At 69.7% G+C, this 55,322-nt stretch carries 56 protein-coding genes and 3 tRNA genes (2 of these 59 cut by a window edge); 24 read left to right on the forward strand and 35 right to left on the reverse strand.

Annotated elements, in window-relative coordinates:
* A protein-coding gene (locus tag ACSDQ9_RS05545) for an N-acyl-D-amino-acid deacylase family protein (protein WP_435144654.1) crosses the window boundary here: on the reverse strand, positions 1-1,550 show its 5' portion. It extends 52 nt beyond the left edge of the window; the window shows 1,550 of its 1,602 coding nt (coding positions 1-1,550); it begins with the start codon at positions 1,548-1,550; its stop codon lies off the left edge, out of view.
* A 138-nt stretch (positions 1,551-1,688) separates the two neighbouring features.
* On the opposite strand from ACSDQ9_RS05545, the gene pepN reads away from it, so the two are divergent.
* From pepN to purL, 4 genes are all read left to right on the forward strand, one after another.
* Positions 1,689-4,325 carry an aminopeptidase N gene (gene pepN / locus ACSDQ9_RS05550; protein WP_435144657.1) on the forward strand — a complete coding sequence of 879 codons (2,637 nt, stop codon included), beginning with the start codon at positions 1,689-1,691 and terminating at the stop codon, positions 4,323-4,325.
* A gap of 128 nt (positions 4,326-4,453) precedes the next feature.
* Positions 4,454-4,780, forward strand: coding sequence for an ArsR/SmtB family transcription factor (locus ACSDQ9_RS05555; protein WP_435144661.1), 327 nt, complete (start codon positions 4,454-4,456; stop codon positions 4,778-4,780).
* A 1-nt stretch (position 4,781) separates the two neighbouring features.
* Positions 4,782-5,270, forward strand: coding sequence for an SRPBCC family protein (locus tag ACSDQ9_RS05560; RefSeq protein WP_435144664.1), 489 nt, complete (start codon positions 4,782-4,784; stop codon positions 5,268-5,270).
* A gap of 53 nt (positions 5,271-5,323) precedes the next feature.
* Entirely contained in the window at positions 5,324-7,597 is a 2,274-nt protein-coding gene (gene purL, locus ACSDQ9_RS05565; protein WP_435144666.1) for a phosphoribosylformylglycinamidine synthase subunit PurL, read from the forward strand.
* Positions 7,598-7,757: 160 nt separating this feature from the next.
* On the opposite strand, the gene ACSDQ9_RS05570 is transcribed toward purL, so the two are convergent.
* The 3 genes from ACSDQ9_RS05570 to ACSDQ9_RS05580 form a co-directional block, all read right to left on the reverse strand.
* Positions 7,758-9,335: an alpha-amylase gene (locus tag ACSDQ9_RS05570; protein ID WP_435144668.1), complete on the reverse strand. Its 1,578-nt coding sequence runs from the start codon at positions 9,333-9,335 to the stop codon at positions 7,758-7,760.
* A 147-nt stretch (positions 9,336-9,482) separates the two neighbouring features.
* Complete coding sequence (locus ACSDQ9_RS05575) at positions 9,483-10,346, reverse strand: phytanoyl-CoA dioxygenase family protein (protein WP_435144671.1); 864 nt, start codon at positions 10,344-10,346, stop codon at positions 9,483-9,485.
* A 25-nt stretch (positions 10,347-10,371) separates the two neighbouring features.
* Positions 10,372-12,183 (reverse strand): S8 family serine peptidase, encoded by a 1,812-nt coding sequence (locus ACSDQ9_RS05580; protein WP_435144673.1) that lies wholly within the window; start codon positions 12,181-12,183, stop codon positions 10,372-10,374.
* Between the two features lie 40 nt (positions 12,184-12,223).
* Here ACSDQ9_RS05580 and ACSDQ9_RS05585 point away from each other — a divergent pair, with 40 nt between their 5' ends.
* The 8 genes from ACSDQ9_RS05585 to ACSDQ9_RS05620 all read left to right on the forward strand — a co-directional run bounded on the left by ACSDQ9_RS05585 (position 12,224) and on the right by ACSDQ9_RS05620 (position 20,359).
* Positions 12,224-13,585, forward strand: a complete 1,362-nt coding sequence (locus tag ACSDQ9_RS05585; protein WP_435144675.1) for a dipeptidase — start codon at positions 12,224-12,226, stop codon at positions 13,583-13,585.
* A 1-nt stretch (position 13,586) separates the two neighbouring features.
* Complete coding sequence (locus ACSDQ9_RS05590) at positions 13,587-13,973, forward strand: DnaJ family domain-containing protein (protein ID WP_435144676.1); 387 nt, start codon at positions 13,587-13,589, stop codon at positions 13,971-13,973.
* 86 nt (positions 13,974-14,059) lie between these two features.
* The gene (locus tag ACSDQ9_RS05595) at positions 14,060-15,016 is read left to right on the forward strand and encodes a phosphotransferase family protein (protein ID WP_435144678.1); all 957 of its coding nucleotides are present in this window, start codon (positions 14,060-14,062) and stop codon (positions 15,014-15,016) included.
* Between the two features lie 44 nt (positions 15,017-15,060).
* Positions 15,061-16,545 carry an amidophosphoribosyltransferase gene (gene purF, locus ACSDQ9_RS05600; protein ID WP_435144680.1) on the forward strand — a complete coding sequence of 495 codons (1,485 nt, stop codon included), beginning with the start codon at positions 15,061-15,063 and terminating at the stop codon, positions 16,543-16,545.
* Positions 16,545-17,621 (forward strand): phosphoribosylformylglycinamidine cyclo-ligase, encoded by a 1,077-nt coding sequence (purM, locus tag ACSDQ9_RS05605; RefSeq protein WP_435144682.1) that lies wholly within the window; start codon positions 16,545-16,547, stop codon positions 17,619-17,621. Before purF ends, purM begins: the two co-directional genes overlap by 1 nt.
* A gap of 144 nt (positions 17,622-17,765) precedes the next feature.
* Entirely contained in the window at positions 17,766-17,978 is a 213-nt protein-coding gene (locus ACSDQ9_RS05610; protein ID WP_435144685.1) for a DUF3073 domain-containing protein, read from the forward strand.
* A 30-nt stretch (positions 17,979-18,008) separates the two neighbouring features.
* Entirely contained in the window at positions 18,009-18,956 is a 948-nt protein-coding gene (locus ACSDQ9_RS05615; protein WP_435144688.1) for an alpha/beta hydrolase, read from the forward strand.
* Positions 18,957-19,060: 104 nt separating this feature from the next.
* A complete protein-coding gene (locus ACSDQ9_RS05620; RefSeq protein ID WP_435144691.1) occupies positions 19,061-20,359 on the forward strand; it encodes an NAD(P)/FAD-dependent oxidoreductase in 1,299 nt (432 codons plus the stop codon).
* A 210-nt stretch (positions 20,360-20,569) separates the two neighbouring features.
* Here ACSDQ9_RS05620 and ACSDQ9_RS05625 read toward each other — a convergent pair.
* The 3 genes from ACSDQ9_RS05625 to ACSDQ9_RS05635 all read right to left on the reverse strand — a co-directional run bounded on the left by ACSDQ9_RS05625 (position 20,570) and on the right by ACSDQ9_RS05635 (position 21,406).
* Positions 20,570-20,645 (reverse strand) — tRNA-Phe (locus tag ACSDQ9_RS05625).
* A 64-nt stretch (positions 20,646-20,709) separates the two neighbouring features.
* Positions 20,710-20,783 (reverse strand) — tRNA-Asp (locus tag ACSDQ9_RS05630).
* A gap of 107 nt (positions 20,784-20,890) precedes the next feature.
* Entirely contained in the window at positions 20,891-21,406 is a 516-nt protein-coding gene (locus tag ACSDQ9_RS05635) for a mycothiol transferase (RefSeq protein ID WP_435144693.1), read from the reverse strand.
* A gap of 34 nt (positions 21,407-21,440) precedes the next feature.
* Here ACSDQ9_RS05635 and ACSDQ9_RS05640 point away from each other — a divergent pair, with 34 nt between their 5' ends.
* Positions 21,441-21,923 carry a GyrI-like domain-containing protein gene (locus tag ACSDQ9_RS05640; protein WP_435144695.1) on the forward strand — a complete coding sequence of 161 codons (483 nt, stop codon included), beginning with the start codon at positions 21,441-21,443 and terminating at the stop codon, positions 21,921-21,923.
* A 52-nt stretch (positions 21,924-21,975) separates the two neighbouring features.
* On the opposite strand, the gene ACSDQ9_RS05645 is transcribed toward ACSDQ9_RS05640, so the two are convergent.
* The 5 genes from ACSDQ9_RS05645 to ACSDQ9_RS05665 all read right to left on the reverse strand — a co-directional run bounded on the left by ACSDQ9_RS05645 (position 21,976) and on the right by ACSDQ9_RS05665 (position 25,966).
* Positions 21,976-22,051: transfer RNA gene (locus ACSDQ9_RS05645), tRNA-Glu, on the reverse strand.
* Positions 22,052-22,104: 53 nt separating this feature from the next.
* A complete protein-coding gene (locus ACSDQ9_RS05650) occupies positions 22,105-23,493 on the reverse strand; it encodes an SH3 domain-containing protein (protein WP_435144698.1) in 1,389 nt (462 codons plus the stop codon).
* Between the two features lie 447 nt (positions 23,494-23,940).
* Positions 23,941-24,663, reverse strand: a complete 723-nt coding sequence (locus tag ACSDQ9_RS05655) for a hypothetical protein (RefSeq protein WP_435144701.1) — start codon at positions 24,661-24,663, stop codon at positions 23,941-23,943.
* Positions 24,664-24,706: 43 nt separating this feature from the next.
* Positions 24,707-25,381 carry a hypothetical protein gene (locus ACSDQ9_RS05660; RefSeq protein ID WP_435144704.1) on the reverse strand — a complete coding sequence of 225 codons (675 nt, stop codon included), beginning with the start codon at positions 25,379-25,381 and terminating at the stop codon, positions 24,707-24,709.
* A gap of 93 nt (positions 25,382-25,474) precedes the next feature.
* Entirely contained in the window at positions 25,475-25,966 is a 492-nt protein-coding gene (locus ACSDQ9_RS05665) for a P-loop NTPase family protein (protein WP_435144705.1), read from the reverse strand.
* 175 nt (positions 25,967-26,141) lie between these two features.
* On the opposite strand from ACSDQ9_RS05665, the gene ACSDQ9_RS05670 reads away from it, so the two are divergent.
* Both ACSDQ9_RS05670 and ACSDQ9_RS05675 read left to right on the forward strand, forming a co-directional pair.
* On the forward strand, positions 26,142-26,729 hold the full coding sequence (locus ACSDQ9_RS05670) for a carboxymuconolactone decarboxylase family protein (protein ID WP_435144707.1): 588 nt from the start codon (positions 26,142-26,144) through the stop codon (positions 26,727-26,729).
* Between the two features lie 9 nt (positions 26,730-26,738).
* Complete coding sequence (locus ACSDQ9_RS05675) at positions 26,739-27,560, forward strand: NYN domain-containing protein (RefSeq protein ID WP_435144710.1); 822 nt, start codon at positions 26,739-26,741, stop codon at positions 27,558-27,560.
* A 7-nt stretch (positions 27,561-27,567) separates the two neighbouring features.
* On the opposite strand, the gene ACSDQ9_RS05680 is transcribed toward ACSDQ9_RS05675, so the two are convergent.
* The 3 genes from ACSDQ9_RS05680 to ACSDQ9_RS05690 form a co-directional block, all read right to left on the reverse strand.
* A complete protein-coding gene (locus tag ACSDQ9_RS05680) occupies positions 27,568-29,718 on the reverse strand; it encodes a beta-galactosidase (protein ID WP_435144712.1) in 2,151 nt (716 codons plus the stop codon).
* Positions 29,719-29,875: 157 nt separating this feature from the next.
* Positions 29,876-31,126 carry an MFS transporter gene (locus tag ACSDQ9_RS05685; protein ID WP_435144715.1) on the reverse strand — a complete coding sequence of 417 codons (1,251 nt, stop codon included), beginning with the start codon at positions 31,124-31,126 and terminating at the stop codon, positions 29,876-29,878.
* Positions 31,123-31,788: a GntR family transcriptional regulator gene (locus tag ACSDQ9_RS05690; RefSeq protein ID WP_435144718.1), complete on the reverse strand. Its 666-nt coding sequence runs from the start codon at positions 31,786-31,788 to the stop codon at positions 31,123-31,125. The genes ACSDQ9_RS05685 and ACSDQ9_RS05690 overlap by 4 nt, the downstream gene beginning before the upstream one ends.
* Before the next feature lie 135 nt (positions 31,789-31,923).
* On the opposite strand from ACSDQ9_RS05690, the gene ACSDQ9_RS05695 reads away from it, so the two are divergent.
* From ACSDQ9_RS05695 to ACSDQ9_RS05705, 3 genes are read left to right on the forward strand one after another with little or no spacing between them, the layout of a single operon-like run.
* Positions 31,924-33,717: an FAD-dependent oxidoreductase gene (locus tag ACSDQ9_RS05695; protein WP_435144721.1), complete on the forward strand. Its 1,794-nt coding sequence runs from the start codon at positions 31,924-31,926 to the stop codon at positions 33,715-33,717.
* Position 33,718: 1 nt separating this feature from the next.
* Complete coding sequence (locus tag ACSDQ9_RS05700; protein WP_435144724.1) at positions 33,719-33,994, forward strand: metal-sensitive transcriptional regulator; 276 nt, start codon at positions 33,719-33,721, stop codon at positions 33,992-33,994.
* A gap of 45 nt (positions 33,995-34,039) precedes the next feature.
* Positions 34,040-34,201 (forward strand): hypothetical protein, encoded by a 162-nt coding sequence (locus ACSDQ9_RS05705; RefSeq protein WP_435144727.1) that lies wholly within the window; start codon positions 34,040-34,042, stop codon positions 34,199-34,201.
* Between the two features lie 388 nt (positions 34,202-34,589).
* Here the strand turns inward: ACSDQ9_RS05705 and ACSDQ9_RS05710 are convergent, their stop codons facing one another.
* The 19 genes from ACSDQ9_RS05710 to ACSDQ9_RS05800 form a co-directional block, all read right to left on the reverse strand.
* Positions 34,590-35,495, reverse strand: coding sequence for a hypothetical protein (locus tag ACSDQ9_RS05710; RefSeq protein WP_435144730.1), 906 nt, complete (start codon positions 35,493-35,495; stop codon positions 34,590-34,592).
* A 14-nt stretch (positions 35,496-35,509) separates the two neighbouring features.
* Complete coding sequence (locus ACSDQ9_RS05715; protein WP_435144733.1) at positions 35,510-37,111, reverse strand: hypothetical protein; 1,602 nt, start codon at positions 37,109-37,111, stop codon at positions 35,510-35,512.
* A complete protein-coding gene (locus tag ACSDQ9_RS05720) occupies positions 37,108-37,326 on the reverse strand; it encodes a phage holin (protein WP_435144736.1) in 219 nt (72 codons plus the stop codon). Before ACSDQ9_RS05720 ends, ACSDQ9_RS05715 begins: the two co-directional genes overlap by 4 nt.
* Positions 37,323-38,057 (reverse strand): hypothetical protein, encoded by a 735-nt coding sequence (locus ACSDQ9_RS05725; protein ID WP_435144738.1) that lies wholly within the window; start codon positions 38,055-38,057, stop codon positions 37,323-37,325. The genes ACSDQ9_RS05720 and ACSDQ9_RS05725 overlap by 4 nt, the downstream gene beginning before the upstream one ends.
* A complete protein-coding gene (locus tag ACSDQ9_RS05730; RefSeq protein WP_435144741.1) occupies positions 38,057-38,458 on the reverse strand; it encodes a hypothetical protein in 402 nt (133 codons plus the stop codon). The genes ACSDQ9_RS05725 and ACSDQ9_RS05730 overlap by 1 nt, the downstream gene beginning before the upstream one ends.
* The gene (locus ACSDQ9_RS05735) at positions 38,455-38,934 is read right to left on the reverse strand and encodes a hypothetical protein (protein ID WP_435144743.1); all 480 of its coding nucleotides are present in this window, start codon (positions 38,932-38,934) and stop codon (positions 38,455-38,457) included. Before ACSDQ9_RS05735 ends, ACSDQ9_RS05730 begins: the two co-directional genes overlap by 4 nt.
* Positions 38,934-39,425, reverse strand: coding sequence for a carbohydrate-binding protein (locus ACSDQ9_RS05740; RefSeq protein ID WP_435144746.1), 492 nt, complete (start codon positions 39,423-39,425; stop codon positions 38,934-38,936). Before ACSDQ9_RS05740 ends, ACSDQ9_RS05735 begins: the two co-directional genes overlap by 1 nt.
* Positions 39,426-39,429: 4 nt before the next feature.
* Positions 39,430-41,430, reverse strand: coding sequence for a hypothetical protein (locus tag ACSDQ9_RS05745; protein ID WP_435144749.1), 2,001 nt, complete (start codon positions 41,428-41,430; stop codon positions 39,430-39,432).
* Positions 41,431-42,576: 1,146 nt separating this feature from the next.
* On the reverse strand, positions 42,577-44,406 hold the full coding sequence (locus ACSDQ9_RS05750; RefSeq protein ID WP_435144751.1) for a DNRLRE domain-containing protein: 1,830 nt from the start codon (positions 44,404-44,406) through the stop codon (positions 42,577-42,579).
* Complete coding sequence (locus ACSDQ9_RS05755; RefSeq protein WP_435144754.1) at positions 44,403-47,885, reverse strand: hypothetical protein; 3,483 nt, start codon at positions 47,883-47,885, stop codon at positions 44,403-44,405. The genes ACSDQ9_RS05750 and ACSDQ9_RS05755 overlap by 4 nt, the downstream gene beginning before the upstream one ends.
* Positions 47,882-48,160: a hypothetical protein gene (locus tag ACSDQ9_RS05760; protein ID WP_435144756.1), complete on the reverse strand. Its 279-nt coding sequence runs from the start codon at positions 48,158-48,160 to the stop codon at positions 47,882-47,884. Before ACSDQ9_RS05760 ends, ACSDQ9_RS05755 begins: the two co-directional genes overlap by 4 nt.
* 41 nt (positions 48,161-48,201) lie before the next feature.
* Positions 48,202-48,519 carry a hypothetical protein gene (locus ACSDQ9_RS05765; protein ID WP_435144759.1) on the reverse strand — a complete coding sequence of 106 codons (318 nt, stop codon included), beginning with the start codon at positions 48,517-48,519 and terminating at the stop codon, positions 48,202-48,204.
* A 96-nt stretch (positions 48,520-48,615) separates the two neighbouring features.
* Complete coding sequence (locus ACSDQ9_RS05770; protein WP_435144761.1) at positions 48,616-49,173, reverse strand: phage tail tube protein; 558 nt, start codon at positions 49,171-49,173, stop codon at positions 48,616-48,618.
* A gap of 54 nt (positions 49,174-49,227) precedes the next feature.
* Positions 49,228-49,608, reverse strand: coding sequence for a hypothetical protein (locus ACSDQ9_RS05775; RefSeq protein ID WP_435144763.1), 381 nt, complete (start codon positions 49,606-49,608; stop codon positions 49,228-49,230).
* Positions 49,605-49,784, reverse strand: coding sequence for a hypothetical protein (locus ACSDQ9_RS05780; protein WP_435144765.1), 180 nt, complete (start codon positions 49,782-49,784; stop codon positions 49,605-49,607). Before ACSDQ9_RS05780 ends, ACSDQ9_RS05775 begins: the two co-directional genes overlap by 4 nt.
* Before the next feature lie 2 nt (positions 49,785-49,786).
* Entirely contained in the window at positions 49,787-50,092 is a 306-nt protein-coding gene (locus ACSDQ9_RS05785) for a hypothetical protein (protein WP_435144768.1), read from the reverse strand.
* Positions 50,085-50,411, reverse strand: coding sequence for a hypothetical protein (locus ACSDQ9_RS05790; RefSeq protein WP_435144770.1), 327 nt, complete (start codon positions 50,409-50,411; stop codon positions 50,085-50,087). The genes ACSDQ9_RS05785 and ACSDQ9_RS05790 overlap by 8 nt, the downstream gene beginning before the upstream one ends.
* On the reverse strand, positions 50,408-50,650 hold the full coding sequence (locus tag ACSDQ9_RS05795) for a hypothetical protein (RefSeq protein ID WP_435144959.1): 243 nt from the start codon (positions 50,648-50,650) through the stop codon (positions 50,408-50,410). Before ACSDQ9_RS05795 ends, ACSDQ9_RS05790 begins: the two co-directional genes overlap by 4 nt.
* Complete coding sequence (locus ACSDQ9_RS05800; RefSeq protein WP_435144773.1) at positions 50,589-50,852, reverse strand: helix-turn-helix domain-containing protein; 264 nt, start codon at positions 50,850-50,852, stop codon at positions 50,589-50,591. The genes ACSDQ9_RS05795 and ACSDQ9_RS05800 overlap by 62 nt, the downstream gene beginning before the upstream one ends.
* A 176-nt stretch (positions 50,853-51,028) precedes the next feature.
* Between ACSDQ9_RS05800 and ACSDQ9_RS05805 the strand changes: the two genes are divergently transcribed.
* The 6 genes from ACSDQ9_RS05805 to ACSDQ9_RS05830 all read left to right on the forward strand — a co-directional run bounded on the left by ACSDQ9_RS05805 (position 51,029) and on the right by ACSDQ9_RS05830 (position 54,690).
* On the forward strand, positions 51,029-51,862 hold the full coding sequence (locus tag ACSDQ9_RS05805; RefSeq protein ID WP_435144777.1) for a helix-turn-helix domain-containing protein: 834 nt from the start codon (positions 51,029-51,031) through the stop codon (positions 51,860-51,862).
* Entirely contained in the window at positions 51,859-52,878 is a 1,020-nt protein-coding gene (locus ACSDQ9_RS05810) for a hypothetical protein (protein WP_435144780.1), read from the forward strand. Before ACSDQ9_RS05805 ends, ACSDQ9_RS05810 begins: the two co-directional genes overlap by 4 nt.
* Positions 52,879-52,958: 80 nt before the next feature.
* On the forward strand, positions 52,959-53,480 hold the full coding sequence (locus ACSDQ9_RS05815) for a hypothetical protein (protein WP_435144783.1): 522 nt from the start codon (positions 52,959-52,961) through the stop codon (positions 53,478-53,480).
* A gap of 33 nt (positions 53,481-53,513) precedes the next feature.
* Positions 53,514-53,945 carry an ImmA/IrrE family metallo-endopeptidase gene (locus ACSDQ9_RS05820; protein WP_435144785.1) on the forward strand — a complete coding sequence of 144 codons (432 nt, stop codon included), beginning with the start codon at positions 53,514-53,516 and terminating at the stop codon, positions 53,943-53,945.
* Entirely contained in the window at positions 53,942-54,496 is a 555-nt protein-coding gene (locus ACSDQ9_RS05825; RefSeq protein ID WP_435144788.1) for a hypothetical protein, read from the forward strand. Before ACSDQ9_RS05820 ends, ACSDQ9_RS05825 begins: the two co-directional genes overlap by 4 nt.
* A complete protein-coding gene (locus tag ACSDQ9_RS05830) occupies positions 54,481-54,690 on the forward strand; it encodes a hypothetical protein (protein WP_435144790.1) in 210 nt (69 codons plus the stop codon). The genes ACSDQ9_RS05825 and ACSDQ9_RS05830 overlap by 16 nt, the downstream gene beginning before the upstream one ends.
* Here the strand turns inward: ACSDQ9_RS05830 and ACSDQ9_RS05835 are convergent.
* Positions 54,687-55,322 carry the 3' portion of a tyrosine-type recombinase/integrase gene (locus tag ACSDQ9_RS05835; protein WP_435144793.1) on the reverse strand. It continues 441 nt past the right edge of the window, so 636 of the gene's 1,077 nt are visible here — the last part of the coding sequence; the start codon falls outside the window, past its right edge; it ends in the stop codon at positions 54,687-54,689. The two genes, ACSDQ9_RS05830 and ACSDQ9_RS05835, sit on opposite strands and share 4 nt — an antisense overlap.

Here is a 55,322-nt window from a genome sequence, read left to right on the forward strand (position 1 = left end):
TCCACCACCCGTTCGCCGTTGACCCACACCCCGACGATGCCCGCCGGGAACACCTGCGGGTCGGTGTAGCTGGCCTGGTCGGCCAGGGTCTGGGGGTCGAAGGCGACCAGGTCCGCGGGCAGCCCGACGGCGATGCGACCGCGATCGGCCAGCCCCACCCGTTCGGCGGGCGCCGACGTGCACCGCCGGATCGCCTCGGCCAGCTCGAGGCCGACACCCTCGCGGAACCCCGTCGCCAAGAACTGCGGGAAACACCCGTAGCTGCGTGGATGGGGCTGCTGACGACCCGTCGGGCCGTCCGGGTCTATCGCCTGCCCGTCGGAGGCGACGATGCACGCCGGGTGCGCGAAGGTGCGTCGCAACACCTCGGACGACCGCCCGAACGCCGTCATCAGGATCTCGGTGCCGTGCTGTGCGAGCAGCTCGAGCGCGGCGTCGACCGGCTCCAGGCCGCGGTCGGTGGCGATCCAGTCGATGGTCCGGCCGACGACGGCCGGGTCAGGGGCCGAGGCGATCAGCACCTCGTCCCACCCGAACGCCATGCCGGGGGGCGCCAGGATCTCGGCGCGCACCCGGGCCCTGGTGTCGGGGCGCAGCAGGGTCGTGCGCACGCCCTCGTCACCGCCCGACTGCGCCCAGCTCGGCAACAGCTGGGTGAGCATCGAGTTGCCGGCGAGGTAGGGGTACATGTCGAAGGCGAGGTCAAGCCCCTCGGCGCGGGCGTCGTCGAGCAGGGCCAGCACGCGGTCGAAGGTCGCCCAGTTGCGCTGGCCCACCACCTGCAGGTGACTGATCTGCAGGCGGCAGCCGGTGGTGCGGGCGACCCGCACGGCCTGCTCGACGCTGGGCAGCAGCTCGTCGATGTAGTCGCGCACGTGCCACGCGAAGACCACGTCGCGCTCGGCGGCCACCCGGCCGAGGGCGACCAGTTCGTCCTCGAGCGCGAAGCACAGGGGGGCGTAGATGAGCCCGGTCGAGATGCCGACGGCGCCGTCGTCGATGGCCTGGTGGGCGAGGGCGACCATGCCCGCGATCTGTTCGGCATCGGCCGGCTGGTCGGCGAGGCCTGCGGTGGCGGCGTGCAGGGGAATGTGCGCGACCAGGGTGGCCACGTTGATCGACACCCGGGCGCGCTCCCAGGCCGCCAGCTGGTCGGCCAGGCGAGCCCAGTCGGTGGCGACGTCCGCGTCGTGGTCGAGGTAGGAGTTGACGCCGCGCAGCTCGGCGGCCGTGGTGGGGCCACCGGCGACCTGCGGGGTCATGCCCAGCCCGCAGTTGCCCACCACCTGGGTGGTCGTGCCCTGGTGCACCGCCGACGGTGCGGTCGGGCTCGAGAGCAGCGTGAGGTCGGAATGGGTGTGCAGGTCGACGAAGCCGGGGGAGAGCACCAGCCCGGAGAGGTCGAGGCGGGGCCACTCGTCGGTGGCGGTCTCGGTGGCGACCACGAGGCCGTCGGCGACGGCGACGTCGCGCACCTCGAGGGGGGAGCCGAGCCCGTCCGCGACCTGGGCGCCGGTGAGCACGAAGCGGGAGGGATTCTCAGGGGTCACCCGCCCAGCCAATCACGTCTGCGGCAGGCATCGCGTGCGAAATCTGCACCTGAACCGGGGTTCGTTCCCCAACCGGGCCGTCAGGTGCCATTCGGGTGCGCGATTCGCACGCCGCCGTCGCTGTGATTGGCTGGTCGGGTGACCACTGCGAACCTCACCCGCACCGAAGCCCGCGCCCGATCGGCGGCGCTCACCCTCGACAGCTACGACGTCACCCTTGACGTGACCGCGGCCCCCGACGCCGGTACTGCGACGTTCCCGAGCACGACGACGGTCGTGTTCACCTCGTCGGAGCCCGAGACCTTCCTCGACTTCCTCGACGGCGAGGTCGACGCGGTGACGGTGAACGGCTCGCAGGTCGAGCCCGAACACGACGGCGCCCGGGTGTGGCTGCGCCACCTGTCGACCACCGGCACCAACACCGTCACCGTCGTCGGACGAGGCCGCTACTCGACCTCGGGTCAGGGGCTCCACCGCTTCACCGACCCCGCCGACGGCAACACCTACCTCTACACGCAGTACGAGCCGTCGGACTCCCGTCGCGTGTACGCGCAGTTCGACCAGCCCGACCTGAAGGCCCACCACACCTTCCACGTGGCCGCCCCCGAGGGCTGGTTGGTCTGGTCGAACCAGCCCGAGGTCGGCGCCGAGCCGGGCCCCGTGGCCGGCACGACCTGGCACCACTTCGCCCCCACCCCGCCGCTGTCGACCTACATCAGCGCCGTCATGGCCGGGCCGTACCACCAGGTGCGCGACCAGTGGACCTCGTCCGACGGTTCGCTGACGGTCGACCTGGGGCTGGCCTGCCGCCCCGACCGAGCCGCCCATCTTGATGCCGAGGTGCTGTTCGACCTGACCAAGCGCGGTCTCGACTACTTCAACGAGGCCTTCGGTTTTGCCTACCCGTGGGGCAAGTACGACCAGATCTTCGTGCCCGAGTACAACCTTGGCGCCATGGAGAACCCCGGGTGCGTCACCTTCACCGAGCAGTACCTGTTCCGCGAGGCCGCCACCCGCTCGCAGTACGCCGGCCGCTGCAACACCCTGCTGCACGAGATGAGCCACATGTGGTTCGGCGACCTGGTCACCCCGCGCTGGTGGGACGACCTGTGGCTCAAGGAGTCCTTCGCCGAGTTCATGGGCACCCATGCGAGCATCGAGATCGGCGCCTTCGCCGAGGCCTGGGTGGGCTTCGCGGGGCGCCGCAAGACCTGGGCCCACACCCAGGACCAGTTGCCGACCACCCACCCGATCGTCGCCGACATTCCTGACGTCGAGGCCGCCAAGCAGAACTTCGACGGCATCACCTACGCCAAGGGCGCCTCGGTGCTCAAGCAGTTGGTGCACTACGTGGGCCTCGACCCGTTCTTCGCGGGGGCACGCCAGTACTTCGCACGGCACGCCTGGGGGTCGACCACGCTCGCCGACCTGCTGGCCGAGCTCGAGTCGGCCTCGGGTCGCGACCTGAAGGCATGGACGAGTGCCTGGCTCGAGACCGCCGGCCCGGATGTGCTGGCGGCCCGCCTCGAGCTCGCCGACGACGGCACCGTGGCGCGTCTGGTGGTCGACCAGACCTCCCTCGATGCGCTGACCGGGCACCCGGTCGATCGTCCGCACGTGGTCGGGGTGGGCCTGTACGACCTGGTCGATGACGCGGCGACGGGCGCGAGCCTGCTTCGCCGCGGCGAGGTGATCAGCGTCGAGCTGGCCGGTGCCGGGGTCGAGGTGCCGGGGGTGGCGGGCCAGCCCGCGCCGGCCCTGGTGCTGGTCAACGACGGCGACTGGACCTACGCCAAGGTCAGCCTCGACGAGCGCTCCGCGGCGACCGCGGTCGACCACGTGGGCCGCCTCGCCGACCCGCTCGCCCGGGCCCTGGTCTGGTCACAGCTGTGGTCGATGACCCGCGACGGCGAGCTCGCGGTGCGCGACTACGTGCGGGCCGTGCTCACCCAGGCAGCCGACGAGGACGACGCCGCCACCCTCGGGGCCCTGCTCACGCAGGCGCAGCAGGCGATCGAGTCGTTCGAGGCCCCCGCCCGGGTGATCGAGTCCCGCCGGGCGTGGGCCGTGGGGCTGCGCGACCTGCTCCTGCGCCCCGATGTCTCGGACGACCAGCGGCTGCTGGTGGCGCGGGCGTTCGCGGTGGCCGCGGCGGCGGTGCCGGAGGCTGATCTGCCCGACGCTCACCTGCCCGACGCTCACCTGCCCGACCACAACGTACGAGACTGGATGACGGGGCTGCTGGCCGACGACCAGACTCTGGTGCCCGCGCTGGAGGTCGGACAGGACCTGCGCTGGTCGCTGGTGCGTGCCCTGGCCGCCACCGGCACCGAGGGCGAGGCGCTGGTCGAGGCGGAGCTCGTCCGCGATGACTCCATGGACGGCCGCACTCACCGGCGGGAGGCGCTGGCCGCGTCGTCCGGGGTCGACGCCGGCGCGCTGGTCGCCGAGGTGCTGACCCCGCGTCAGCTCAGCAACGACCACGTCGATGCGGTGCTCGCGGGCCTGCGTTCGCCCCTGCGGGAACGGGCGACCGATGAGGCGGTGGGTGACTACTTCGGACGACTCACCCAGGTCTGGTCGGAGCACTCGATCGAGATCGCGCAACGGCTGGTGCGGGGGCTGTTCCCGACGACCGATCCCGAGGCCGCAGCGGCGGCGGGTCGGGCGTGGCTCAAGGCCAACCCCGAGGCCCCCGGCGGTCTGCGCCGACTGGTGGTCGAGGCGGTCGATGTCGCGGAGCGGAAGGTGCGGGTGCGGGCGGCCAACGCCTGACCGACGCAGCTACACACTTCTACACGCCGGTTCGGATGACCCGCCCCTGGCGGGGGTGGCCGCAGCCCGCGTGTGGAAGTTGTCAGCCCTCTTGACGACGTACAACCATTCGGTTGTATATTGGAGCCATGGACGAGACCAGTGAGGACAGGGCCGATGCCCTGTTCGGTGCCCTCGCCGACCGCACCCGGCGCGACATCCTGCGCCGCGTGCTGGCGGGGGAGCACTCGGTCTCGTCCCTGGCGGCGCACTATGAGATGTCGTTCGCTGCCGTGCAGAAGCACGTCGCCGTGCTCGAGCGGGCGGGGCTGCTGACGAAACGTCACAGCGGCCGCGAACAGCTCGCCAGCGGCGACGTGGAGGCCGTCCGTTCGGTCGGCTCGATGCTCGCCGAGTTCGAGCAGGTCTGGCGCGGTCGCATCGACCGCATCGACGCACTACTGAGAGAGAACTGACATGCCCGTCACCGATTTCGCCACCGATCCCGAGACCCGCACCATCACCATCACCGCCGAGTTCGCCGCCCCCGTGGAGCGCGTCTGGCAGCTCTACGCCGACCCCCGTCAGCTCGAGCAGGTCTTCGGCCCGCCCACCTACCCGGCCACCTTCGTCCAGCACGAGCTGGTCGTCGGGTCGCAGACGCACTACTACATGACCTCGCCCGAGGGGGAGAAGTACCCGGGCCTGTGGACGATCACCGCCGTCGACGAGCCGCGCTCGTTCTCGTTCGAGGACTCCTTCGCCGACGAGTCGTTCGTGGCCAACACCGACCTGCCGACGTCGACCAACACCTACGCCTTCGAACCCAGCGACGCCGGCACCCGGGCGGTGTTCACCTCGACCTTCGCCAGCGCCGAGGCCCTGCAGCAGGTGATCGACATGGGCGTCGAGGAGGGCTCGATCGGCGCCATCAATCAGATCGACGCCTTCCTGGCGGCCGCCTGACCACCCACTCGGCGACGGTCGGCCACGGGGGCGATCTCGGCTAGATTGACCCCGTGGCCGACACCGTTGAGCATGCAAGCCAGACCCCCGATGCCGAGCAGCCCTGGGCCGAGCTGGGCCTGAAGTCCGACGAGTACGCCCGCATCCGCGAGATTCTCGGACGACGGCCGACCGGTGCCGAGTTGGCCATGTACTCGGTCATGTGGTCGGAGCACTGCTCCTACAAGTCCTCGAAGGTGCACCTGAAGCGCTTCGGGGTGCTCGACCAGACCACCCCGCGTGGCCCGCTGCTGGCCGGCATCGGCGAGAACGCCGGCGTCGTCGACATCGGCCAGGGGTATGCGGTCACGTTCAAGGCCGAGTCGCACAACCACCCCAGCTACGTCGAACCCCATCAGGGTGCTGCCACTGGCGTCGGCGGCATCGTCCGCGACATCCTGGCGATGGGCGCGCGTCCGATCGGCGTGATGGACCCGCTGCGCTTCGGCCCGCTCGACGCCCCCGACACCCAGCGCGTGCTGCCGGGGGTCGTCTCGGGCATCTCGAGCTACGGCAACTGCCTGGGCCTGCCCAACATCGGCGGCGAGGTCGTCTTCGACGCCACCTATGCGGGCAATCCGCTGGTCAACGCCCTGTGCGTCGGGCTGCTGAGGCACGAAGACCTGCACACCGCCCACGCCTCGGGCATCGGCAACCAGGTGATTCTGTACGGCGCGGCCACCGGCGGCGACGGCATCGGCGGCGCGTCGATCCTGGCCAGTGAGACCTTCGCCGACGCCGACGGCAAGCCCGCCAAGCGACCCGCGGTGCAGGTCGGCGACCCGTTCATGGAGAAGCTGCTGATCGAGTGCACCCTCGAACTGTTCGCCGAGGGGCTCGTCACCGGCATCCAGGACTTCGGCGCCGCCGGCATCTCGTGCGCGACCAGTGAGCTGGCCAGCGCCGGCGACGGCGGCATGCACGTCGACCTCGACAAGGTGGCGCTGCGCGATCACACGCTGGCGCCCGAAGAGATCCTGATGTCGGAGTCGCAGGAGCGCATGATGGCGGTCGTCGAGCCCGCCAAGGTCGAGCGCTTCCTCGAGATCTGCGCCAAGTGGGACGTGCTGGCCACCGTGGTCGGCGAGGTGATCGAGGGCGATCGGCTGATCATCGACTGGCACGGCGAGACCATCGTCGATGTCGACCCCAAGACGGTCGCCCACGAGGGGCCGGTGTACGAGCGGCCCCTGGCTCGTCCGACCTGGTTGGACGAGGTGCAGGCCGACGCCGCCGAGGTGCTGCCCCGGGCCGGCTCGGGCGACGAGCTGCGCGCCCAACTGCTGGCGCTGGTGGCCTCGCCCAACCTGTGCGACAAGTCGTGGGTGACCGACCAGTACGACCGTTACGTGCGCGGCAACACCGTGCTGGCGCAGCCCGCCGACTCGGGCATGCTGCGCATCGACGAGCAGACCGGCCTCGGCATCGCGCTGTCGACCGATGCCAATGGACGATTCGCCTATCTCGACCCCTACCAGGGTGCGCAGCTGGCGCTGGCGGAGAGCTACCGCAACGTGGCCACCTCGGGTGCCGAGCCGGTGGCGATCACCGACTGCCTGAACTTCGGTTCGCCGGAGGATCCGGCCGTGATGTGGACCTTCGTCGAGGCCATCAAGGGGCTGGTCGACGGCTGCCGTGCCCTGGGCACCCCGGTGACCGGAGGCAATGTCAGCTTCTACAACCAGACCGGCGACGTGGCGATTCTGCCGACGCCGACCGTCGGCATGCTCGGCGTGATCGACGATGTCGCCAGGCGCAACCCCACCGCCTTCGCCCACCCGGGCGACGCCGTGGTGCTGCTGGGCGAGACCCGCGCGGAACTGTCGGGCTCGGTGTGGGCCGACGTGGTGCATGACGGCCACCTGGGCGGGCGTCCGCCGGCGGTCGACTTCGCCGCCGAGCAGGCCCTGGGACGAGTGCTGATCGCCGCGGGCCAGCAGGGGCTGCTGACCTCGGCCCATGACCTCGCCGACGGCGGGCTGTCGCAGGCCCTGGTCGAGTCGGTGCTGGGCTCCGCGGACGAGACCCTCGGGGTGGCGGTGACGCTGCCCGCGGGTGACCCGACGGTGCAGTTGTTCAGCGAGTCCGCTGCGCGGGCGCTGGTCTCGCTGCCCGGCTCGTCGCTGGGTCGCCTGGAGGAGCTGTGCGCCGAGCACGGGGTCGTCTGGGAGCGGATCGGCGAGGTCACCGGCGAGGGTTCTCTCGAGGTGATCGGGCAGTTCTCGGTGGCGACCGCCGAGGTGCGGGCCGCCTGGCAGGCTCCGATCCCCGCCGCCATGAACGCCTGAGCGGGAGCGTTTACGGCGCACTACAGGCGCCCGCCCCGCGCTCGACCCTGCGCCCGACCCGCGCAAACCCGCAGGAAAACGTGCGGCTCCCAGGAAACTTCCTGAGAGCCGCACGTTTTCCTACGAGTGTGAGGGTGAGGGGGTCCTCCAACGCGGTGGCTCAGCCCTCGACGGCCGTCCTGCTGAGCGCGACGACGGCGCCCGCCGGCACCGGCGCGACCAACAGTCCTCCGGAGACCTCGTAGCGGGTCTGGCAGTTCTCGGCCAGGTTGCAGTAGGAACCATCGGGCAGCCCCGTCGGACGCTGCACCGTCACCTCGGACTCGCCGGCATTCATCGCCACGAACCCGCGCGCCGACCCCGGCGACGTCTCACCCCGGACGATGGTGGCCACGTTCCCCTCGGCGGCGGCTTCGGCCGGGGCATCTCCCATGGCGTCGTGGAAGGCGATCATGCCCGTCACCCACGCGTCTCGATGGTTGCAGGTGAACCCCTCCTCGCCGTCACCGAGCCGCTGCGGTTCGGTGGCATCGCCGCACTGGGCGGGGCCCACTCGTCCGGTGTTCTCCCGGGGAGGGGACTGGTCGTTGTTGCCCAGCTCGAAGTGGTAGCCCGAGTAGACCACCGGAGTGCCGTAGCCGTAGCCCAGCAGGAAGGCCTCACCCAGGCGATAGGGGCCGAGCTTGGCGATCGAGAGGGTCTCGCCGTTGCGCTCGGTGTCGTGGTTGTCGACGAAGGTGACGGCGTAGACCGACGGCAGCCACGATCCGGTGTTGAACGCGTTCAGGGAGTCGAACGAGAAGGTGCCGAAGGCGTCGTTCAGGGCGCGGGCGTAGCCGAACTCCTGCACCAGCCCGAGGTCGACGTACTGCTCGGGGGTGACGGGTTCGTCGCCGCCGCGAATCACCTCCTGGATCAGCTTCGGCCGGGTCGGCAGGGCATCGACGATCGCGGCCAGATCGGCGGCCGACATGTGCTTGGCGGCATCGATGCGGAACCCGTCGACCCCCAGCGACTGCAGGTCGGCCAGATAGGCGGTCAGGGTGCGTCGCACCTTGTCGGAGCCGGTGTCGAGGTCGGCGAGGTTGACCAGTTCGCAGGTCTGCACCTGGGCCTGGTTGGTGTAGTCGACGATGTCGTCGTTCTCGGTCAGTCCGCAGTGGTGGAAGTCGGACGAGGTGTACAGCCCGGGGTAGTCGTAGTGCGAGTAGTGCGATCCGGCGGTGCCGACGCCGGGGGAGTCCTGCCCGGTCATGTGGTTCAGCACGGCGTCGACGTAGACCTCGACGCCGGCCGCGTGACAGGCCTTCACCATGGCGGCGAACTCTGCCCGTGTGCCGAGGGTCGAGTCGAGGCGGTACGAGACGGGCTGGTAGACGATCCACCAGGGGGCGAGGTTCGCCGGGTCGCCGGTGATCGACTCCTGCGGCGGTGAGGTCTGCAGGAAGTCGTAGCCCAGCTCGGCCAGATGGGGGCATTCGTCCGCGATGGAGGGCCAGGTCCACTGGAACAACTGCACGCCGACCGGGGCGGCGGGTCCGACGGGTGCCGGGGTGCCCGCCCCGGCGCCGCCCGGCCCGGACGAGGTGCGCGGCTGCGCCGCCACGAGGGCCGCGATCAGCGCCAGCCCGACGACCAGCACCAGCACCGGTGCCCACCCGCGCAGCCCTCCGCCCCGCGCGAGAACGCCGGCGGGGCGTCGGCGGGGAGCGAGGTGGTCGGCGGCGCTGCTGTCCATGCGCTCACTGTTGCAGACTCACCCGCCGCCCGTCATCGGTCGCCCACGCCCGCCGCTCCAAAAGTGTTCGCTGGCGACAGATGTTGTAGAAATCTGCAATCGGTGTCGCCAGCCGACACTTTTGGAGCGGTCGCGCCGGGAGCCACCTCAGCTCTCGGGGGTGTAGGCGTGCCCGCCGGGTGCGTTGATGTAGTCGATGTCGCCCTCGACGTAGGTGGCCGCCTGTCGCAGCACCGGGTGGGCCAGCAACTCTTCGCTGCCCGCCGGGAACCGCAGCGGGTTGTCGTGGCTGAGGAACCCCGCCCGGTGGATCATCGCGATCATCGGGCGCGCCTGGTCGGTGTGGTTCGGCATGCCCGCATGCCACAGCCGGATGTCGCGGATCATCATCGACCCGCGCGGGAAGGTGGCCTGGAACGGGGGAGCGACCGCCCGCCGTGCCTCGAGGATGTCGAGCGGGATCTCGATGTCGTCGCCGGCGCCGACCGCGAGCTCGCGGTGGGTGCCGGGCCAGATCTCGGTTCCGCCGTTCTCGGCCGACACGTCGACGGTGAGCACGTTCACCACCAGCTCGGCCGGCGGGTGCGCCACCTCCATCACGTCGACCGGCCACAGGTGGCCCACGTCGGCGTGCACCGGTTGGCGGTTCTCGCTCGGCAGCGCCGTGTTGCCGCCGTACATCACGTTGGTCATGCCGGGGCCGAGGATGGCGCTGGTCACCTGGATGGCGAACTCGTTCACCAGCACGTCGCGGAACAGGAAGGGCTCGAACGGCGGCGGGTCCTGCTGCACGTTGCCCGCATGCCAGTTGTAAGGGGCATCCGGACGAGCCTGCAGCAGCGCCACGTCCGCGACGATCCGCTCGTGCAGGGCGTCGAGATGGGCCTCGTCCACCACCTTCTCGAGCACCACGTAGCCGTCGCGGCGCACGGCCTCCACGGCCTCGGTGAGGTGGTCGGCGCTCAGGGCACCGGCGGAACGTTCGTCGTCGGTCAGTTGGATCATCACCATGACCTCCACCCTAGGCAGAGACCCCTCAGCCCCAGGTGAAGATCGCGCCCTTCGCGCCTGAACTGGTGCCCTGAGAGGTGGTCACATGGACGATCCCCCGGCCGCCCGTGGTGCCGGCCGGAATCCGCACCAGCGCCGACGTGGGTGACTCGACCGCCGTCACCGTGGCCGCCACTCCGCCGACGTCGGCCGTCATGCCGGGAAGGAACCCTCGTCCGGTGATGCGGATCACGGTGCCCGCGGGCTTGCCGGTCGCCGACAGGGCGACGACCCGGGGCACGTCGACGTAGAGCGCCCGACCAACGGCGGTGGTGCCCGCCGGGCTGACGGTGCGGATGACGTAGGGGCCGGGTGCGAGGTGCGCCGGCATCGTGCCGGTGAACTGCGTGTCCGAGGTCACCGACAGGTTGGTGAGGGCGAGTCCGCCCACCGTGACCGACGTGATCTGGCTGAAGCCGATGCCGGTGAACCTGACCGTGGTGCCCCCGGCCAGCGGGGTCGCCGCCCAGCTCTGCCCGGTCAGCACGGGCGCGAGGGTGCGGGTGGCGTCGAGAATGCCGGCGCCGCACCCCTGGCAGGAGCTGGCGGGGCGAGCGCGGGAGGCGAGCATCGACTCGACCTGAGGCCCGGTCAGGCCGGGCTGTTGCGACCACAGCATCGCCGCGACCGCGCTCACCTGCGGGGCGGCGAATGAGGTGCCGATGCCGCGGGTCACCCCGTAGGAGCCGTTGTTGGTGGTGGACGAATTGACCGTCAGCAGGGGCAGCGGCGCGCTCGGGTCGCCACCGGGTGCCGCCAGGTCGACCGTCGTGCCGTAGTTGGAGTAGCTCGCCCGCTGCTGGGTCGAGGTGCTGGCCGCCACATTGACCACGCCCGCGCAGTTGCCGGGGGCGTACTGTTGGGCGGCCGAGGCCACGTTGCCCGCAGCCGTCACCACGATCGAGCCGCGCGAGCGAGCCGTGGTGATGGCCTGCTGCCAGTCGGGGCTGCAGGCGGCCGGGTCGACGGTGCTCAGCGACAGGTTGATCACCCTTGCCGGGTGGGTGTTCGTCGGCACCCCACTCACGGTGGCGCCGCTGGCCCAGGCGATGGCGTCGATGACGTCGGACTCAATGCCCCCGCACTGACCGAGCACGCGCACCGGCAGGATCTTCGCCCCCGGGGCCACGCCCGCGATGTCGCGTCCGTTGTCGCGCAGGGCTGCGATCGTGCCAGCCACCGCCGTGCCGTGCCACGCCGAGGGCTCCCCGTCGCAGTAGTCGCCAGTGTCGGTGGGGTCGGCGTCTCGTCCGCTGTTGCCGTCGGCACCCGACGAATCGGAGATGAAGTCGTAGCCGCCCACGAACTGGCCGGTCAGGTCGGGGTGGTTGGTCTTGCCCGAGTCGATCACGGCGACCGTCACGCCGGCCCCCGTGAACCGCTGCACGGGGGTCAGGGTGATGCCGGCCGCGCTCGACAGGTTCCACTGGTTCACGTACTCGGGGTCGTTCGAGACCGCCCGCACCCGCCGGTTCGGCCCGGCGTACTCGACGTCGGGGCGCGACTGCAGGGCGGCGATCACGGCCCGGGGGTCACCGGCACCGTCGACCACCACCGTGCCGGTGAACAACTGCCGCTTCTCGGTGGGGATGGCCCGCAGGCGCTTCGTCGACTGCGCAGCTCGCAGCGCCTTCGTCCGTTGTGCCTTGTCGGAGCCGGGTGCAAACCGCACCAGCACCTCGTTCGTCCACCCCTTCGGCAGCGGCGGGGCGGCGTCGGCGGGCAGCTGCGGGGTGGCGGTGACCAGCAGGCCGGTGACGACCAGCAGCGGGAGCAGGGCCCGGGAAGTGCGCTTCACGCGTGCATCCTAAGCGGAGCCACCCCGATAGGGTCGGAGCATGGCTCCCGACGACGCTGATGTGCCGCTGACCACCCGCCTGCAGAACGTGCTGCCGAGCGCTCTCGACCTGCTCAAGGAGCATGTCGCGATTCCGTCGGTGAGTTCGCTGCCCGAGCGCGCCGACGACGTCGAGCGCAGCGCCGCCTGGGTGCTGGCGCAGGCCCAACGCCTCGGTTGTGCGCAGGGCTGGATCGTCACCGAGGGCGGCAAGCCCGCCGTCATCGCCCAGTGGCCCGCCCCCGAGGGCCAGCCCACCGTCTGCCTGTACGCCCACCACGACGTGCAGCCCACCGGCGACCTCGCGTTGTGGGCGAGCGACCCGTTCGTCGCCACCGAGCGCACCGACGCGGTCGGCGAGGAGCGCCTCTACGGCCGCGGAACCGCCGATGACAAGGGCGGACTCGCCGTTCACCTGGCCGCCCTCGAGGCCTTCGGCGGGAAGCCTCCCGTGGGGGTGACCCTGTTCATCGAGGGCGAGGAAGAGATCGGTTCGCCCTCGCTGGCCACGATCATCGAGCGCCACCATGAGGCGCTCGCGGCCGACGTCTTCGTGATCGCCGACTCCGGCAACTGGGAGGTCGGCGTGCCCGCCTTCACCACCACCCTGCGCGGCCTGGCCGACTGCGTCGTCGAGGTCGCCACCCTCGACCACGCGCTGCACTCCGGCTCGTTCGGCGGCGTCGTCCCCGATGCCCTCACCACGCTGTGCCGGCTGCTCGCGACCCTGCACGACGACAACGGACGAGTCGCCGTGGCCGGCCTCGGCACCTCCGAGGCGCCGGAGCTCGACTACCCCGAGCAGCGGCTGCGGTCGGAGACCGGTGTGCTCGATGGGGTCGACTGGATCGGCGAGGGGTCGGTCGTGTCGCGGTTGTGGAACCAGCCCTCGATCAGCGTGCTCGCCATCGATGCGCCCAGCGTCGCGAACGCCTCGAACACGCTGCAGCCGAAGGCCCGGGCCAAGGTCTCGTTGCGGGTCGCTCCCGGCGACGATGCCCATCAGGCCATGGCGGCCCTGCACCGCCACCTCGAGGAGCACGCCCCCTTCGGGGCGCGGGTGACGGTGACCGACGGCGACGCCGGGCAGCCGGGGATCATCGCCTTCGAGGGCGCCGTGGCCGAGGCGGCCACCGACGCCTTCCGCGAGGCCTGGGGTGTCGACCCGGTGCAGATGGGTCAGGGCGGGTCGATTCCCATGGTGGCCGACTTCCAGCGGCAGTTCCCGCAGGCCACGGTGCTGGTGACGGCCGTCGGCGATCCCGACACCCGTGCCCACGGCATCGATGAGTCGCTGCACCTGGGCGACTGGCGCAAGGCCTGCCTCGCCGAGACGCTGCTGCTCGACCGACTGGCGCGCTGACATGACGTCGGGGTTCGAGAACTGGATCGACAAGCAGATCCGCGAGGCGACCGAGCGCGGGGAGTTCTCGAACCTGCCCGGGGAGGGCAAGCCGGTCGAGTTGGGCCGTCCGGGCGACGACGAATGGTGGCTCCGCCGCAAGCTCGAGAAGGAAGACCTGCGGGGGGCGATGCCGACCTCGCTGTCGCTTCGTCGGGAGAAGCAGGACATTCACGAGACCCTCGCCGACGTGCGTTCGCGCGGGGCGGCACGCGAGCTCGTGGACGACCTGAACGCCCGCATTCGTGACGCCAACGTACGCCAGGTGGAGCGGGTGCCGATCTTCACCGGCGAACTCGACGTCGAGGCCGTGCTGGACGAATGGGAGCGGCGGCGGGGGAGCCGCTGATCAGGGGTCGGCCGTGGTCTCGACACGGTCGCAGGCGACCTACTCGACCGATGAAACCTGAGTACCGCTGATCAAGAAGGAGCGACGTGTCGACCTCACCCCGTGAGCGAATCCTCGCCTGCGCCGCCGCGGCCGGCATTGCCGAGCGCGAGCTGGGCGAGATCGTCCCCAGTTGGTCGCAGCACACCGTGCTGGTCGGCGACGACCGCGTGCTGCGCGTGTGCTGGCTCGGCAACCGCGAACGCCTGACCGCCGAGTCGTTGCTGATGCGCGACCTGCCCGCCGAGTTGGGCTGCCCCGAGGTGCTCGCCCACGGCCACGCCGGCGACCTCACCTGGGCCCTCTCCCGCCGGATGCCGGGCCGCACCCTCGCCTCGGTGTGGCCCGAGTTGGGCGATGCCGCTCGCACCGAGGCCGCGCGCGCCATCGCCGGGCTGCTCGAGCGGCTGTACGCGCATCGTCCGAGCGATCACGTCACCCGGGCGCTGCTCGCCGTTCCCCGCTGGCCCGACGACCTGGTGGGCGGCGCGATACTCGCCTGGCCCGTCGACCGGGCCAAGCGCCTGCTCGCCGACCCCCGCTGCGTGCTGCGCGACGACCAGAAGCGCCGCATTCTCACCGTGTTCGCCGAGCACCCCACCCCGCGCGTCGACGACCCGACGCTGCCCGTCATCCACGGTGACCTGCACGCCAGCAACGTGTGGTGGCAGGGGTCGCCGGACGAGGGCCGCGTCACCGGCTTGTTCGACCTGGAGTGGGCCCGGTTCGCCGAACCCTGGGCCGACGTCGGACGATCCCACGAGCGTGCGCTCGCCGACCTCGCCGAGCCAGACGACAGCCCCGATCAGGGCTGCCACCCTCGCCTGATCGGCGACATCGTCCGGTTCCTCCCGGCCTGGCAACTGACGGACGAACACCTGGTGATCTCGACCCTGGGCTACAGCGTGCGGCACTCGCTGCAGTGGGACCCGCTCGACGAGGACTCCCCGCGCGACCACGTCGTGCACACCGTGGACGGGCTGCTGGCGCGCGTCCGTGGCTGATCGGCGACCCGCCCCACGGGTCCACCCCCTGTAGGGTGGCGTGCGTGCCACGCCCCGACGGTCTGCTCACCCATGAACTCGACCCGCATGACCGCGGCCCGCAGGATCACTGCGGAGTCTTCGGGGTGCTCGCCCGCGACGAGGAGGTCGCGAAGCTGACCTTCTTCGGTCTGTACGCGCTGCAGCACCGCGGTCAGGAATCGGCCGGGATCGCCGTCTCCAACGGCGAACGCATCATGGTCTTCAAAGACATGGGCCTGGTCAGTCAGGTCTTCGACGAGGCCGCCCTCAACTCCCTGCCCGGGCACCTGGCCATCGGCCACACCCGCTACTCGACCACCGGAGCGTCCGTCTGGAACAACGCCCAGCCGACCTTCCGGCCCACCGAGAACGGCGGGCTGGCGCTGGCCCACAACGGCAACCTCACCAACACCGACGAGCTCGAGGCGGTGCTCGCCACCCGCATGCCCGCCGGCCAGGTGCCGCACAAGAACCGCATGGACTCCACCAATGACACCTCGATCCTGACGGCGCTGCTGGCCACGCATCCTGCCGTCGAGCGCGGGGGAGTGGGCGGTGCCGCAGGCGTCGAGCAGGCCGCCCTCGAGGTGTTGCCGCAGCTCACGGGCGCCTTCTGCCTGACCTTCATGACCGAGACCGCCCTGTTCGCGGCGCGCGACCCGCAGGGCATTCGTCCGTTGGCCATCGGACGACTGAGCGGCGGCGGCTGGGTGGTCGCCAGTGAGACGGCGGCGCTCGACATCGTGGGCGCCGAGTTCGTCCGCGACGTCGCTCCCGGCGAACTGGTCGTGATCACCGAGGACGAGGGTCTGCGCTCGCTCAGGTTCGCCGACCAGGCGCCGAAACACTGCCTGTTCGAGTACGTCTACCTGGCCCGCCCCGACACCACCTTCGAGGGCCGGCGCATCCACAACGTGCGGGTGAAGGTGGGCAAGACGCTCGCCAAGGAGCACCCGGTCGAGGCCGACCTGGTCATCCCGACCCCCGAGTCGGGCACCCCTGCGGCCATCGGTTTCGCCGCCGAGTCGAAGATCCCCTACGGGCAGGGTCTGGTGCGCAACGCCTACGTCGGACGAACCTTCATCCAGCCCTCGCAGACGATGCGGCAGATGGGCATTCGGCTCAAGCTCAACCCGCTGGCCAGCGTGGTGAAGGGCAAGCGCCTGGTGGTCGTCGACGACACCATCGTGCGCGGCAACACGCAGCGGCAGGTGGTGTCGATGCTGCGGCAGGCCGGCGCCACCGAGGTGCACGTGCGCATCTCGGCGCCGCCCGTGCAGTGGCCCTGTTTCTACGGCATCGACTTCGCCACTCGCGAGGAACTGCTCGCGCCCGGCATGAGCGTCGACGAGATGTGCGAGGCGATCGGCGCCGATTCGCTCGGCTTCGTCTCGCTCGACGGTCTGGTCAAGACCACCCACCAGCCCATGGAAAACCTCTGCCGGGCCTGCTTCGACGGGGTCTACCCCGTGCGCACGCCCGTCGACCACGTTTCAGGAGACTGCTGATGAGCCAGAGCGAGAACCAGTCGGCGTACGCGCGGGCCGGTGTCGACATCGAGGCCGGTGACCGCGCCGTCGAGCTGATGAAGGCCTCCGTCGCCCGCACCCGGCGCCCCGAGGTGCTCGGCGGGCTGGGCGGGTTCGCCGGGTTCTTCGACGCCTCGTCGCTGAAGAACTACCGCCAGCCGGTGCTGGCCACCTCGACCGATGGGGTCGGCACCAAGGTCGCCATCGCGCAGGCGCTCGACAAGCACGACACCATCGGCTTCGACCTGATCGGCATGCTGGTCGACGACCTGGTGGTCACCGGCGCCGAGCCGCTGTTCGTCACCGACTACATCGCCTGCGGCAAGGTCGTGCCCGAGCGGATCGCGGCCATCGTCGGCGGCATCGCGGCGGCCTGTGAGGCCGCCGGGGCGTCCCTGCTGGGCGGTGAGACCGCCGAACACCCCGGCCTGCTGGGGGCAGACGAGTACGACGTGGCCGGGGCCACCACGGGTGTGGTCGAGCGTGACCAGATCCTGGGCGCCGACCGCATCGTCGCCGGCGACGTGGTGCTGTCGCTGGCGTCGTCCGGTCTGCACTCGAACGGTTTTTCACTGGTGCGGCATGTGCTGCTGAACGAGGCCGGGTGGTCGCTCGACCGGCACGTCGACGAGCTGGGCACGTCGCTGGGTGAGGCGCTGCTGACGCCGACGAAGGTGTATGCCCTCGACATTCTCGAGATGATCAAGGCCGCCCGCGGAACCGAGCCCGGCGACGGCGTGCACGCCATCAGCCACATCACCGGCGGCGGATTCGCCAACAACCTCGCACGGGTGTTCCCTGCCGGGCTGGGGGCCGTCGTCGACCGGTCGACCTGGACTCCGCCGGCGGTCTTCCAGCTGGTGCAGCGGGTCGGAAACCTCGCCCAGGCCGACATCGAGGCCACCCTCAACCAGGGCGTCGGCATGGCCGTCGTGCTGCCCGAGGCGGCGGTCGACGCCGCCCGCAGCAGCCTCGCCGAGCGCGGGGTCGACTCGTGGATCTGTGGCCGCGTTGAGGCCCGCGACGGAGTGGAACTGGTCGGCGAGCACGCCTGACGCGCGGCCGGTGCGCGGGCGGACTCGCTGCAGGCGGAATCACTTTGGTTGGGGGTGCTGGCTCCGCTACCCTTGCACTCACGACAGTTGACACACATTTCCGCGGGCCTGCCCGCGAGGGACACAGCGAGGGGGTCGACCCACATGGGGCGCGGCCGTGCAAAGGCGAAGCAGACCAAGGTTGCCCGCGATCTGAAGTATCGCTCGGTGGACACAGATTTTGCTTCCTTGGAGCGTGAGCTCCGCAGCGAATCACCCGACGACTCGAGGTTCGTCGAGATGGATGATGACCAGTACGCAGATCTCGCTGCGCAGTGGGACGTCGACGACGATGACGAGGACGACGAGGGTCGCTGACCGACCCCGGTGACGCCCATGGTCGACTGGTTGCCTGATGCGTTGCTGCCCGGCTACGAGCAGTGTCGGCTGACACTGCACGATCCGGTGGTGGCCGAGGGTGAGCCCGACGACACCGAGCTGACGGCCACGCTGGTGCGCCAGCACCCGCCGCGTCACCGGCGCGCCGTGCTCTACGTGCACGGCTGGTCGGACTACTTCTTCCAGACCCACCTGGCCGAGTTCTTCGATCGCCTCGGCTTCGACTTCCATGCCGTCGACCTGCGGCGCTACGGACGATCGCTGCGCGACGGCCAGCTGGGCGGCTTCATCACCGACCTGCACGAGTACTTCGACGAGTTGGACGAGGCCTACGCCGTGGTGGCGGCCGACCACGACGAGATCACCCTGATGGCGCACTCGACCGGTGGCCTGACCGTCTCGTTGTGGGCGAACCAGCGGCCGGGGCAGTTCAACGGCGTCGTGCTCAACTCGCCATGGCTCGACCTGCAGGGGTCGCCGGCCGTGAAAGCCCTGACCGGGCCCATGATGAAGAGCTTCGGTTCTCGCTACCCGACCACCGTGCTCCCCCTGCCCGACTCGGGCATCTACGCCCGCTCGATCCATCGCTCCCTCGACGGCGAGTGGGACTTCGACCTCGGGCTGAAGCAGCACCCGTCGTACCTGATTCGGGTGGGCTGGATGCGCGCCATCATGGCTGGACACGCCGAGGTCACCAAGGGGCTCGCCATCGACACCCCGGTGCTCAGCATGGTGAGTCATCGGACGAGCTTCCGTCGCACCTATGCGCCCACCGCCAAGACCACCGACACCGTGTTGGACGTCGAGAAGCTGGCCCGTCAGTCGGTGCGCCTCGGCCCCCACGTGACGGTGGTGCGCATCACCGACGGCATGCACGACCTGGTGCTCTCGGGTGAGAAGGTGCGGGCGACGGTCTTCGAGCAGCTGGAACGCTGGCTACGGGCCTACGTGCTCTGAGGCCTTCCCGAGACCCGCGGCTGAGCGGGGTTTCGTCCGAGGGCCGAAAGCCGCCGATGCCGCCGAATTCCTGCCGGACGGGCTCGCGGTGAGACACTGGAGACATGCCGCATCGTGATCAGCATGTCGTCGTCGTCGGTGGCGGGTTCGCCGGGCTCAATGCCAGCACCACGCTCGCCAAGGCCGGATTCCGGGTCACCCTGATCGACCGACACCCCTACACCACCTTCCAGCCGCTGCTGTACCAGGTGGCCACGGGCGGGTTGAACCCGGGCGACATCACCTACTCGCTGCGACGGTTCGCGTCGAACCACGACATCGGCCGGGTGTCGTTCCGGCGGGCCACCGTGAACTCGATCGACACTGAGAACCAGCAGGTGATCGTCAGCCGCGGTGAGCCGATCGCCTACGACCACCTGGTGCTGTCGCCGGGGGTGGGGGCCAACTTCTTCGGCATCGAGGGCGCCGAGCAGAATGCCCGCTCGATCTACACGCGCGGCGAGGCGATCGAGATGCGCGACATCATCTACTCCGGGCTCGAGCAGCTGACCGCCCAGCGCGACCCCGACCGCCGGTTCACGGTGGTGGTCGTCGGCGGCGGGCCCACCGGTGTCGAGATGGCCGGCACCCTGGCCGAGATGAAGTCCGAGGCCCTGCCGGTGGTCTATCCCGAGATCCACATCGACAACTTCCGCGTCGTGCTGGTCGAGATGGGTCCCGCGCTGCTGGCGCCCTTCGAGCGGGGTCTGCGCGACTACACCCTCGCCGAGCTGCGCAAGCGTGGCGTCGACGTGCGCCTCGACACCGCCATCTCGAAGGTCGACCACGACCTGGTGACCTTCGCCGACGGCGGCACCCTCGACGTCGACGTAGTCGTCTGGGCCGCGGGTGTCGGCGCCCACCGGGTCGTGTCCGGGTGGGGCATGCCGCAGGGCCGTGGCGGACGGATCCTGGTCGACCGCGACCTCACCGTGAAGGGCTTCACCAACATCTACGCCATCGGTGACGCCGCCCTGATCGAGGACGACCCGCTGCCGCAGTTGGCGCAGCCCGCCCTGCAGCAGGGGGTGCACGTCGCCCGGACCATCCAGGCCCGCATCGACGGACGAGCCTCCGCCCCCTTCGAGTACCACGACAAGGGCACGATGGCCACGATCGGCCGCTTCGACGCCGTGCTGCAGTTCCCCAACAAGGCCAACGGGCAGCCCGGGCCGACGCTGCGGGCCTACTCGGCCTGGGTGTTGTGGGTGGTGGTGCACCTGCGGTCGCTGCTGGGCGGGCGTAACCGGCTGCAGGCCATGATCAACATGGGCGTGCGCTACCTGACCTGGCCGAAGTCTGCCACGGGCATCATGGGTGACATCACTCCCTCGCCGGCCGAGTTGGGCCGCGAGCAGGACTGACGACGCGAGCAGGACTGAGGCCGGCGCGGGCCGCGTCGTCCGCCGCCCCCCACCGCGGGTCGCGTCGTCCGCCCCCCATCGCGTTTGCCTGTCGAACGTGCGTTTGCCGCCGTTGCAACAGGGACAAACGCGCGCTCGGGAGGCAAACGCGTGCTCGGGGGGCATGGCCTGGGCCTTGGCGCAACAAAAAACCCCGCCGGAGCGGGGTGGTGGTGGCCAGGACCGGGATCGAACCGGTGACCTTTCACTTTTCAGGCGAACGCTCTACCAACTGAGCTACCTGGCCATCCCCTCACCGAGAAGCCTCAGTGAGAAGAAAAGCGATGATGTGCGAGACATCATCGCTTGAGCGACCCCGACGGGACTCGAACCCGCGACCTCCGCCGTGACAGGGCGGCGCGCTAACCAACTGCGCTACGGGGCCTTGCGGCCCTCGAACCTTGCGGTTCTCTGCCTGCTGCCCTGCAACAGGCAGCTAGAGAAGAATAGCCACAACCGCGCCGAGTTCGCCAATCGAGCCCGACCGTCGGCTCAGTCGGGCGGATCGTTGCCCACCAGCCCGTCGATGGCCTCCCGGACGATCGAGGTCTGGCCGGTGTGCAGCAGGTTCTCCTCGAGGATGTCGACCAGGCGCCGGCGGCGACTCACGGGGTAGCCGGGGTCGTCGGTGACCAACTCATCGAGCCCTCCGTCGGCGGCGAGCTCGACCCAAGTCGCGCGACAGCGGGCGATGGTGGCGTACCAGAGGGAGTAGAGCTCGTCGGGGTCCATGGTGGCGGCGACCGTCCACTCCGAGTCGCGGGGGCCCGGAAGGTCGGGCGCGCGTCCCTCGGCCGAGGCGGTCCACATCTCCTCGACCCGCACCAGGTGCAGGATCGTGCCGGCGATGGTCAGACTCGAGGGGGCGTGGCGTTGGCCCAGCTGCGCGGCCGTGAGCCCTCCCGACTTCCACGCGAACTGCCGGTGCACCCGGTCGAGTGCGAACAACAGCATCTCGGCCTCGCCGCCGCTGAGGCAGTCGGTGATGGGAATGTCGCGGTAGTCCATGCTCGCGACACTACGTCGTGCCTAGGGTCGAGGCATGACTTCGAGTCGAGTTGACGTGGTGACCTGCGAGCCCACTGCGACGATGGTGGTGCGTGCCGACCTGACCTGGGCCGAGTTCCGCGAGCAGTGGCCCGTGATGCTGGGGGAGGTGTGGGACCACCTCAAGCAGCACCCGCAGACTCGTCCGGGTCGAAGCGTGATGGTCTACCGCGCGCCCACCGCCGGCTCCGGGGCTGAGGTGGGGGTGGAGATCGGTGTCGAGGTGGCTGGTCAGGCACCCGAGGTCGGTCGGATCGTGGCCTCCCAGCTGCCCGGCGGACGAGCCGCGCACGTGATCCACGAGGACGGCCCCGCGACGATTGACGCCGCCTACCGCGCGCTCGACGCGTGGGGCCCGGAAGCGGGGGCGGGGGAAGCGGGGGCGGGAGAGAGGTTCGCTTCCGAGAGTTGGGAGGTCTACGGGCAGCCGGGGGCTGACGGCTCTTACCCGATCGACGTGTTCCGACTGCTGGCCTGAGCACACGCCGAAGCCCCCGCCGAGCAGTGCTCGACGGGGGCTTGGTGGTGCTTGGCATCCCCAACGGGATTCGAACCCGCGCTGCCGCCTTGAAAGGGCGGTGTCCTGGGCCGCTAGACGATGGGGACCCGGCCGGGCAAGTCTAGGGGCAACGGCGCGAAGGCTCCAATCCCGAGCGTGCTCAGGAACGCGTGGTGATGTGCACGTGATCCTTGTGGTTGGCCGTGGCGCCACCCCGATCGGCCATCAGTCGCCAGCCCTCGGAGTCGCGGTCGCGGTTCCAGATGTGCTGGTCGAAGATGATGTATTGAATGTCGAGGCTGTTGGCGTTGGCGCGCGCCCACTTGGCGATCTCCCAGCCCTGCGCGTTGCCGCTGCTGGTGCTCCAACTGGGCAGCATCAGGTCGAGAGCGTGACCGCTGGGGTGATCGGGAATGGTGTCGGGGCGAATGCCGTAGATGGTCTTGATCTGCGGCCAGGTCGACCGCACCGTCACCAGCAGTTGGTAGGTGTTGTTCGGCAGCCCCACCAGACCGACCGATCCGCCATAGGTGGGGTCGAGGTTGCCGAGTGGCTTGGTCGAGCTCAGGTAACGAGCCGTCACCCAGCGCACGGCGCCCTGGTAGACGATCTGCGCTCGTCCGTTCTGGACGACGCCGGTCACGCTGAGGGCGGTGCCGATGGGCACCTCGGTGATCGTCTTCGAGTCGGAGCCGGACGTGGTGCGGATGTCGAGGGCCGCCGTCGCGTACTGGGTGCCGATGATCTTCGGAAGCGTCGGCGTGGTCACCACCGGGCTGGTGCTGATCGGGGCCACGTAGTTGGCGTTGACCCAGCGCAGGGCGCCCTGCCAGATGATCTCGACGACACCGGTGGCCTTCTTGCCGGTCAGGTTGAGAATGGTCCCCTTGGGAATGTCACCGAGCGAGGTGAAGTTGGTGCCCGACGACGTGCGGATCATCAGATCGGCGGTGGCTCGTCCCTGACTCTTGGCCGAGGGGGTCGAGACAGAACCGCTGCTGGTGCCGGGCGAGCCGAGCCACGCGGTGGCGACCCAGGCGCGTCCGTCCTGCCACTGGATCTGGCTGTAGCTGGCGTTCACCAATCCGGTGAGCGTGACGGTCGAGCCGCGCTGCAGCAGGCCGACCTTGCGGGAGGTCACGGTGGGGCCGGTGCGCACGTTCAGGGCCTCGGTCACGGTGCGGGTGCCGGTGGTGCCGGCTTGGCTGACCGGGGCCGACTCGGTGGCGCGGACGCCCGTGAGGTAGTTGGCGGAGACCCACGCGGAGCGGCCGTTGAAGGTCACCGGCACCCAGCCGTTGCTGACCGGACCGGTCTGCTTGACGGTGCCGCCCAGGTAGAGGACGCCGATGATCGGCGCCGTGGTGGAGGGCTTGGTGCGCACGTTCACGGCGGTGGTGGCGCGCAGGGTGCTGTAGTCGGCGATGGCCGACGGGCCGATGGCCACACTCGAGGCGGCGATCGCGCCGGCGAGGCCGAGTGCGGAGACGGCCAGGCGCAGGGGGCGCAGGCTGATTGGGCGGCGCAAGCTGACAGGGGGGCGCAGCATGGTGGGGGCTCCTTCCGTGCGGCCTTCCCTGCCGCAGGTCAGTGCCGCCGACCGCAGGCGTCTTCCCCGGCGACAGGGCGCGCCCCGATCGGTCGGGGAGTGCACCGCCACCACGCCCCCCGTCCCCTGGGCGGGTGCCCGTGGGGACGAGTTCGGTCGTCGACGCGAGCAAAGTAGGCCGCGCCGCATACCTCCACAAGCCGACAATTTCGAGGGGGACTACGACCGCAAGCCGACATGCCGTGAAATGCCCAAAAACTACGCCAATGTCATTTTGGGGGCGCGGGAGGGTGCGCCGTGGGTCGTGAAACGCAGTGTGGCAAGGTGGGATGCCGTGTTTGCCCGGTGGCGTGGGGGTGCGGTTCGCTGAGCAAAACCTGAGAGTTGCCCGGGGTCAGCTCGGGGTGGTCACGCGTGGCGCGCCGGGGTGAAGTCTTGATTGACAGTTCACTGTTCGGTCGAGGGTTCCTCGGGAGGGTCGACGGGGACGACGGTGGTGCTCCCGGCATCGGCGCTCACCCACGCCGCGCGTCCGTAGGCGGAGTGCGGCACGTAGCCGGCCTGCAGGTCGGACCGCTGGACCACGGTGGCGCCGGTGGTGGTGGCGAGGCGGTCGAGATCCTCGTCGGCGAGCACGAGGGTGCCCGCGTCGAGGATGCCCTGCCGCACGTTGACGGTGACCAGGTCGACCACCTCGGGGTCGATGGCGGACGACGCGAGCACGAGCGGTTCCTTGCTCCGGGCCGCGCGCTCGAGGGTCTGCATGGCCTCCTGCGGGGAGCCGATGCCGTCGCGCACGACGAGGAACAACGGGTGGGTGAGCACCATGGCCCGCCGGTCGGGTGCCGCCGGGTCGGTGCGGGTCGCCTGACGGGGGTCGGCGAGGCCGGTGGTCAAGTGCAGGGTGGCCGGAGAGGTGCTCGCCGCGGCCAGGGCGGAGGCCTCGTCCGGGGTGAGGGGGACGGGCGTGACCGCGCTGCGCTCGAGCTCGTCGGCGCTGACGTAGTCGGGCGTGGGGAGCGGCTCGCCGTCGGGGGTCTCGCTGGTGGGCGGGGACGACAGCTCGCGGTCGGCGCGGCGCTTGGACCGCCAGTCGACCAGGGCGGCCACGGTCAGGACGAGCAGCCCGACCGCGAGGATGGCGAGGACTCCCTGGACGGTGCTGGTCATGGGACGAGCCTACGTGGCGTGGTCTTCGTAGCGGCCGACAGGGTCAGCCCCAACGCCGGTGCACCTCGTCCTCGAGGATCTCGCTGAGCGCGCCGCGGGTGTCGATGCAGGTCTTGACGCCGCGCCCGAAGCTCGCGTAGGACAACCCGGGGACGAGGGCGCCGAGCCCCCGCTCGAGCCGCCCCACCCGGCGGGCGATCCGGGTCACCTCGGCCACGAACTTCGCATCGTCGTGGTGGGCCGCGCTCTCCTCGAGCTGGCGCACGAGCATGGTGAGGTCCTTCTGGGTGTTCGAGAGCGAGACCGCGGAGCGGGGGTCGTCCTCGATGGTGTGGGAGGCGAGCCAGTAGGCATTCGAGTCCCCGAACGTGGGCAGCTGGCTGTGCGCGAGGTCGAAGGAGGTGATCGAGGGCGGATCCACCCGAGGTGGTGGCGCGGGTTGCGGCTCGGGTTCGGGGGGCGCCATGCCGAGTTCCTTCTCGAGGGCGGCGATGCGGGCCGGGTCTGCGCGATGGAGCTCCTCGGGTTGCGGCTCGGCTCGCTGGCGCGCGCTCCACGCCGCGGTCGGCGCGAGAATGGGCCACGCCACCGCCCAGCCGAGGGTCGACCCGAGTCCGGATCGGGCGCGTTCCTCGCTCGGGACGAGCACCTGCCGGATCGCCTGGCCGACGCCGACCCAGACGGCCCCGATCGCCAGGTACAGCACCAGTGCGGGCATCTGCCTCCTCCTCTCGAGAACAGGTCTATCGCGGGGCCATGACAGTTTGTGGCTCATGCCGCCAGCGGACGATGGCGCCGCTCGCCTGGTCACTCACAGCCGGGAAGGCCAATCGAAGGCGCCCCTCACCCGGGCCACGGCCTGGTCGGCCGTCACGGCGGCATCGAACTCGACCTCGTGCACTCCGGACAGCGGGTCGTGATCGGTCCACCACCTACGCATCAGGTCGGGACCGTACTCGGCGGCCTGGGGCTTGGTGGCATGGCGACGAACCGTCTCGTCGAAGCTCAACTCCCACCGGAATGCCGCCGATGTTCCCGCGTGGTCGGCGACCAACGCGCGCAGCATGACGCCGTAGTACGGGGCGTGCAAGATGCCTTCGACCACCACGTGAAAGCCAGCATCCAGCGCATGCCGGGCCACCGTGTCGATCAGGCTGATGGCGGGATTGTCCGGACCATCGCCCACCTTCAACACTTCGCGCCTCAGCAGATCCTGGCCCACGACCGCCACCATGCCCTTGGGGAAGGACTCCTGTACCCGGCGGGCCACCGTCGACTTGCCCGAGGCCGAGTTTCCCCGCAAGAGGACCAGCCTCGTCCGCTCGCTGCCACATCGCATCGGCGCACCGTATCAGGCTGCGGACACCAGATCGCGGCGCGGGCTGAGGGCGCGGTCGGCTGGGGAGGGTGAAGTGGGCGAACGTCCCCGGGAGGATCCAGCCCTTCCCCCCGCCCTCGTCCGGGCGCATGATGACCCCATGTTCCTGACCCAGACGGACGAGGCCACCGCCACCGGTGCCGTCGCTGATTACTTCGCCTCGCAACGCAAGAGTTGGGGGTTCCTGCCCAACTACGCCCAGTGCTTCACCACCCGCCCCGACGTCGCCCAGGCGTGGGCCACGCTCAACCTCACCATCCGCAACGGCATGGACCGCCGCCGCTTCGAACTCGCCACCATCGCCGCCGCACGCGCCCGGCGCTCGACCTACTGCACCGCCGCCCACTCCACCTTCCTGCGCGACGTCTGCGGCGACGAGGCGACGCTGGATTCCCTGGCGGACGACCCGACCGGCGCCTCGCTCGACCCGGTCGATGCCGCGGTCGTCCGGTTCGCCGCGCAGGTCGCGGGCGACGCCTCGTCCGTGGTGCAGGACGACGTCGACGCGCTCCTCGCCCTGGGACTCACCGAGGCCGACGTCGCCGACATCGTCTTCGCGGCCGCGGCGCGCGCGTTCTTCACCGCGGTGCTCGACGGTCTCGGCGCCCAACTCGACGAACAGACGGCCGCCTCGCTGGGGCCGCGGCTGCTCTCCTGGGTTGTCGTCGGACGTCCGCCCGCTGGCTAGGGTGGTTGCGTGGACACAGACACCTCCAGTTCGACCCGCATCGCCGTCCTGATCGACTGCGACAACGTCTCGCCCAAGCACATCGGCGCCGTGCTCGAGGAGCTCGCCAGCTACGGCGTCCCCACGGTCAAGCGTGCCTACGGCGACTGGACGACCACCCAGCTGACCGGGTGGAAGCACGAGTTGGTGCGCAACGCGATCCAGCCGGTGCAGCAGTTCCAGAACACCGTCGGCAAGAACTCAACCGACTCCGCGCTCATCATCGACGCCATGGACCTCTTGTGGCAGGGCAACGTCGAGGCCTTCGCCATCGTCTCCAGCGACTCCGACTTCACGCGCCTGGCCACCCGCCTGCGCGAATCGGGCAAGCGCGTCTTCGGGCTCGGCCGCCGCAAGACCCCCGAGTCGCTGCGCCGCGCCGTCGACCAGTTCATCTTCCTCGAAGTGCTCGCCGAACAGAACACCGCGGACGACCCGGCCCCCGACCAGGCGGTGGCCCCGACGCCCGCGGCGGCCGATGAGGGCGGTGCCGCCGGACCGGAGTCAGCTCCGGAGGGGCGGACGATCAACCTGCAGAGCGCACTCACCAAGGCCATCAACGCCACCTCGGGTGATGACGGCTGGAGCGGACTCGGGCCGGTGGGGCAGCACCTCAGCCGCGCCCACGCCGACTTCGACCCGCGCGACTTCGGGCACGCCAAGCTCAGTTCTTTGGTGGACGAGCAGCCCTACCTCGAGACGCGCACCGAGGGCAGTCGGCGGCAGGTGAGGCTCAGGCAGAAGCGCGCCACCCGCAAGGCGCCGGCGAAGAAGACCACGAAGGCGACCTGACCTCCCCTCAGCCCTCGACGGCCAGCACCGTCAACCCCCACGGCCCCAGGTCGAGCGTCGTGCCGCCGGGCACGTCGGCATCGGCGCGCAGGTCATGGGAGGCCACCGGAACCAGACACGTGGCCGCCACCGGCGCCCAGTTGTGCGCGAAGACGACCCGTCGTCCGCCCTCGACCGCTCCGGACATCAGCGTGACCGACGACGGGCGCGTCCACTCGGCGAAGCGGGGCGTGATGGTCTGGGCGAACAGGGCCCTCGCCAGGGCCGGGTCCGGCAGGGTGCCGACGTGGGTCACCCGACCCTCGCCGGCGATCGCGCGGGTGACGGCGGGGAAGCGCTCGAGGAAGGGGTGCCGGTAGGTCGCCAGCACCTCGGCGTGGTCGACGATCAGGCCGTCCGCCCAAGCCAGGGCGCGGGCGTCGCCGGGTGTCTCGAACCCGTCGACACCGGCGACGGGAACCGGCTGGGCCAGCGTCGAGAACTCTTCGTAGTGCACCCCGGCCACGTCCGCGAGCACACCCGGGGCCACGGTCAGTCGCGCCCGCGCCTCGTCGTCGGCATACCCCGTGCGCGGCCCGAGCACCAGGTGCCCGCCGGCGCGCGCGTAGTCGGCGAGCAACCCCAGCAGCGCGTCGTCGGCCACGTAGAGACCCGCGGCCACCAGCATCGGGAAGCGCTTGACCAGCTCGGACGCCGACCACCCCATCACCTGCTCGACGTGCACGATGCGGGCCTGGCCACCCGCCTCGAGCACGCCCCGGTGGAAGGCATTGACGGCGTCGGTGTAGGCATCGGGATTGCGCGGGGCGTACCCCCGGGCACCCTCGCGGCCGATCCACGGAGGCTGGAAGTCGAGCCCGTGCTTGGCGTCGTTCGACCACAGCAGGGCCACATCGGCGTCGGGCTCGTAGCCGCGCAACGTCGCGCCGAGGGTGCCCAGCAGCGATCCCAGTTCCGACACCTCGGAATAGATGCGCCCGGGCACCTGACTGTGCGGGAGCACGCCCATCCAAGAGGTCTCGGTGCCGAAATGCAGTGTGTGCCAGTGCCAGTACTCGATCATCGCCGCCCCGCGCGAGACCAGCGCGGTGCCCGCCTGCAGCAGCTGCCCGGGGTAGGGCGGCAAATGGTGGGACGAGCCGCCGATCGACTGGGCATTGGTCTCGGTCACCCAGAACCGCTCCTGGCGCACCCCGAAGCTGCGGTCGGCGAGCTCGAACAACCCGTGCACGCCCGTGCGGATCCACGGCTGGGGGCGCTCGAGTTCCAGCGAGGCATCGAGATGGTCCTGCATGGCGTAGTAGGGATTGGTCGCGGTCAGGTCGAGACCAGCGGCCAACTCGACCTCGTCCATCGCTGGCCGGTCGAACGAGATGCAGGTGGTGACCACCTGGCCGGGCCGCGCATACTCCCGGACGATGTCGGCCTGCCAGCCGATGTAGTCGGTGATCACCTCGTCCTGGAAGCGGCGCCAGGCCAGGTCGTACTGCGGCTGGGCATTGCCGTCGGGGCGCCACAGGTCGGCGAAGTCGGTGATGCGGTGCGACCAGTAGACGAGACCCCACTCGTCCGAGAGCCGCTCCGGCGTGCCGTACCTCCGCTCGAGCCAGGCCAGGAACTGCCGGAAGGTGCCCTCGTTGTGCAACAGCATCGCGCCCGGCTCGTTGTCGACCTGGTAACCGATGACGGCCTGATGGTCGGCGTAGCGGCTGACGACCTGGCGGATCACGCGCTCGGCGTGGGTGAGGAAGTCGGGGTGGGTGACGTCCACCTCCTGCCGGGCTCCCCAGGGGTGCCGCACGCCGGTCGCGCCCTCGCCGGCGATCTCGGGGTGCTTGCTGACCAGCCACATCGGCACCGCGTAGGTGGGGGTGCCGAGCACGACGTCGATGCCGCGCGCCTTCGCCCCGTCGAGCGTCGGCTGCAACCAGTCGAGGTCGAACTCACCGTCGCGAGGCTCCCAGGTCGACCACACCGACTCGCCGACCCGAATCACGGTGAAGCCAGCAGCCTTCATCAGATCGAGGTCGCGGTCGAGATCGAGTCGTGGCTGGTACTCGGGGTAGTAGGCGGCGCCGAAGCGCAGGCGATCATTCAGGCGATCGCTCCGGTGGGCTTCGGGGTCCAGGGGTTCAGGGGTGGGAGCAGCGCTGGTCACCCGATCAGCCTAGGCAGCGCCATCGGGGCGGTGGGGCTCGTCCACGCGAGTGCCAAAAGTCGGTTCCCGTTGCTCTGGCAGGCCTGCACGGGGCCCGATCGGCCAACTGGAACCGAGTTCTGGTTCGCCGCCGCACCAGACTTCAGCCGCCCAGACTTCAGCCGCGCAGCGTGACCACGGCCAGCGGAACCAGCGCCACCACAGCCACCAGCGACAACACCGAGAAGTTGGTGGCGACCAGCAGCGGACCCGAACCGAGCGCCGCCACCGCACCGCACAGGTTGGCGAGGGCGTCGACCCCACCCTGGGCGGCCGCGCGGTGATCATCGGCGATCACGGTGGCGAACAGCGCCGACCCGGCCACGCTCACGAACGACCAGCCCAGCCCGAGCAGGAACAGGCACACCACCACGGCCCGCATCGAGTCGGGCCACAGGGCTCCGGTGACCAGCGACGCCAGCAGCACCAGCAGGCCCAGCCCGATGCTCACCCGGTGCCCGAACCGGTCGGCGAACCACCCCACCAGCGGCGACAGCGCAAACATGCCCAGCACGTGCAGGCTGATGGTGATCCCGACCAGCGTGATCGATCCACCGTGGTGCGCGATGTGCACCGGCGTCATCGTCATCACCGCGACCATCACCACCTGCGCGGTCAGAATCGCGGTCACGGCGTAGCGGGCGCGGGGGTTCGTCCGCAGTTCCACGCCGATCGCCGCGAAACCGATGGCTGCGAACCGGCCAGGTCGTCGTCCCGGGCGCACGCTCACCCCGTCCGACGACGACGACTCCCGCCGCAGCACCAACAGGGGATCGGGCCGCAACAGCGCCACCACGACCACGGCCGCCCCCGCCATGCACACCGTCGCGATCCCGAAGGCGCCGGCGTAGACATTGAGCCCGAGCCACGATCCGACCACGCTGCCGGGCACGCCGAGGTTGGGCCCGAGCACCGAGCCGACGGTGCCCACCCACACCACGAATGCCAGGGCACGCGCTCGATGGTGGGGCTCGGCGAGGTCGGTGGCGGCGAAGCGCGACTGCAGGCTGGCGGCCGACCCGGCCCCGATCAGCAGCAGCCCGGCGAAGAGCGCCACCACCAGGGAGTTTTGCGCGGCCGCCACCAGCAACGCGCTGCCGAGGGCGGCGGTCAGCCAGCCGAGGCTGAGGGCGAAGCGGCGTCCGTGGCGGGCCGCCAGGGTGCCGAGCGGCAGGCCGAACAGTGCGGCGCCCAGCGTGCTCGAGGTGCGGGCCAGCCCGGCCAGGGCCTCGTTGCCGGTGACGTCCTCGGCCAGCAGGATCCCGATCGACGGCGCGATGCCCACCCCGACGGTGCCGAGCACCTGGGTGATGATCAGCACGGTCAGGGTACGGCGTTGCAGCGCGGAGTGGTCGGGTGTGGAGGTCACGGGTGTTCCTGGCGGAGGGCGAGGCGGGTGAAGGCGTCGTCCGGGGCGGGTGGGAGCTCGCTCATGTGGCCGGTGAGCACGTCGACGAAGGTGTCGAGGTCGTCAGACCGAAGACTCTCGACGAGTCGTTCGTGCTCGCGGATCACGTCGGAGCAATGGCTCAACAGGCGCCCGCTGGAGGCGAACAGCAGGAACCGGTGTCGATCGGCCAGCCGGTCGTACAACTCGAGCAGCACAGAGTTCCCGCCCACCTCGACGAACCCCCGGTGGAACGCGATCGTCAGCTCGACGAACTCGCGCAGGTCGTGGTGGGCGAAGGCGTCCCGCTGGCCGGTGACCAGCGGGAAGAGGCGATCGGCGAGACTCGTCCGGGCAGTGGACGAAGCCTGTCGCACCCCGTTGGTCTCCAGCAGCAGCCGGGCGGCGGCGAGGTCGGCGACGGCCCGGTCGTCCAGGCCGACCACCTGGGCGCCCCGCTTGGGGTAAACGGTGATCCAGCCCTCCTGCTGCAGGCGGCTCAGCGCCGTTCGAACGGGGGTGCGGCTGACGCCGATCGCCTGGGCCAGCGACTCCTCGCCGAGCATGGAGCCGGGCTCGTGGGTGCCGTCGAGGATGCCGTCGCGGATGGCACGGTAGGCCCGTTCGGCGGCGCTCTCGCTCATGGTTCTCCCTCAAGTCGGCGGTGTCCATCTTGTATCCAACGAGTGGGTGAGGCAAACCTCGTCGCGGAGCCTGGCCTGGGGAAGGGCGAGAGGGCGGATTTGGATTCAAATACCCCGAGGGGTATTGTCTCCTGCATGAGTTCGCACCCGACCGACGCCCCCTCCGGCGATCGACACCCCGACCACTCACGACCCGACCACCCCACTCGACGGCTGGTGGTGGTGGGTGGCGTCGCCGGGGGCATGAGCTGCGCTGCGCGTGCCCGAAGGCTCGACGAGCGGGCCGAGATCATCGTCCTCGAGCGGGGCGAGCACGTCTCGTTCGCCAACTGCGGGCTGCCCTACTTCGTGGGTGGAGAGATCGAGCAGGAGGATGCGCTGCTGGTGCAGACCCCCGACCGCCTGCGCGCGGCCCTCGACCTGGACGTCCGCCCTCGTCACGACGTGGTCGCCGTCGACGCCGAGCGCCACGAGGTGACCGTGGCCACCCCGAACGGGATCGAGGTGCTCGGTTACGACGCCCTGGTGCTCGCTCCCGGGGCCAAGGCCGTGCAGCCCCCTATCAGGGGGCTCGCCTCGTCCGCCCGCGTGCGTACCCTGCGCTCGGTCGGGGACGCGGTTGCGCTGCGGGCCATGGTCGATGAGGGCGCGCGCAGCGCGGTCGTGCTGGGGGCTGGCTTCATCGGCGTCGAGGCGGCGGAGGTGCTGGCCGAACGCGGCCTGCGGACGAGTCTGGTCGAGATCGCCGACCACGTGCTGCCACCGCTGGATTACGACCAGGCCTGGTGGGTGCACGAGGAACTGGTGCGGCTGGGCATCGACGTGCGCACAGGTGTGGGCGCCGAGGAGATCCTGACGGCCGATGCGGCGGCGGGGGAGTCGTCCGAGGTCGTCGTGCTCTCCGACGGCACGCGGCTTCCTGCCGACCTGATCGTGCTGTCGGCCGGGGTGCGCCCCGACACCGCGGTCTTCGAGAGCGCCGGTGTGGCCTGCGAGCAAGGTGCCATGGTCACCGACGAGCACGGCCGTACCTCATTGCCGGACGTCTGGGCCGTGGGTGACGCCACCATCTCCAGCTGCCCGGTCACGGGGCTGCGGCGTCCGGTCGCGCTGGCTGGGCCCGCTAACCGTGCCGGCCGGTTGGTGGCCGACCACATCATGCGCCCCGAACTGGCGCGTCCGATCCCGCAACCGCTGGGCACGGCCATCGTCCGGGTGGGACGCCTGACCGCGGCCATGACCGGGGCGAACCGCGCCATCCTCGAGCGTGCCGGGGTGCCGTTCCGCACGGTGCACCTGCACCCGAACCAGCACGCGGGCTACTACCCCGGGGCCGCCCAGGTGCATCTCACCGTTCATCTCGACCCGGCCGACGGCCGGCTCCTGGGGGCACAGGGCGTCGGCAGCGACGGGGTCGACAAGCGCATCGACGTGCTCGCCACGGCCATGCGCGGTGGCCTGCGCGTGGGCGACCTGATCGACCTCGACCTCGCCTACTCGCCGCCCTACGGCCAGGCCAAGGACCCGGTCAACCTGCTGGGCATGCTGGGCTCGAACGTGCTCGACGGAACCCTCGAACTGTGGGACGCCCACGACCTCGATCGGGTGCGCGACGAGGCGCTCGTCCTCGACGTCCGTACGGAGGCCGAGGTCGCCGGCGGCATGGTGGAGGGCGCCCTGCACGTGCCGCACACCGAACTGCGCGAGCGGTTGGACGACGTGCGCGAGGCCGCCGCCGGTCGTCCGGTGCGAGTGATGTGCGCCTCCGGCGTGCGCTCCGCAATCGCCCACCGCGTGCTCGTCCAGCACGGGTTCGACTCCGCCTCGCTGTCCGGCGGCAGCCTCACCCTGCGCGCCGTGCTCGGGGCGAGGGCGGACGAGGTGCTCGCGCCCCCGGCGTCCGCGACCACCGGTGCGGGGAGGAGTTGACATGAGCACCACCAAGCAGGAGGCCCAGCGCAAGATCGCCAACCGACTCAAGCGGGCGCGCGGGCAGCTGGACGCCGTGATCGCCGCCGTGGAGCAGGGCGCTCCGTGCCGCGACGTGATGACCCAGCTCTCGGCCGTCACGCACGCCCTCAACCGGGCGGGCTTCGTCGTCGTCGCGACCGCCATGGAGGAGTGCCTCAGCGATCCCGACGGAGCCGAGGGTCGCGACGGCCTCACCACCGATGAGCTCGAGAAGCTCTTCCTCGCCTTGGCCTGAACGGTTCGGGCCACCCCACCACCCCACCACCTGAAGGAGATCATCATGTGTCGAGCAGTCACCTGCCAGACCTGCGGCAAGACCACGTGGGCAGGCTGCGGCCAGCACGTCGACCAGGTCATGCGCGGCGTGCCGAACGACAAGCGTTGCCCCGGTCACGAGCAGCCGCCTGCGCGCGGCCTGCTCTCGTCGCTGCTGCGCCGCTGACGACGACCGTCCGGGTCCCAGGCGCGAGGGGTGCCCCCAGCGGGGCTCGAACCCGCGACCCATGGATTAAAAGGAAAATGGCATCCGCACTTGGTGGCCTAGTGGGAGCCTATTTGAACACCGTTCAGGTAGCCCAGGGGTATACCTATCGAGCGATGCCACGCACGAGACTATCGCGGCGGCCTCGACGCGGTGGCCGACCGCATGGGCGCGCTGCTCGACCCCTGGCACGCAAACAACGCCCCCCGCTCCGAGTGAGCGGGGGGCGTTGTCGTCTACTGCCACATTTTGCCAGTAGGTGTCAGTGTGCGGATGTGGTCGCAGGTGGTGCAGGTGCCGGGCGGGCACAGCCGCTGCGGACGCCACTGCGGCCCGGGCGGGCTGGTCATCACATGCCCCAGAGCGCCCGATCTCGCGCGGACAGGCCACCGACGGGGATGGGCCAGTCGGTGCGGGAGTCGGTGACGCCGGAGTGAGAGCGCTGGACAGTGCCGCCGCCGACGAGGGTGAACGCCGGGTCGAGGTGCAGGTTGATACCGTCCATGGTGAGGCCCTTCGCTGATCCGCCGACGACCCACATGTCGCCGGGGTTGTCGAACCCGGTGGGGCCGCCCGCGAAGTTGGCGGCATTGAACGGGCCGCCGGCGCTGCGGCTGTTGACGTAGCACACCGTCGACGGCCCCGTCTGGCCTTCGCCCCAGCCGTGCAGGTTCGACCCGCCGGGTGTGCCGTCGACGTCGTAGAAGACGGTGGTGCAGCCTGCTCGACCGCCGTCCATGCCGAGCCACGTGTCACCGCCACCCGATGCCGGGTAATTGTTGTTGAGGGTGCAGCGGACGATGATCGTGGTGCCGCCGTTGGCGAGGTGCATCGGGTATTTCTCGTCGTAGGGCGGCGGCTCGTTGATGACGTCCACGCCCTCCCAGTAGCCGGTGATGGTTTCGAGGCCAGTGTGGATGATCGTCGAGTGCTTGGTGGTGTCGGCGGCGTAGATGGCGCACCAGTGCGGGAAGCCGAGGTTGCTGGTGGGCCAGTAGTCGCCGGGGTCGATGATGACGTTGACTCCCAGCCACGGCGGCGCCGAGTTGCTGCTGATGCCGTACAGGGTGCGGGCCGCAGCTTGCCGGGCGAGGCATTCGGTGACGGCCGCCTCGATCGTCTCGATGGGTCGCCCCGGGCCCACCAGCACCTCGCCGAGGCTGGGGTGGGTGGGGCGCATCGCGGCGATGGTCTCGTCGGGGGCGGCGGGGATGCTGCTGGTGCCGCCGCCTGAGGATCGGGTGGATGCCAGCATCCCCAGGAGTACGCTCACACCCACTCCTCGAGGACGAATGAGTCGACGCCGCCGAGGTTGGTGAGGCTCGTGCCGTACATGTACCACCACGAGCCGACGACGTTGATGCCGACCTGCGACCCGTCCTTGGGGCCGATGGTGGCCCGCTGGGTGCCGTCGAGCCACACACTGCCAGTGAGCGCGTTCGAGTCGAACTCGAGGATGAGCGTGTGGGCGGCGGAGGTGGTGACGCCGGTGGCGACGACCCGGTTGCCGGTCAGCAGCGTCGACGCCATGTCATAGACGTTGATCTGCGAAGTGGGCGACGGGGAGTCGGAGCCCATCTGCAGGCTGGTGCCGACGAACTCGAGCTTGACTGCCGATCCGGTGGTCGAGATGCCGATGCTGGGCAGCTTGTTGTCCGACGACGGGGTGACGGTGGCGGTGACCCGCAGCTTGCGCTTGGCCGAGGCGAACGTCGACCACATCTGGACGTAGGAGTCCTGCCCGGAGGTGGTCGCCGAGGTGGTCGCCTTGTTGCCCTGGATGGTGGTCGTGTTGATTCGCTGCGAGGCGGCCAGCGCCCACGTGCCGGTGCCCTGCGGGAGGGCGCGGCCCACGACGGCCGTTCCGTCGGCGGCGGTGAAGTCGTCGCCGTACTTGACGACCCATCCGCCCGCCGCCTGCGTGGACACGGTAACGGTGGCGCCGAGCTTCTCCACCATGTCAGCGCCGCGCGCCTTGTGCCGGAACGTGTAGGAGGTGGAGGCGGTGAGGCCGGTGAAGGTGTAGCTGGCCGCCGACTGCCACGCGCTCCACGTGGTGCCGCCGTCCTTGGAGTAGGCGAACTCGGTGACGTTGAGGTGTCCGGCGACGGTGAGCAGCGCCGTGGTCGAGGTCGGCGACGCGGTGAGTGTCCCGGCCGCGGTGGGCGGCGGGGGCGGCAGTTCGGCGCTGCCCGACCCTACGGGCACCCACGCGGTGCCGTTCCAGCCGATGATGAGCCAGCCGGTGGCGGGGACGGTTTCGCCGGCGATGGTCAGCGACGTGGCCGGGGTGACGTTCCAGTAGCCGCGCAGCAGCCCGACGAGGGTGGCTGCAGCGGGCGCGGCGGTGTCGGCGGTGACGGGTTCCAGCCGGTTGGGGTTGGTCAGCGTCAGCCCACCAGCGCCGTCGATGGGGAGCACCTGCCCGGCGACACCACCCGAAGGGATCGGCACCGACGCGAGCATGACGCCGGGGCCGGGGCTGTAGGGGGCGGCGGTCGCCAGGTCGAGAGGTGCGGCCTCGGTGTGGCTGGCCTGCACGTTGATGTCGAACGGCGCGAGGGTGCCCTTGTCGGGGCGGAACCGGACGCGCCACGCGCCGACCCACAGCCACACCTCGGCGCGGCCTGCTTCGTCGGTCAGGATGCCGGTGGTGGCGTCGACGGTGCAGACGATGGCGTCGCGGATGACCACGGCGTCGCCTCGACGTGATTCGAGCTCGAGCGGGGTGAACTCGACGGTGCCGGTGGCTGCGATGAAGTCGGGCTTGGTGTCGACGTCGCCGGTGCGGTCGCCGCGGGAGCGGACGACCTTGCCGGTGACGAACCCGAACGTCTCCGAGGCGGGCGGCGTGAGGACGGTCTCGCTCATCCTTCGTCAGCCCCGCGCTCGGGGGTGTAGTCGGGCGCGTCGGGGACGTGGCGGCGGGCGACCAGCGGCACCACCGACGACACCAGCACCAGCACCGAGTCGATCAGTCCGAGCCACTGCTGGGAGCGGGCGTCGGACACGATGCCGTAGGCGCCGAGGATGACCAGCACGGCGGCGGCGACGGCGTACACCTGCGAGCGGAGTGCGGCGCTCATGCCTCGACCCCCAGCTTCTTCGCGATGCGGCCAATGGTGCTGGCTCCGGTGCCGGGCTTGATGCCGTAGAGCACGGTCTGGAGCCACCGCACGAACGTCAGCGGCACGGTCTTGCCCTTGCCGTCGACGACGGTTTCCCGGCCGATCGGGTAGTTCATCACCCGCTTGGCGGTCGCGGCGGCGATGTCGTCGATGAGCTTGGCTCGGTCAGCGTCGGACATGGACATGATGTGATCCTCCAGATCGGTGATGGCGAGCACCGCCAGCTCGGCTGCCGCGACTGCGACACCCTCGGAGTAGGTGCGGATGGTGACTTGCGGCCCGTCGTCGGGACCGCGTCCGGCGAGACCATTGAGGCCCTGCCGGTACTGGACGACCTGCGCGGCAGCGCCCGATGACACGTGAGGGCAGCCGACGAGGACAAGGTGGGTGTGGTGGATGAAGCCTTGCGCGGGGGTGCGATGCCAAGCGGCCGCCCCCAGTTCGCGCAGGAGTCGGATCACGCCGTCGGAGTACTGGCGCAGGTCGAGGACTCCGCCGCCGTCGTGGGTGCCGGCCGACGCTGCGACGCCGCCACGGTTGTAGCCGCCCTGGGACACGTCGAGCTGCTGCTGGACGAGGCCGCGGGCGACGGCGAGCCGCTGCACAATCGGCCACCACTCGACGAGGCAGGAGCAGCCGCGGAAGGTGGTGCCGTCGGGCTGCTCGACGGCGAAGATGGTTTCGGGCATCAGTCATCCCCTCCTGGGGCGAGGAACGTCGGCGGCAGGGACTGCCACGGTGCGGGGTCGATGAGGTCGTGCAGGTCGGGCGAGGGCATCGGGGTCGGACCGCGCATGCCGCCGGCGAGCCACCAGCCGAGGCGGTTGACGAGCGCCGCGAGCGACCCCGACTGGCGACGCTGCAGGGCGACGTCACGCTCCAGCGTCTCGATGCGCGTCTGGTCGGTGCGGCGTCCCGTCTGCAGCGCCTCGATCTGCTCGGCCATCAGCCGCACCCATTCGAGCTGCGTGCTGTCGCGCTGGGCGTCGCGGTTGGAGCGGGCCGCCATCCGCTGCGTGAGGTAGGCGAAGCCGCCGGTGATCGCGCCGCCGATGACGATGCCGAGGAATCCGAGCAGTGCGGGGCTCACCGGCCTGCCCCCTTGTCGTCGGACTGTCTCGCCGCCCACGACTCCAGCCACGCCAGAGCCTCCCTGTTGCGGGGCTCGTCGGCGGGATGCTGGGCGACGTACAGCACCAGCGCCAGCACGGCCACGAAATACAGGCTGGACAGCCAGCCGGTGGGGTTGCCGGGGGGCGGGCCGGGGATCAGCGCCACGATCCACGCCCCGATGTAGCTGGTGAGCCGGATCATCGGCATCACCGTCGCCAGCGCCAGCGCCAGATTGGACAGGCGATGCCAGCGGGAGGAGGCGAGGGCGAGGGCGCCGGTGGCGACCCATCCGGCGGCGCGGAGGCGGTAGTCGATGACCAGGTGCCACAGGCTGTCCGAGCGCGGCGACGACGCACCCACCGCCACCGACAGCCCGAACAACAGCCACAGGATGCCGATGAGGATCAGCCCTTTGGAGCGCAGTCCGACGCGGGCGAGGATACGGTGAGGCATCACTGCACCTCCCACAGGGCGGGGACGGAGGCGGGCGTCCATCCGGGCTGCGACGTGTGCGCCTGCCTGCATCGGTAGGTGCGGCCCTCGTAGGTCACGAGGTAGTCGACGGTGTAGGCGTGGCCGTTGCCGTCCCAGGCGGGCGCCTCCCCTGGCTCAGGGTCGGGCGGTGGGGTGAGGTCGCGCCACCACCGGTACGACTGCGGGTCGTCGGGGTCGCCGGGCATGGTCGCGTTGTTGTCGATCAGCGACTCCCACTCCTTGCCGTCGCGGGTGACGATCGCGCCGACGGGGTACACGTCCACGGCGCCCACGGGCTTCACCCACGGGTCGCCGTCGGTTCGCCCCGCTGCTGCCGCCCACGCCTTCTGCTGCTCGCGGATCACCTGTGCGGCGGTGGCGAGGACTTGGCGGCGCTGCCACTCGGCGGCGGAGTCGCGGGCCAGCTCCCACACCTCGCTGTCGGTCAGGGTCGTGTAGTCGATCGTCATGGGATCACCTCGTGGCCTTGATGGAGAACGTGGCGGAGCGCACCGACTTGCCGTAGTAGGCGAGGGTGGCGCCTGCGCCCTCTCCGAGGGTGATGCCGGTTACCGTCCCCGCCGCGATGCCCGCGTACATGCCCGAGTTGAGCGTGAACGTGTGCTGCCCGGTGCCGACGGTGCCGGTGTCCACGGGGGTGCCGCCGGACGTTTGCAGGGTCGGGGTGTAGGCGGTTCCCAGGAATCGGCCGATGCGGTACTTGCCGCCCGCCCCGTACCACCACGAGGCAGAGTTGAGGGTGACGGTGATCGACTGGATCGTGGCACCGCTGAGCTGGTTGCGCATGGCCGAGGGGAAGCAGATGGTCGAGTACCGCTGAGCCCCGCCGTAGTTGCCCTGCTGCAGGTAGTCAGTGACTTCCGTCCCCGCCCGCCACGACTTCATGTGACTCGACGGGACAGCGAAGCTTCCGGTGATCTGCTGTGGGGTCGCCGTGTTCGACTCGGGCGTGGTGCCCGTCGAGCCCGAGTACGGGGTGCCGCCGCCGAGGCTGGCGCGTCCGTCGCCCTGCCGGTTGTAGAGGCCCAAGTCCTCGATGTAGAACTCGCTGCGCCATGTGTCGCCCGCGCTCACCAGCGCATAGTTGGAGCCGGTGCAGCGCAGCGTCCACAGGAAGCGGTAGTTGTTGCTGTCAGGGGCCGTCCACAGGAATGACCAGTCGGTGCCGTTGTTGCCCACCGGCTGGTTCTGGAAGTTGCGTTGGCCGTACTGCGTGGACGACACCAGTGGTGCGGTCGGGGTTGCCCCGTCTGCGGCGGTGGTGGCCCGGACGCGCCACTCCAAGCTCGCGGCGGTCGTGACCACGTTGACGTGCCCGGCGTAGCCGATGCGGTACACGTGGCCCTGTTGCGCCACCAGCGGCATCTCGACGGTGCCGCACTCCGACGAGCCGATGCGGACGTTGTTGAGCGCCGACGTGGAGCCCAACGACTGTCGCGCCCCATCGACCAGATTGCGGGGAATCTCGGCCAGCTCGGCACCCACGTCGTAGCCGCCGATGGTGGCGGCGTCGGCGTTGACGATGGCACCAGTGATGCTGCCGTCGGAGTTGAGCGCTGCCAGTGAGTTGCCGAGGTTGTCGCGGATGCTGATCTGGTCGGGGTCCGGACCGCCGAACGCGAGCGCCCGATACGGTGCGCCCTGATCGTCGAGGCGCACCACTTCCATCAGCCCTCCGCCCATGTGGGTTTTCGGGTAGTCGCCGGGCGCCGTGCCGTTGTTGGGGCTGTAGATGTCGATGCCCTGCATGACTCCGGTGGTGATCGATCCAGCGTCCACGTCGGTGAGGACAGTGCCGCCGATCGCCGACACCACCCATGCCCCCGACTGCCACTGATACATGTGCACCGTCGCCGAAGTCACCGGATCATGCTCAAACCACAGATCACCCTCGGCTACGCCATCGACATCCGGCGCATGGTCGCGATGCCAGATGTGACTACCCGACGCCGAGACCTGATCCCACACGTCCGACGACAACGCCACGGCACCGATGCGAGCCTCACGTCCCACCACATCAGCGACCTGCCACGACGCGCCCACCGGGATCAGCTCGACGGCCTCACAGTCGGCGAGATCGCGCACACCGTCGGCGAGCAGCGGGCGCAGCGCGTGAGGCACCACGGCGGGGATCGCGTCGGCAGTCTGCGGCAACTCGACCTGGGCCACCACATCGACCGCAGCCGGGTAGATCGACACGGGGAACTCGCCGGCGAAACCGCCCGGGCTCGACTGGACGGTGGTCACCACATCGGGGTCGTCGTCGGACTCGCCCTCGGTCACCGACACGTAGTCGTAGACCGTCGCCGACCCGTCGACGGTGAACTGGCCGCCCTCGCGCACAAAGTCGGAGGCGTCCCACACCAGCAGCGACGTGGCCGTCCACGAGACAGCCACCGCACCCTGCGGCGCCGACTCCACCGACAGCACCCGACCCGACAGGCGATCACTCATCTGGCCGCCCTCCTCGTCACTCGCCGCGACACCCCGTGCCGCCCCACCGTCATCCGCCCATCGGCAGTGAGGGGGATCGAAAACTTCTGCAGGCTCATCGGCGACGACTGCTGGCCGTCGCGGACGCGCACCACATCCCACGGCTCCAGGTGCGGAATCGGCAGGGCGGCGAACTCCACATCCATGCCCGAGCTCAGGAACTCCGAGAGCTTGGCCTTCGCGAGCGCGTTCGCGGCGGCGACCGTCGTCACCGAGTCGTCCTCGATGTACTCAGGCACCCACCGGTCCTGCCCGCCGCGCGCCAGCGACGCCGCCGAAAACGGGTGGTTGACCTGCTGCATCGCCTTGCCCACGACGGGGGTTTTCGCGCCCTTCGGGGTCGCCCCGGTGACGATGACCATGTTCCGCATCTGCGACATGTCGGCCGCGTACTGGGGGCGCTCCAGCAGCCCACCCGACACTGGCGCGAACTCCCACACGGGGTTGCCGCCGATGGGTCTCAGTACTGCGTAGCCGCGGCCGTCGTACCAGATCCGCTGATCGCCGAAGCTGCGCGCCCACATCGTCACCCGATCCCAAATCACATCGACGGGGGTGATCACGCTGTCCCGGGTCGTCTTGTCGAGGCGGCGCGGAATCTCGCGGAAACCCTCGCCGGACTGGCGCAGCAGGTCGTCGATCACCGTCGTTTTGCGGCTGCCCTTGCGATGGATGATGTTGCGGGCCGACGGGCCCAACGACAGCGACTCCTTGCCGTGCGCGGTGAGATTGGTGGTTACCCCCGAGCGCTGGCCCGAGGTGAGTGGGCCGGTGAAGATCGGCACCCACACCCACCGGGGCAGCAGCGCCGACCACACGCCGTACTCGATCCGCAGCATGCGGTTGAGCGTCAGCCCAGCCGAGTAGGCGTCGGTCGAGGCCAATCCGAGGTCGTTGGCGGGGTCGACGATCTCCACTTGCGCCGACCGGTCGACCGGCTGCGTGGTGTCCACATCGACCTGACCGGACAGCACCCCGCCGCGCACCTGCCCGACGAGATTGTGGTCGAGGTCGAGCAGCGACACCCGCACGTCGATCGCATGATCCCGCAGTAGGGAGGCGTGAAACAGGCGCTGATCCGCCGCGGAGAGGCCCGTCTTGATCACGTCAGCCGTCCATCGGGTCGAAGGCGAAATCATCGACCTGGCGGTAGGAGAACCGGACATCCCAGATGTCCTCACCGCCGCGCAGCTCGTTGCCGCCGACGTACACCTCGCTGATGACGACACGGAACGCCTGATCCCAGGCGAGCATCCACAGCGTCTTGCCGACCTGCGGCTTCCACTCCAGCAGTCGATCCCGCCACGTCGAGGCCGTGGTGCCGTTGTCGAGGTTCATGAGCCGCCCCGACATGGAGCCCTCCCATCCGCGCTGGGCCGACACGATCCGCACCGCAGTGCGAGCGCCGACCGGCTCGAACGTGGCGCCCACCTCCGGCATGTCCTGATCGACGCCGACGCCGGCCACCACCACCGACGCGGTGAGGTCGTCCGGGTCGAGCAGCCAGACGCCCTTGCGGAGGAAGGTGCCTGACGCCGACGACGCGGGGGCTGCGATCTTGTTGACGACGGCATAGACGCGCCACGTGTGGGCACCACCGGGGGCCAGCAGATCAGTCCACGCATATCCGGTGCCGCCCGTCGACAGCGACACCCCGGGGACGCGGGCCACCGACACGCCATCGCGGTAGATGATCCACTCGTCCGGGGCCTGCGACCGCGACCACGCCAGCCGCGCACCCGCCGCCAGCATCGACACCGACAGGCCGGTGACGCCAGCGGTGGCACCCGGCGCGAACGTCACGTCACGCAGCACCTCAGCCTGCACCGGCCCGCCCGGGGTCGCCTCACGCGCATACGTGTCGCGCACCAGCACCCACACACGGTGAGTGCCGGTGATGCCCATCGGCTTGCTCGGAGTCCATGAGGTGGCCGCCGATACCTGCCAGCCCGACTCATCGACCGTCGCCCAGCCACCACCCGGCAGCTGGCGGTTGATGAGCACCCGGAACGCCGACTGCGTGCCACCCGAGGTCGACCACGCGATCGGCGGAGTCGGATCAGTGACCGTGCCCGACGCGGGGGCGGTGATCGTCACCGTCGGCAGCGGGCGATACACCCACGACACCGGCGCGGACCACGGCGACCACAAGCCACCCGAGTCCTGCACCCGCACCCGCCACCACGTCGTCGCACCCGACGCCGGGGCCACGAACGCGGCGCTGGACAGGTCCAGCTGCTCGACAGTCGTCGCCACCGTGCCCGAGTCGAACGCGGGCGCGGTGAACGAACTGGTCGAGTTGGTCTGCACCTGGACAGCACCGATGGAGGTCGCACCCACCGAATCGAAAAAATCGAAACGGAGCGTCGGCTTCGCCACCGACACCACCCGACCACCAGCCGGGGACAGCGACGTGGGAGCCAGCGGAGCCACCGACCAGTCGACCACGAGCTGTGGGGCCACGGCGGCACCCATCATGGGCTCTTGCACCGGCACCGTCGACGTGCTCGACGTGTAGACGACGAACCCGTAGAAGCCCTGCCCGGAAGCGACGAGCTGCATCTGCGCGGTGACGTCCAACTCCCAGACGGCGTTGGCGGGCTGTGCCCCGGTCTTCGCGAGGGAGGCCGTCGCCCCGACCTGAGCAGGCTGATTCGACCAGTTGAGGCCCTTGGCGAACTGACCGTTCCACTTGGCGGCCAGACGCGCGGAGATGGTCGCCGACGCCGCCAGTGCGCGGGTCCGCAGCACCAGCTTCGCCGAGGCGACGTTCGCGCCACTCGCCGGGAACGGGTTCGCGAACCAGATCACCGCACGCTGCTGGCTGCCTGCCGTCGCATTCAGCGGCAGATACCCGGCGGCGCGGTAGAAGGTCTGCGTCGGCTGCGCCTGTCGCACCGACCCGGTGTAGACCGCCGTGATCTTCGAGACCGTCATCGACTCCACCCCCGCCTAGCCGCGCCCGCCTGGGCGTCCTGCAGATAGCCATCGAGCAGCCCCTCGCCGAGGCCAGGAATCGTGAGCGTGCCGACGATGCGGCGAGGCTCGTCCGAGCCGCCGCCCATGAGCTTCTGCGTCTCGGCCCACGAGTAGACCCGCGAGCCCTCCATGAGGCGACGCATCTGCGGGCCGACCACCAGCTCGGGCATGCCATCCTCGGACAGCGCCGCCACCGTCGACCGGCCGACAGTGCCACCAGACTGCAGGCCGACGAGATCCTTCGCGCCATCCGTGATCGTCGAGGCGACCGTGCGGGCCATGCCGCCCAACATCTGCGCGAACGGTGACGAGCCCAGCTCGCCGAGCCGATCGAGGCCGCTCTGGAACAAGCCCTTGAAGTCGTGGACCAGCTTCCCCGCGACGTCCTTGACGCCCTGCCACAGCCCCGACAGCGCACCCGAGATGCCACCACCGCGAGGCCCGCTGTCACGGCCGCCGAGACCGTCACCGCCGCGCAGATAGTCCTGCGCCTGCCAGATCGCCGACCCCAACGCCGTGCCCGAGCCGGGCAGCGGCACGCCGTGAGCGTGGGCGATCCAATTGCCCTTGCCGGTGCGATCCCACGTGGGGATGCCCACCTGCCGCAGGGGGCCAATGAACCGCTGGAACCCGGCGCCGCTGATGTCGATCGCGTCGCCACGGTGCGAGGTGCCCGAGTAGGAGGTGGCCGGACGCCAACCGCCCTGCGTGACCTGCATGACCGCACCAGCGAGGCCCTCCGCCATGCGCAGGCGCTTGGCGAACTCCGCGGTGAAGCGTCCGCCCCGGAAGTTGACGATGCCGCCAGTCTTGAACGCGCCGTGCCCGAGCATGTCGAACGCAGCCATCAGTGCGCGGCGTCCGCGACGGGCCGCCATGTTCAGCATGTTGATGGCGCTCTCGCCGCCCACCAGTCGCCCGAACTCGGGCCGCATGATCGGCTCGCCACCGGACAGCGACAAGCGCCCAGCCGTCGGGCTGTAGAACTCGTGCACGTCCCGGCCGGGGGTGTAGCCGGGAAGGATGCCGCCCGACGCGAACGCCGTCCTACCCTTCGCCCCGCCGCCCGCCGGCGTGCCCCACTGCACCTGTGCGATGAGCGTGGCCCGCTTGTCCGAGCCGAACAGCTCGGCCACCTTGTTGAAAGGCTCGAGGATGCCCTTGTTGATGATGTCGATCACGGCGTTCACGGGGCGGGCGATCGTCTCGCTGAGCCGACCCCACACCACCTTGATGGACTCCACCACGGCGCTGAAAGCCGACGCGATGCCCGAGGTCTTGATGAACCCGAGCACCACATCGAGAGCGCCCCGTGCGATGGACTTGACGCCATCCCACGCCTTACCCCAGTCGCCGGAGATCAGGCCGGTGATCGTCTGGATCACGCCGCGCACGATCTTGAGGGCGCCGCCGATCACCTGCGCGAGGCCACCGAAATACGTGGCGGCCAGAGTGCTGATGCGGTCGCCCCAGCGATCCCACACCCAGGTGATGATCGTCGTCACGCGATTCACGACAGCGCGGATCAGGTCGAGGGCGCCCGTGATGATGCCACCGATCTGGGACATGGCGTCCTTGATCGTCGGGATGAACGGGTGAATCTTCTCCATGAACGCCGCGGCGAACTCGGTCGCAACACGAGAGAGCTTGTCGAAGTTCTGCTTGCCTTCCGTTGCCAACGTCCGCAGCCGAGGCAGAATCTCCGAGGTGAACCAAGCCGCCAACTCGCGCAGCTTCGGGATGAGGACGTCTTCGAGGGCGGTGCGGGCGACGAACGCCAGTCGCTCCATGAAGCCCGGGAACCCCGACGACGTGACATCGCCGTCGAATGCCTTCCACGACTCACGAAACGCGACGATGCCGCCCTTGACCTCGGTGAAGGCGTCCCGGATGCGGAACAGAATCTCGACCGGCTTCGAATCCTCTTCGAGACCGAACGTCTTCCCCGCGCCCTGGAAGTCGCCCTTGGTCAGGATCGAGACGACGCCGCCGATGCCGTCGGCGACCTCCTTCGCCTTCGGGGCCATCTTGTCGGCCCACTCGACGAGCTTCATGCCCCGGTCGATGGCGAGCATCTTCAACGGCTGCAACAGTTCGCCGGCGGACGCCTTCAGATTCTCCTGGGCGGCCGCCAACTTCTGCTGCTTCTGGGCCGCGGTGTCGGCTTCCTTGGCGAAGTTGCCGGTGGCGTCCTTCGTCTGCTCCATGATGAGCGCGAGAGTCGCCGCCTGCTGCGCCTGGTTGCTGAACGTGCCGTCGATCTTCTTGAATCCGAGATCGGCGGCCTTCGCATCGATCGCGGCCTGCTTGAGGCTCACGCCGTAGCGCTCGATGGGGTCACGCTCACCCTTGAGTGCCGACGAGATCGCCTCGACGGCATCCTTGGTGGAGCCGCCGAACATCGAAGAGAGGTCAGCACCCACACCGATCAGGTCGTTCGTCTTCGCCCCGAGCTGGTCGAGGGAGGTGCCGCCGTTCTTGAGCTGCGCCCCGAGCACGGTCGCTAGTTCGTTGTAGGCGTTCTCCGAGAGGCCCACTGACTGCACGGCGTTCTGTCCCCACGCGTGCATCTGCTTCGACGACTGCTTGAAGATCGTGTCGACGGCGCCGATGGACTGCTCGAGGTCGGCGGCCGCATTCGTCGACTCCCCGAACAGCGACACCACCGACGAGCCAGCCGAAGCCCCAGCCGTCGCAGCGAGACCGCCGGCACCGCCAGCGATCCCAGCGAGCAGGCCACTGCCGAGCTTGGACGACCTCGCCTGCTTGCGGGACTCGCGGTCCACCGCCTGCACCAGCGTCCGACCGGCCTTCTTGCCCTCGGTCGACGCCTCATCCGAGACACCCTTGAACGGGCGACCCGGAATCTTGAGCGACCGCACCGACTTGAGCATCCCGCTGAACGAACGGTCCACCTTGCGCTCGGTGCCCAGCGCCTCGTCAGCCAGACTGTTGAGCGCCTTCGCCTGCGCGAGAGTGGCGTCGGTCTGCGCCTTCGCGGCCTTCCGCGCCGCGTCGGTGGCATCCTGCTGCTTGCGCTCCGCAGCCACCACAGCCAGGGCAGCCTTCGCCACCCCCGACTTCGCTGACTCAAGCCGATCCTCAGCCGCGAGAAGCTGGGATGCCGAAGACTTGCCGGCCGCCCGCATCTCGTTGAGCTTCGCCTCGGCAATCTCAACCTTGCGGGCCGCGGCAGCCTGACGACCACGGGCGTCCTCGGCGGCCTGCGTCGCCGTCTTCTGAGCCACCTGCAACCGCGCCATCTCGGCACGCGCCTTCTCGGCGCCATCCTTGACGCCCGCAGTCAGCGCGGAACCGATCGCGTCGCCGGTCTTCTTGGCCTGCTTCTGCGTGTCGCCGAAGAACTTCGCCAGATCAGCACCCGGCTCGTCCAGCGCCACCGACAGGGAGATGAAACCCTGAGCCAACTCACTCATGCGGCATCCCCTCTCGGTCGGTACTGGTCACGCAGCGCCTCCGCCTCGTTGATCGTCAGCGGCGTGCCCTTGTAGTTCTCGGTCTGCGTCTCGCCGAACGGGCCAATCGGTTTCGGCTTCTGGCCCTTGCCGCCGCCTAGCCCCCACATGAGGTTCTGCACCTGGTTGACGAGGGTGGCGAGCAGCAGATCACCCAGCGACCACGGGCCGTTCTTCGGGTCGATGGCCACCGCCAGCGGGGAGCCCGGCGGCTGGTGCCGCAGCACGACGAACATGTCGCGCCACGGCAGTCGTCCGGTCTCGAAATCGCGGAGCCTCAGCCCCTGCTGGATGAGCGCGACCTCGACTTCTTCGCGGTGGGCTCCGACGACTTGCCGGAGCCAGAGGATTCCCCCGCGTCCAGCTCCACCGCCTTCTTGATCGCCTGCCAGCACTCGGCTACGCGCGACATGCGCCACCCGGTGGTGTCGATGCCGAGCAGCCGCGTCAGGTCGAACAGCGCCGGGAGGTAGCCCTCTTCGAGCGCGGTCAGCGTCCGCACCATGTTCTCGTCGGGGTCCTCGATGTCGAGCGCGTTGATCTCGTAGATCTGGTCGCCGTCCTCGACGGTGATCCAGCGATTCGGTTCAGTCATGGTTTGCCGCCTTCGATTGCCGCCGCGAATGAGTGACCCGATGGGGTGGCGTGGCGGCGGAACTCCACCCCATCGGGGGATTGAGGGGGTGGTGGGTCAGACCAGGTGCCAGTTGAAGAACTTGCCCGCGGCGTCCTTGAAGCACTCGATGGTCACGGTGAAGCTCACGACCTGGTTCTTGACGAACTTCAGGCCCGACACCGAGGTCACCTGACCGTCGCCGATGTCGATGAGCATGTCGCCGTTGCCGTCCTTCATCGGGAAGGCGTACATCTTGTGCGGCAGGATCTCGCCGGTGTAGCCGATCTTCGTCACCTTGTCTGCGGGCGCAGTGCCGGTGATGACCACATTGGCGGTGCCGAACAGCTCCTTCGCAAGAGCCGGGGACACCTGCACGAACGTGACACCGATCGTGCACTCGTTGGACTCCTGCACCACCGCGATGGTGTCGAGGTTCCAGTCCTTGATCTTCGTGGTGCCGTTCTCGGTGGTGACCTCGACGCCTTCCTCGGAAATGAATCCGAGGTCGATGTACGCGGCGTCCAGGGTGGTGCCGGCGGCCGTGGGGCGGGTGGAGCCGATGGGGGCCGAGAAGCCGTACCCGCCGACCTTCGGTGCGCCGAGTCGAACCTCGGCGATCTTCTGTCCAGCCATGCTGGTTTCCTCTCGGAAGGGGTTGCCGCCACCTTTGAGGGAGGGTGCTCAGTGTCAGTTGTTGGCGTGGATGAGCAGCCGTGCCTGCCCCACATAGCGCGGGGTGCCAGAGATGTCGTCACGGAACGACCTCGGACGGGTCGCGGACGCGTCGACGACGAACGCGCCATTGTGGGTTGCGCCGACCAGATCGTCGATCTCGTCACGCACTCGGCCAGCCAGGGCAGACGCAGCCTCGCCGGTGTCATCGGCCGACGACCACGCCTCCCACATCACATCGGCCCAGTCCAGCACCCGCTGCGCCCGCGCAGGGCCGCCAGCGGCCACCACACGCACGAACGCAACGGGACGCGGGTTCGGGGTCATCGTCGCCACCGGAACGCCCAGAACGGGCGACAGGGCGGCAACCAGAAGAGCCTCGACGTCGACGGTCACTTGCCCGCCTCCTTCTTCGACTCAGCCTCAGCCTTGGCCTGCTCGGCCACAGCCTTCTTCACCGCATCCTCAGACGCGGGCGAAGCGTGGCCGTTGGCGATCTGCTCCAAGGCAGACGCACGACTCAGCTCGACGATCTTCCCGGCGGGAGTCTCGATCCACAGGTTGTCGCTCATGTTCACCCCCTCGCCGCATCCAGACATGCCATGAATTCAGCCGGCTTCTGCATCACCAGCCACGTCGCGTAACCCGTCGCCGGGCGCACCGTGTAACGGGCTCGACGCTTGCCGGGCTCCTCAAACACCTCGAAATGAGGGCGCTGCACCTTGTTCTTGCCGCTGCGAGGCTGGGACTCAGCCCACGCGTTCGCCGCGTCACGAACCCGCACCGCCATGTTGAGCACCGCAGCATCAACAGCCGGCGACTTGCGCAGCGCCGTCCAAGCCGCATCCGGTGCCAACTGCAACATCCGACGCTCAGCCATCGGCGCGCACCAGGTTGATGACGTAGCCCGGCTGGTAGCCGAACGGGCCGCGATTCAAGTCCTCCGACTCGCCGACCACATCGTAGATACGAGTGCCGATCACCAGCCGGTCAGCCGGTGCCGCAGCCCACGGCGAGAACACCTCAAGCTGCACCACCACGCGATCCTTGCCGACCGTCTTCGGCTCCGTCGACGACGTGGGCGCAATCCCGTAGACCATCCGCTCCACGGCGGGGGCGTAGGTCGTCGTCGCGTTGCCGTGAGCGCCCGTGACGCCCGTCGACGCCACCATGTGGCCGACGGGATGCGAGGCGATCACCGGAACTCCAGCGGGCGCCGGAACAGGGTGTCGTAGCCACCCTCGGGCGGGAACTGCCCACGAGCCACGCCCGCCACCTCGACGCCACATAGGGCGCGGAGGCTTGAGCGCGTCGACTCGGCGAACAGGGGCCCAACCTCGCGATACCGCGTCGTGAACGGGCCAGCCGTCTCCGACTCAACCGCGCCCGACCCGGACTCCACCGCCAGCCGCACCACTGGATGCAGCAGCGCCTTCACGGTGTCGATGACCTCCGGATCGGTCGCGCCAGAGAGGCAGGGGGCAATGGCCTTGTCCAGGCTTGGCGTTCCTCGTCCCCGCCAGCATCTCCGACACCAACGACTGCGAGCAGCCAACAGCTTCTGCCAACTGCTTCTGAGTAAGGCCGGACTTGTCGAGCGCGTAGCGGAGGGCTTCGGGTTCGTGATTGAGGGGGCTCATCCGGTGTCCCCGCGGTGGTTTGAACAGAACCGTACTGCGAAGTATCGCGAAGCGCAAGTACTTCGCGATACTACGTAGGCACTTCGCGGCTGACTAGGAGTGTTGCCGAACCACAAGCGTGTCATTGCGAAGATTCGGCCCCCACGGGTGGGTAGCGTTCGCACAAGTTCGCATGCATGCTGGTGGACATGGAAGACATGGCAACGCCCGAGGGGCGACTCATCAAGGCCAGGCTCGACGAGTCGCGCACCAGCCAGCGAGCGCTCGCGAGCAAGGTCGACATGAGCGAGGGCAGGGTTCGGCAGATCATCAAGGGCTACCAGTCGGTCGGCGGTCAGCGCATCGCCGTATCAGCTCCGGCGGAGACGATCATGAGGTTGGCGCTCGAACTCGACATCACGCCCGACGAGCTGCGCGCCGCCTCGCGTGACGATGCAGCTGATCTCTTGCAGCAGATCCTCGATCACCGGTTCCCCCGGATTGGCGAGCGCCAGGAGCGAGCGAGCAGCAAGGAGTTCAAGAGTTCCATGGCTGACGTAGACGCCATAACCGCGGAGATGCAGGCATGGCTCGTCACCGACACCGACGAGGACCCTCCGAGCGGGATCCTCACCTTCTATTCGGACGAGCAGTTGCTGCAGGTGATTGCCGATCGCCTCGTCAGTCGCCGCGAACGAAGCGGGACGGAGAGGATCCCCTCGGGGCGCATGAGTGTCAAGTGGACCTACGGGGAGTCGGATCGCGACTGGTACAGAAGATCCGTCGGGCGTGAGCCCGTCCGCAGTCTGAGCGAGTACGAACAACGACGAAGGAAGGAGCAGACCGATGGCCGGATGCCTGAGGCTGAGAAGACACCCCCGGCGGTGACCCCGCCCACCATCGAGCAGCTGCGCGAGCAGCGTCGGCAGCAGGTGAACTTGGACCAGCTGGCGGCCGCCACCGGCGCTCGGGAGCGCGACGCGGAGGACGACGGTGCCGGTGAGGATTCGCAGGATGGGGGAGAAGCATGAAGTACGGGTTTCGGCTGTACAGCGTCAGCCTGAGGGAGGGCAAGGGTCGCACCCCGAAGCCGTGGAGCGGCGACGGCTGGGCCTACCTGGCCCACGTGAAGGAGGGCCTCGACCTCATCGAGAAGGCGCAGCAGCCCGACACTGAGGGGGACCGGCCGGCGCCTCTGAGCCTGTGGTACTCGCGCCGTGACGTGGCCGACCTGACCGAGCTGCCCGAGTCCCCGATGGCGCCCGGCGCGGACCGGGAGGCCCGCGTTGGCCGGCTGGTGAGCACCTCGGTCGACCGACACTCCCTGACCCTCGAACTCCGCATGGGATACGTCGGTGCCTTCGAGGCGTCGATCGGGCCCAAGCGCGACAGGCCGATGGAGCGGGAGGCCCCCTCTCACGACTTCCGGGCGCACCTCGTGGTGCCCAAGGATGCGAGCGACGGGCTGCTGGCAGTCGAGGCCGTGGGGCGCAACGCTCCGGTGGGCGCGGTTGAGTGCCTCCTGGCGCTGGCCAGTCGGCAGGTCGGATGGGCGGCCGAACCCGCGGAGGGGCTCCCACCCGCCTGGTGGGGGCTGAGCGCCCATCAGGCCACCGACCCCCAGTTCTTCCAGAAGCTGCTCGACTCCGACGAGACCGAAGTGCACCTGCAACGGATCACGCACGACGACCAGGGCAAGAGGAAGGCTGTCGACCGGCACTTGGTCGCGCGCGGGCTCGACAGAGCGGAGCGCGACCGGTTGCGCGTGTGGGCCCGGCTTGCGGGCAAGCAGCGCCAGAGCCTGGGCACCAGGGGGCTGGTGAAGATCCTCGGGTACGACGACGATGCCCTCAACGATCTGGACATGAACGACGGATACGTGCGGATCGGCGATGACGACACGATGGCCAAGGTGCGGATGGGGGACGTGCTCGACAAGTTCACCTACCGGATCAAGGGCCGAGAGCGACCGACCGGGGCCGCGTGGCTCGAGGCGGTGCGTGAAAGAATGTCGGTGCTGGATGACACCCTGGAGGGACTTCACTAGCTCGGGAGGCAGATGTGACGACGCGGTTCGATTTCACCCGTCTGGTGCGTGGTCACTGGAAGACCCTGAGCGTCCGGAGCGTGGATGCCGGTGAGCAGGACAGTTACCCCGGTGACCATGCGGCCCGGACGGTGCTCGTGTTGTTGCCGTTGCTGGCGGCCGGTCTGACCGCATGGTCGGCTCGCTCGATCCTGCACCAGAAGTCGGGGCTGCCCGTCGAGTGGGCCGGCGTCGCGATCGCGGCGGCAGCCCTGCTGGCGGCCGCGCTCCTCGGCGCGTTCTCCCTGCTGGGCCAGTGGCGCTCGAGGATGAACGAGAGAGCTATGCGCGACTCGACTACAGGGGCCAGGGAGTGGCCAGTACGGGCGCTCATCGATGAGTCCGTGGCCGCAGCACTGGTGGGAGTCCTGGACTCTGCGCTGATCATGGCGCTCGCCCTCCTCGGTTCGATCACGTCGGGCTGGGCGGCATTGGCGTCCACCGCGCTCCTGGTCGGTGTGGGCCTGCACATGGGGTTGCTGTTCATCCTGATCGTGGTGTGCCTCTACTCGGCCTACACCCAGTCGGAGTCCGTGCCGAAGGCGCTCGACGGGCACATGTGACTCTTTGTCAGAGCCCCGCGGCACGATCGGGACATGTCCGTCCCGCACCCATGGCAGGCGCTCAGCAGCCGGCCGCACCTCACCGTTGACTTCGTCCACCTGCCGCGGCCGTACCTGGGCGTCACTGACGGCCTGACCATTTGGCTCCACGACCGGCTCACCCAGCGGGAGCGTCGCACCACTCTGGCCCATGAGCTCGTGCACATCGACCGCGGGCACACCTCGTGCCAGCCCTCCGACGTCGAGGCTTCCGTCTGGCGGGAGGCGGCGCGGTGGCTACTGCCTGACATTGAGACAGTGGGGGAGGCGCTTGCGTGGGCACACAGTCTCGATGAGGCCGCCGACGAGCTGTGGGTGGACTGTCGTACCCTGCAGGCACGCTTGGACCATCTGCATCCAGCCGAGAGGGCGTACCTCCGGCGGAGGCTCACCGACGAGCCACACATCACTGAGGGGGAATCATGAGGAAGATCATCGCGACTGCCGCGCTCGCCGTGGTCGCGCTGTCTGGATGCTCGGGGGCGGAGGCTGCAGCACCTTCGACTGTGACTGTCACGCCGCCTGCCACTACCGTCACGGCAACCACGACGGTGACATCGACGGTCACCGCCTCCCCTGACCCGCAGCCAACCAGTGGCGTGCTGAAACTCGGCTCAACGGCGAAGCTCGGAGTGGTCGACATCACCGTCTACGGCTCCAAGCGGGTCACCCGGCAGGAGGGCATCGGGTGGGCCGTCGACGTCAAGGCCTGCTCGAAGGCGTCCGCATCGGAACCCATCGGACTCACGTGGTTCCCGTGGAATCTGGTCGATACGAACTCTGGCACCTACGACTGGGCTCACACCACCTACAACGGTGACCCGATCCCGGCCTATCCGAATGACCAGGACAAGTCCGTCCCGGCGGGACAGTGCGCTCGCGGCTGGATCGTGTTCGAGGTGAACGCTGACACCAAGGCGGCCGAGGTTCGTTATGCCAACAGCGCCGGCGAGTCGGTTGCATGGAAACTGACCTGATCCTCAGCGCCGCCCTCGGGTCGCGCCGCCAGCAGGCCGACGCCGCAGAGGTGCTCGGCTGGTCAGTCCCACGCCTGCATCAGGTCGCGCTCAAGCTCGCCGCCGACCCGCAGGTGGCAGCCACGCACCCGGTGGAGTGCCGGCGGATTCTCGACCGCCGCGACCGGGGGAGAGCGGCGCGCCGAGGCGTCTAGTCGCCCTTGACCGTCTCCGTCTCGATCGCGGGCGCGCCGTACAGCCCGCCGATCCGGTCGGCCAGCGCCCGCCGCGACTGCTCCGTGGCGTGGGCGTAGTGCCGCTGGGCTGTGAGCGGGTCGTGCCCGAGCATCGCGGCCGAGTCGGTGATCGTCACCCCGGCGTGGATCAGCATCGTCTCCAGCGTCCCGCGCGCCCCATGCAGCGGCACCTCGGGCACGCCAGCGCGACGGCAGGCGGCTTTCCACGCGCTGTGATCGGCGCGCGGCATCACGGGAGTCTCGCCACCGCCCACGACGTAGGTCTGCTCCGACTGCCCCATGCGGAGCAGCCTGAGCGTGTCGAGCAGCGCGGCGGGGAGCGGGATGGTGCGCTTCGACCTGCGGGACTTGGGCTCGTCCATCACCCACTCGCCGCGCACCCGCGACGCCGCCTCCCGGACGGTCAGCGTCCCGGCCTCCAGGTCGAGGTCGCCCCATCGGAGCCCGAGCGCCTCGCCCTGTCTCAGTCCGACCATGAGCGCCAGCATGATCCGCACCCGCTCGTCGAGGTCAGCGGTGCAGTCGATGACCGCCATGGCTTGCTCGCGGGTGAGGATCGCATGCGGCTCGGCCCGGTTCTTCGGCAGCTC

Origin of the sequence: Aestuariimicrobium soli (assembly GCF_051192575.1) — a bacterium.
GTDB lineage: Bacteria > Actinomycetota > Actinomycetes > Propionibacteriales > Propionibacteriaceae > Aestuariimicrobium > Aestuariimicrobium soli.

Coding starts and splice junctions, on each gene's coding strand:
- ACSDQ9_RS05555 (WP_435144661.1), top strand. CDS start 4,454: ATGGACGAGACCAGTGAGGACAGGGCCGATGCCCTGTTCGGTGCCCTC.
- ACSDQ9_RS05560 (WP_435144664.1), top strand. CDS start 4,782: ATGCCCGTCACCGATTTCGCCACCGATCCCGAGACCCGCACCATCACC.
- ACSDQ9_RS05570 (WP_435144668.1), bottom strand. CDS start 9,335: ATGGACAGCAGCGCCGCCGACCACCTCGCTCCCCGCCGACGCCCCGCC.
- ACSDQ9_RS05575 (WP_435144671.1), bottom strand. CDS start 10,346: ATGGTGATGATCCAACTGACCGACGACGAACGTTCCGCCGGTGCCCTG.
- ACSDQ9_RS05585 (WP_435144675.1), top strand. CDS start 12,224: ATGGCTCCCGACGACGCTGATGTGCCGCTGACCACCCGCCTGCAGAAC.
- ACSDQ9_RS05590 (WP_435144676.1), top strand. CDS start 13,587: ATGACGTCGGGGTTCGAGAACTGGATCGACAAGCAGATCCGCGAGGCG.
- purM (WP_435144682.1), top strand. CDS start 16,545: ATGAGCCAGAGCGAGAACCAGTCGGCGTACGCGCGGGCCGGTGTCGAC.
- ACSDQ9_RS05610 (WP_435144685.1), top strand. CDS start 17,766: ATGGGGCGCGGCCGTGCAAAGGCGAAGCAGACCAAGGTTGCCCGCGAT.
- ACSDQ9_RS05620 (WP_435144691.1), top strand. CDS start 19,061: ATGCCGCATCGTGATCAGCATGTCGTCGTCGTCGGTGGCGGGTTCGCC.
- ACSDQ9_RS05635 (WP_435144693.1), bottom strand. CDS start 21,406: ATGGACTACCGCGACATTCCCATCACCGACTGCCTCAGCGGCGGCGAG.
- ACSDQ9_RS05640 (WP_435144695.1), top strand. CDS start 21,441: ATGACTTCGAGTCGAGTTGACGTGGTGACCTGCGAGCCCACTGCGACG.
- ACSDQ9_RS05650 (WP_435144698.1), bottom strand. CDS start 23,493: ATGCTGCGCCCCCCTGTCAGCTTGCGCCGCCCAATCAGCCTGCGCCCC.
- ACSDQ9_RS05655 (WP_435144701.1), bottom strand. CDS start 24,663: ATGACCAGCACCGTCCAGGGAGTCCTCGCCATCCTCGCGGTCGGGCTG.
- ACSDQ9_RS05660 (WP_435144704.1), bottom strand. CDS start 25,381: ATGCCCGCACTGGTGCTGTACCTGGCGATCGGGGCCGTCTGGGTCGGC.
- ACSDQ9_RS05670 (WP_435144707.1), top strand. CDS start 26,142: ATGTTCCTGACCCAGACGGACGAGGCCACCGCCACCGGTGCCGTCGCT.
- ACSDQ9_RS05690 (WP_435144718.1), bottom strand. CDS start 31,788: ATGAGCGAGAGCGCCGCCGAACGGGCCTACCGTGCCATCCGCGACGGC.
- ACSDQ9_RS05695 (WP_435144721.1), top strand. CDS start 31,924: ATGAGTTCGCACCCGACCGACGCCCCCTCCGGCGATCGACACCCCGAC.
- ACSDQ9_RS05700 (WP_435144724.1), top strand. CDS start 33,719: ATGAGCACCACCAAGCAGGAGGCCCAGCGCAAGATCGCCAACCGACTC.
- ACSDQ9_RS05705 (WP_435144727.1), top strand. CDS start 34,040: ATGTGTCGAGCAGTCACCTGCCAGACCTGCGGCAAGACCACGTGGGCA.
- ACSDQ9_RS05710 (WP_435144730.1), bottom strand. CDS start 35,495: ATGCTGGCATCCACCCGATCCTCAGGCGGCGGCACCAGCAGCATCCCC.
- ACSDQ9_RS05715 (WP_435144733.1), bottom strand. CDS start 37,111: ATGAGCGAGACCGTCCTCACGCCGCCCGCCTCGGAGACGTTCGGGTTC.
- ACSDQ9_RS05720 (WP_435144736.1), bottom strand. CDS start 37,326: ATGAGCGCCGCACTCCGCTCGCAGGTGTACGCCGTCGCCGCCGCCGTG.
- ACSDQ9_RS05725 (WP_435144738.1), bottom strand. CDS start 38,057: ATGCCCGAAACCATCTTCGCCGTCGAGCAGCCCGACGGCACCACCTTC.
- ACSDQ9_RS05735 (WP_435144743.1), bottom strand. CDS start 38,934: ATGCCTCACCGTATCCTCGCCCGCGTCGGACTGCGCTCCAAAGGGCTG.
- ACSDQ9_RS05740 (WP_435144746.1), bottom strand. CDS start 39,425: ATGACGATCGACTACACGACCCTGACCGACAGCGAGGTGTGGGAGCTG.
- ACSDQ9_RS05745 (WP_435144749.1), bottom strand. CDS start 41,430: ATGAGTGATCGCCTGTCGGGTCGGGTGCTGTCGGTGGAGTCGGCGCCG.
- ACSDQ9_RS05750 (WP_435144751.1), bottom strand. CDS start 44,406: ATGACGGTCTCGAAGATCACGGCGGTCTACACCGGGTCGGTGCGACAG.
- ACSDQ9_RS05755 (WP_435144754.1), bottom strand. CDS start 47,885: ATGAGTGAGTTGGCTCAGGGTTTCATCTCCCTGTCGGTGGCGCTGGAC.
- ACSDQ9_RS05760 (WP_435144756.1), bottom strand. CDS start 48,160: ATGTTCGTCGTGCTGCGGCACCAGCCGCCGGGCTCCCCGCTGGCGGTG.
- ACSDQ9_RS05765 (WP_435144759.1), bottom strand. CDS start 48,519: ATGACTGAACCGAATCGCTGGATCACCGTCGAGGACGGCGACCAGATC.
- ACSDQ9_RS05770 (WP_435144761.1), bottom strand. CDS start 49,173: ATGGCTGGACAGAAGATCGCCGAGGTTCGACTCGGCGCACCGAAGGTC.
- ACSDQ9_RS05780 (WP_435144765.1), bottom strand. CDS start 49,784: ATGAGCGACAACCTGTGGATCGAGACTCCCGCCGGGAAGATCGTCGAG.
- ACSDQ9_RS05785 (WP_435144768.1), bottom strand. CDS start 50,092: ATGGCTGAGCGTCGGATGTTGCAGTTGGCACCGGATGCGGCTTGGACG.
- ACSDQ9_RS05800 (WP_435144773.1), bottom strand. CDS start 50,852: ATGAGCCCCCTCAATCACGAACCCGAAGCCCTCCGCTACGCGCTCGAC.
- ACSDQ9_RS05805 (WP_435144777.1), top strand. CDS start 51,029: ATGCTGGTGGACATGGAAGACATGGCAACGCCCGAGGGGCGACTCATC.
- ACSDQ9_RS05810 (WP_435144780.1), top strand. CDS start 51,859: ATGAAGTACGGGTTTCGGCTGTACAGCGTCAGCCTGAGGGAGGGCAAG.
- ACSDQ9_RS05820 (WP_435144785.1), top strand. CDS start 53,514: ATGTCCGTCCCGCACCCATGGCAGGCGCTCAGCAGCCGGCCGCACCTC.
- ACSDQ9_RS05825 (WP_435144788.1), top strand. CDS start 53,942: ATGAGGAAGATCATCGCGACTGCCGCGCTCGCCGTGGTCGCGCTGTCT.
- ACSDQ9_RS05830 (WP_435144790.1), top strand. CDS start 54,481: ATGGAAACTGACCTGATCCTCAGCGCCGCCCTCGGGTCGCGCCGCCAG.